53 protein-coding genes and 1 pseudogene (1 of these 54 running past the window's edge) are annotated in these 57,671 nt (G+C 64.9%); 12 read left to right on the top strand and 42 right to left on the bottom strand.

What is annotated here, in order from left to right:
- A protein-coding gene (locus tag H578_RS0109885; RefSeq protein WP_022873525.1) for a 2,3-butanediol dehydrogenase crosses the window boundary here: on the bottom strand, positions 1–193 show its 5' end (the start). It extends 875 nt beyond the left edge of the window; only the first 193 of its 1,068 coding nucleotides appear in the window; the start codon lies at positions 191–193; the stop codon falls past the left edge of the window.
- Between the two features lie 131 nt (positions 194–324).
- On the opposite strand from H578_RS0109885, the gene H578_RS0109880 reads away from it, so the two are divergent.
- Positions 325–1,329, top strand: a complete 1,005-nt coding sequence (locus H578_RS0109880) for a TatD family hydrolase (RefSeq protein WP_245554969.1) — start codon at positions 325–327, stop codon at positions 1,327–1,329.
- The gene (gene rsmA / locus H578_RS0109875) at positions 1,320–2,180 is read left to right on the top strand and encodes a 16S rRNA (adenine(1518)-N(6)/adenine(1519)-N(6))-dimethyltransferase RsmA (protein WP_022873523.1); all 861 of its coding nucleotides are present in this window, start codon (positions 1,320–1,322) and stop codon (positions 2,178–2,180) included. Before H578_RS0109880 ends, rsmA begins: the two co-directional genes overlap by 10 nt.
- Positions 2,181–2,287: 107 nt before the next feature.
- Here rsmA and H578_RS0109870 read toward each other — a convergent pair whose 3' ends face one another.
- The gene (locus tag H578_RS0109870) at positions 2,288–4,153 is read right to left on the bottom strand and encodes an AMP-dependent synthetase/ligase (protein ID WP_022873522.1); all 1,866 of its coding nucleotides are present in this window, start codon (positions 4,151–4,153) and stop codon (positions 2,288–2,290) included.
- Positions 4,154–4,180: 27 nt separating this feature from the next.
- Positions 4,181–5,071, bottom strand: coding sequence for a 16S rRNA (cytidine(1402)-2'-O)-methyltransferase (rsmI, locus tag H578_RS0109865; protein ID WP_022873521.1), 891 nt, complete (start codon positions 5,069–5,071; stop codon positions 4,181–4,183).
- Positions 5,072–5,090: 19 nt separating this feature from the next.
- Here rsmI and H578_RS0109860 point away from each other — a divergent pair, with 19 nt between their 5' ends.
- The 3 genes and pseudogenes from H578_RS0109860 to H578_RS16735 all read left to right on the top strand — a co-directional run.
- The gene (locus H578_RS0109860; RefSeq protein WP_022873520.1) at positions 5,091–6,857 is read left to right on the top strand and encodes a dolichyl-phosphate-mannose--protein mannosyltransferase; all 1,767 of its coding nucleotides are present in this window, start codon (positions 5,091–5,093) and stop codon (positions 6,855–6,857) included.
- Positions 6,848–7,678, top strand: coding sequence for a 5-formyltetrahydrofolate cyclo-ligase (locus H578_RS15715; protein WP_245554968.1), 831 nt, complete (start codon positions 6,848–6,850; stop codon positions 7,676–7,678). The genes H578_RS0109860 and H578_RS15715 overlap by 10 nt, the downstream gene beginning before the upstream one ends.
- Before the next feature lie 20 nt (positions 7,679–7,698).
- Positions 7,699–7,839, top strand: a pseudogene (locus H578_RS16735) (FmdB family zinc ribbon protein); the annotation flags it as partial.
- Between the two features lie 14 nt (positions 7,840–7,853).
- Here the strand turns inward: H578_RS16735 and H578_RS16730 are convergent.
- From H578_RS16730 to H578_RS0109745, 22 genes are all read right to left on the bottom strand, one after another.
- On the bottom strand, positions 7,854–8,078 hold the full coding sequence (locus H578_RS16730) for a hypothetical protein (protein ID WP_051130857.1): 225 nt from the start codon (positions 8,076–8,078) through the stop codon (positions 7,854–7,856).
- Positions 8,068–8,694, bottom strand: coding sequence for a Flp pilus assembly protein CpaB (cpaB, locus tag H578_RS16435; protein ID WP_022873517.1), 627 nt, complete (start codon positions 8,692–8,694; stop codon positions 8,068–8,070). The genes H578_RS16730 and cpaB overlap by 11 nt, the downstream gene beginning before the upstream one ends.
- A 619-nt stretch (positions 8,695–9,313) precedes the next feature.
- Complete coding sequence (locus H578_RS14645) at positions 9,314–9,514, bottom strand: hypothetical protein (RefSeq protein ID WP_022873516.1); 201 nt, start codon at positions 9,512–9,514, stop codon at positions 9,314–9,316.
- Positions 9,514–13,449, bottom strand: coding sequence for a DUF4011 domain-containing protein (locus H578_RS14640; RefSeq protein ID WP_022873515.1), 3,936 nt, complete (start codon positions 13,447–13,449; stop codon positions 9,514–9,516). The genes H578_RS14645 and H578_RS14640 overlap by 1 nt, the downstream gene beginning before the upstream one ends.
- Before the next feature lie 46 nt (positions 13,450–13,495).
- Positions 13,496–15,046 (bottom strand): glutamine-hydrolyzing GMP synthase, encoded by a 1,551-nt coding sequence (guaA, locus tag H578_RS0109830; protein WP_028464150.1) that lies wholly within the window; start codon positions 15,044–15,046, stop codon positions 13,496–13,498.
- Positions 15,047–15,161: 115 nt separating this feature from the next.
- Positions 15,162–16,121, bottom strand: coding sequence for a UDP-glucose 4-epimerase GalE (galE, locus tag H578_RS0109825; RefSeq protein ID WP_022873513.1), 960 nt, complete (start codon positions 16,119–16,121; stop codon positions 15,162–15,164).
- A 2-nt stretch (positions 16,122–16,123) separates the two neighbouring features.
- On the bottom strand, positions 16,124–17,662 hold the full coding sequence (gene arfA / locus H578_RS0109820; protein WP_022873512.1) for an arabinosylfuranosidase ArfA: 1,539 nt from the start codon (positions 17,660–17,662) through the stop codon (positions 16,124–16,126).
- 72 nt (positions 17,663–17,734) lie between these two features.
- A complete protein-coding gene (locus H578_RS14635) occupies positions 17,735–18,820 on the bottom strand; it encodes a LacI family DNA-binding transcriptional regulator (RefSeq protein WP_022873511.1) in 1,086 nt (361 codons plus the stop codon).
- Positions 18,821–18,829: 9 nt separating this feature from the next.
- The gene (locus H578_RS0109810) at positions 18,830–19,732 is read right to left on the bottom strand and encodes a carbohydrate ABC transporter permease (RefSeq protein WP_022873510.1); all 903 of its coding nucleotides are present in this window, start codon (positions 19,730–19,732) and stop codon (positions 18,830–18,832) included.
- Positions 19,732–20,700 carry a carbohydrate ABC transporter permease gene (locus tag H578_RS0109805; protein ID WP_022873509.1) on the bottom strand — a complete coding sequence of 323 codons (969 nt, stop codon included), beginning with the start codon at positions 20,698–20,700 and terminating at the stop codon, positions 19,732–19,734. Before H578_RS0109805 ends, H578_RS0109810 begins: the two co-directional genes overlap by 1 nt.
- On the bottom strand, positions 20,697–22,025 hold the full coding sequence (locus tag H578_RS0109800; RefSeq protein WP_028464147.1) for an extracellular solute-binding protein: 1,329 nt from the start codon (positions 22,023–22,025) through the stop codon (positions 20,697–20,699). Before H578_RS0109800 ends, H578_RS0109805 begins: the two co-directional genes overlap by 4 nt.
- A 161-nt stretch (positions 22,026–22,186) precedes the next feature.
- Positions 22,187–23,323, bottom strand: a complete 1,137-nt coding sequence (locus H578_RS0109795) for a glycerate kinase (protein ID WP_022873507.1) — start codon at positions 23,321–23,323, stop codon at positions 22,187–22,189.
- An 83-nt stretch (positions 23,324–23,406) separates the two neighbouring features.
- Complete coding sequence (locus tag H578_RS14630; protein WP_022873506.1) at positions 23,407–24,333, bottom strand: sugar phosphate isomerase/epimerase family protein; 927 nt, start codon at positions 24,331–24,333, stop codon at positions 23,407–23,409.
- On the bottom strand, positions 24,330–25,544 hold the full coding sequence (locus H578_RS0109785) for a dihydrodipicolinate synthase family protein (RefSeq protein WP_028464145.1): 1,215 nt from the start codon (positions 25,542–25,544) through the stop codon (positions 24,330–24,332). Before H578_RS0109785 ends, H578_RS14630 begins: the two co-directional genes overlap by 4 nt.
- A 23-nt stretch (positions 25,545–25,567) precedes the next feature.
- A complete protein-coding gene (locus tag H578_RS0109780; protein WP_022873504.1) occupies positions 25,568–26,734 on the bottom strand; it encodes a Gfo/Idh/MocA family protein in 1,167 nt (388 codons plus the stop codon).
- A gap of 151 nt (positions 26,735–26,885) precedes the next feature.
- Positions 26,886–28,133: an FAD-binding protein gene (locus H578_RS0109775; protein WP_022873503.1), complete on the bottom strand. Its 1,248-nt coding sequence runs from the start codon at positions 28,131–28,133 to the stop codon at positions 26,886–26,888.
- Positions 28,130–28,930, bottom strand: coding sequence for a sugar phosphate isomerase/epimerase family protein (locus tag H578_RS0109770; protein ID WP_022873502.1), 801 nt, complete (start codon positions 28,928–28,930; stop codon positions 28,130–28,132). The genes H578_RS0109775 and H578_RS0109770 overlap by 4 nt, the downstream gene beginning before the upstream one ends.
- Positions 28,927–30,936, bottom strand: coding sequence for a DUF2264 domain-containing protein (locus H578_RS14625; RefSeq protein WP_022873501.1), 2,010 nt, complete (start codon positions 30,934–30,936; stop codon positions 28,927–28,929). The genes H578_RS0109770 and H578_RS14625 overlap by 4 nt, the downstream gene beginning before the upstream one ends.
- Positions 30,933–31,946, bottom strand: coding sequence for a hydroxyacid dehydrogenase (locus H578_RS14620; RefSeq protein ID WP_022873500.1), 1,014 nt, complete (start codon positions 31,944–31,946; stop codon positions 30,933–30,935). Before H578_RS14620 ends, H578_RS14625 begins: the two co-directional genes overlap by 4 nt.
- Positions 31,943–33,253 carry an ABC transporter substrate-binding protein gene (locus tag H578_RS0109755; protein WP_022873499.1) on the bottom strand — a complete coding sequence of 437 codons (1,311 nt, stop codon included), beginning with the start codon at positions 33,251–33,253 and terminating at the stop codon, positions 31,943–31,945. The genes H578_RS14620 and H578_RS0109755 overlap by 4 nt, the downstream gene beginning before the upstream one ends.
- Before the next feature lie 48 nt (positions 33,254–33,301).
- Positions 33,302–34,246, bottom strand: a complete 945-nt coding sequence (locus tag H578_RS0109750) for a carbohydrate ABC transporter permease (protein ID WP_022873498.1) — start codon at positions 34,244–34,246, stop codon at positions 33,302–33,304.
- Positions 34,243–35,187, bottom strand: a complete 945-nt coding sequence (locus H578_RS0109745; RefSeq protein ID WP_022873497.1) for a carbohydrate ABC transporter permease — start codon at positions 35,185–35,187, stop codon at positions 34,243–34,245. The genes H578_RS0109750 and H578_RS0109745 overlap by 4 nt, the downstream gene beginning before the upstream one ends.
- A 145-nt stretch (positions 35,188–35,332) precedes the next feature.
- Between H578_RS0109745 and H578_RS0109740 the strand changes: the two genes are divergently transcribed.
- Positions 35,333–36,424 (top strand): LacI family DNA-binding transcriptional regulator, encoded by a 1,092-nt coding sequence (locus H578_RS0109740; RefSeq protein WP_022873496.1) that lies wholly within the window; start codon positions 35,333–35,335, stop codon positions 36,422–36,424.
- 7 nt (positions 36,425–36,431) lie between these two features.
- Here the strand turns inward: H578_RS0109740 and araA are convergent, their stop codons facing one another.
- The 5 genes from araA to H578_RS14610 all read right to left on the bottom strand — a co-directional run bounded on the left by araA (position 36,432) and on the right by H578_RS14610 (position 41,981).
- Positions 36,432–37,949, bottom strand: a complete 1,518-nt coding sequence (gene araA, locus H578_RS0109735) for an L-arabinose isomerase (protein ID WP_022873495.1) — start codon at positions 37,947–37,949, stop codon at positions 36,432–36,434.
- Positions 37,946–38,668: an L-ribulose-5-phosphate 4-epimerase gene (locus H578_RS0109730; protein WP_022873494.1), complete on the bottom strand. Its 723-nt coding sequence runs from the start codon at positions 38,666–38,668 to the stop codon at positions 37,946–37,948. Before H578_RS0109730 ends, araA begins: the two co-directional genes overlap by 4 nt.
- Positions 38,665–40,401, bottom strand: coding sequence for a ribulokinase (gene araB, locus H578_RS14615; RefSeq protein ID WP_022873493.1), 1,737 nt, complete (start codon positions 40,399–40,401; stop codon positions 38,665–38,667). The genes H578_RS0109730 and araB overlap by 4 nt, the downstream gene beginning before the upstream one ends.
- A 205-nt stretch (positions 40,402–40,606) precedes the next feature.
- Entirely contained in the window at positions 40,607–41,179 is a 573-nt protein-coding gene (locus H578_RS0109720; protein ID WP_022873492.1) for a DUF3817 domain-containing protein, read from the bottom strand.
- A complete protein-coding gene (locus tag H578_RS14610; RefSeq protein WP_022873491.1) occupies positions 41,172–41,981 on the bottom strand; it encodes an SURF1 family protein in 810 nt (269 codons plus the stop codon). The genes H578_RS0109720 and H578_RS14610 overlap by 8 nt, the downstream gene beginning before the upstream one ends.
- A 105-nt stretch (positions 41,982–42,086) precedes the next feature.
- Here H578_RS14610 and H578_RS0109710 point away from each other — a divergent pair, with 105 nt between their 5' ends.
- Positions 42,087–42,728, top strand: a complete 642-nt coding sequence (locus tag H578_RS0109710) for a VOC family protein (RefSeq protein WP_022873490.1) — start codon at positions 42,087–42,089, stop codon at positions 42,726–42,728.
- Between the two features lie 113 nt (positions 42,729–42,841).
- On the opposite strand, the gene H578_RS0109705 is transcribed toward H578_RS0109710, so the two are convergent.
- The 9 genes from H578_RS0109705 to ffh form a co-directional block, all read right to left on the bottom strand.
- Positions 42,842–43,522 (bottom strand): ribonuclease HII, encoded by a 681-nt coding sequence (locus H578_RS0109705; RefSeq protein WP_022873489.1) that lies wholly within the window; start codon positions 43,520–43,522, stop codon positions 42,842–42,844.
- Entirely contained in the window at positions 43,519–44,226 is a 708-nt protein-coding gene (lepB, locus tag H578_RS0109700) for a signal peptidase I (protein ID WP_028464141.1), read from the bottom strand. Before lepB (H578_RS0109700) ends, H578_RS0109705 begins: the two co-directional genes overlap by 4 nt.
- The gene (lepB, locus tag H578_RS14605; RefSeq protein ID WP_245554967.1) at positions 44,227–44,964 is read right to left on the bottom strand and encodes a signal peptidase I; all 738 of its coding nucleotides are present in this window, start codon (positions 44,962–44,964) and stop codon (positions 44,227–44,229) included.
- Between the two features lie 32 nt (positions 44,965–44,996).
- On the bottom strand, positions 44,997–45,392 hold the full coding sequence (gene rplS / locus H578_RS0109690; protein ID WP_022873488.1) for a 50S ribosomal protein L19: 396 nt from the start codon (positions 45,390–45,392) through the stop codon (positions 44,997–44,999).
- 192 nt (positions 45,393–45,584) lie between these two features.
- A complete protein-coding gene (gene trmD / locus H578_RS14600; RefSeq protein WP_022873487.1) occupies positions 45,585–46,460 on the bottom strand; it encodes a tRNA (guanosine(37)-N1)-methyltransferase TrmD in 876 nt (291 codons plus the stop codon).
- 77 nt (positions 46,461–46,537) lie between these two features.
- Entirely contained in the window at positions 46,538–47,119 is a 582-nt protein-coding gene (gene rimM, locus H578_RS14595; RefSeq protein WP_022873486.1) for a ribosome maturation factor RimM, read from the bottom strand.
- A gap of 12 nt (positions 47,120–47,131) precedes the next feature.
- Entirely contained in the window at positions 47,132–47,386 is a 255-nt protein-coding gene (locus H578_RS0109675) for an RNA-binding protein (RefSeq protein WP_022873485.1), read from the bottom strand.
- A 5-nt stretch (positions 47,387–47,391) separates the two neighbouring features.
- Positions 47,392–47,835 carry a 30S ribosomal protein S16 gene (rpsP, locus tag H578_RS0109670; protein WP_028464139.1) on the bottom strand — a complete coding sequence of 148 codons (444 nt, stop codon included), beginning with the start codon at positions 47,833–47,835 and terminating at the stop codon, positions 47,392–47,394.
- Positions 47,836–47,992: 157 nt separating this feature from the next.
- Positions 47,993–49,594: a signal recognition particle protein gene (ffh, locus tag H578_RS0109665; protein WP_022873483.1), complete on the bottom strand. Its 1,602-nt coding sequence runs from the start codon at positions 49,592–49,594 to the stop codon at positions 47,993–47,995.
- Positions 49,595–49,704: 110 nt separating this feature from the next.
- On the opposite strand from ffh, the gene H578_RS0109660 reads away from it, so the two are divergent.
- From H578_RS0109660 to H578_RS14590, 4 genes are all read left to right on the top strand, one after another.
- Complete coding sequence (locus tag H578_RS0109660) at positions 49,705–50,193, top strand: hypothetical protein (RefSeq protein ID WP_156837292.1); 489 nt, start codon at positions 49,705–49,707, stop codon at positions 50,191–50,193.
- A gap of 29 nt (positions 50,194–50,222) precedes the next feature.
- Positions 50,223–50,858, top strand: a complete 636-nt coding sequence (locus H578_RS0109655) for a hypothetical protein (RefSeq protein WP_156837291.1) — start codon at positions 50,223–50,225, stop codon at positions 50,856–50,858.
- Between the two features lie 192 nt (positions 50,859–51,050).
- Entirely contained in the window at positions 51,051–52,235 is a 1,185-nt protein-coding gene (ftsY, locus tag H578_RS0109650) for a signal recognition particle-docking protein FtsY (protein WP_022873480.1), read from the top strand.
- Between the two features lie 162 nt (positions 52,236–52,397).
- On the top strand, positions 52,398–53,660 hold the full coding sequence (locus H578_RS14590; RefSeq protein ID WP_022873479.1) for an ammonium transporter: 1,263 nt from the start codon (positions 52,398–52,400) through the stop codon (positions 53,658–53,660).
- 242 nt (positions 53,661–53,902) lie between these two features.
- Here the strand turns inward: H578_RS14590 and H578_RS0109640 are convergent, their stop codons facing one another.
- Together H578_RS0109640 and H578_RS14585 are read right to left on the bottom strand one after the other, a co-directional pair.
- A complete protein-coding gene (locus H578_RS0109640) occupies positions 53,903–54,892 on the bottom strand; it encodes a hypothetical protein (RefSeq protein ID WP_022873478.1) in 990 nt (329 codons plus the stop codon).
- Positions 54,893–54,995: 103 nt separating this feature from the next.
- Positions 54,996–56,237 (bottom strand): MFS transporter, encoded by a 1,242-nt coding sequence (locus tag H578_RS14585; RefSeq protein WP_022873477.1) that lies wholly within the window; start codon positions 56,235–56,237, stop codon positions 54,996–54,998.
- A gap of 120 nt (positions 56,238–56,357) precedes the next feature.
- Here H578_RS14585 and H578_RS0109630 point away from each other — a divergent pair, with 120 nt between their 5' ends.
- Positions 56,358–57,359 (top strand): ATP-grasp domain-containing protein, encoded by a 1,002-nt coding sequence (locus H578_RS0109630; RefSeq protein WP_022873476.1) that lies wholly within the window; start codon positions 56,358–56,360, stop codon positions 57,357–57,359.
- Here H578_RS0109630 and H578_RS0109625 read toward each other — a convergent pair.
- The coding region (locus H578_RS0109625) for an integrase core domain-containing protein (protein WP_028464138.1) at positions 57,352–57,671 on the bottom strand (320 nt) is incomplete at its 5' end. The two genes, H578_RS0109630 and H578_RS0109625, sit on opposite strands and share 8 nt — an antisense overlap.

The raw sequence follows: 57,671 nt of genomic DNA, 5'->3' as shown, positions 1-57,671 counted from the left end.
CTTCCTCCCCGGAGATGGGGTGAGGCTGACCGGCCGGGGGAATGATGATGGGACCTTCGAGGTATTCGTGGAGGTCGGACCCGCAGATACCGCACCAGCCGACGTCGATAGCGACGTGACCACGTTTCAGTTCCGGGGCGGGGATGTCTTCGATGCGGATGTCTTGGGTGGCATGGAATCGGGCAGCGCGCATGGCGTTCCTCCGTTGATCTGCTCGGGACTTCCGGGCACCGCCAGCGTATCGAGCTGACCTGAGTAGTCGGCCCGGATCTACCCAGTCATCTGGGAGGCTGCACGCAGCGGGGAGGGATAAACTGGGTGGTCGTGACTCGTTCTTCTGACCAGCTCGCCACCGAGGTGACACCAGGACAGATTCCGCCTGCCTACCTGCCAGGTGAGACCGGCTCAGATCCCCAATCCGCGAGGAGTGCAGACGGCCCCCCTGCAGACGGCCCTGTCCGCTCCGAACGTGAAGAGAACTCCGGGAGCAGACGTCGCCTGGAGTACCCGCCGGCCCCGCAGCCGCTACCGGTGCCAGTGGTGGACAACCATGCACACCTGGATTTCCGGGACGGGCAGGTCGCCGTCACCGTGACCGAACACCTCGACACCGCCCAAGCCCTGGGAGCGGCCGGTGCTGTCCTGGTGGGCTACGACGTCGCCAGCAGTGAGTTCTCCGTAGCAGCGGCCGCCGATGAGCCCCGGGCCAAAGCTGCGGTCGCCTTGCACCCCAATGAGGCCCCGGTGCTCGCCGAAGAAGGAACCTACGACGCCGCCTTCTCCCGGATCACTGAGCTGGCTTCAGCCGAGCATGTGGTCGCCATTGGTGAGACCGGCCTGGATTACTTCCGCACCGGTGAGGACCGCCGCGCAGCTCAGCACGCCTCCTTCCGCGACCACTTGGCCCTGGCGGCCGAGCGTGGACTCCCGGTGCAGATCCACGACCGTGACGCCCACACCGATGTGGTCAACGTGCTCTCTGACACCAACCAGCTACCCCCCGCGGTAGTGCTGCACTGTTTCTCCGGGGATGCGGAGCTGGCGCGAATCTGTAATGAGCGCGGCTGGTACATGAGCTTCGCCGGCACGGTGACGTTTAAAAACGCTCAGCCGCTGCGCGATGCCCTAGCGATCGCCGACCCGCAGCTGATCCTGGTGGAAACTGACTGCCCCTTCCTCACCCCACACCCCTACCGGGGTCAGCCCAACGCCCCCTATATGGTGGCTCACACTATGCGGCTGATGGCCGAGGTGCGCGCCGCCGAGCTGGGGCAGCTGTGCCAGCAGGTGATGTTCAACACCACCCAGGTCTACGGCGAGTGGACGTGAACCCCGCGCCGCTGCTCTCAGCCGCGGATATCCGCCGACTCGCCGCTGAGCTGGGCATTCGCCCCACTAAACAGTGGGGCCAGAACTTCGTCATCGACCCGAACACGATCCGCCGGATCGTCTCCTTAGCCGAACTCAACCCCACCGAGCATGTCCTGGAGGTCGGCCCAGGGCTGGGATCTTTGACCCTGGGGCTGCTCGATGAAGCCGGGCAGGTCACCGCCGTAGAGATCGACCCCACACTGGCCGCCCAGCTGCCGCAGACAGTGCAGCTGATGCGTCCGGACAGCACAGAGAAGCTGCACGTCATCACCGCCGATGCTGTGAAAATCCCCGCCGAGCGCCTCGGTGAACCCACGGTGCTGGTGGCCAACCTTCCCTACAACGTGGCGGTTCCGGTGGTGCTGCACCTGCTGGAGGTGCTACCCAGCCTGACCAAGGGGCTGGTCATGGTCCAAGAAGAGGTCGCTGACCGGCTGGTTGCCGGCCCGGGCTCCAAGATCTATGGGGTGCCCAGCGCTAAAGCCGCCTGGTACGGGCAGATGCGTAAAGCCGGCGTCGTCGGGAAAAAAGTCTTCTGGCCCGAACCGCGGATCTCCTCCGGGCTGGTCCGGTTCGACCGGCATGATCCCCCCACCACCCACATCAGCCGGGAAGCCGTTTTCACTGTGGTCGACGCCGCCTTTGCCCAGCGGCGCAAAACCCTCCGGGCGGCGTTGGCCACCCTGGCCGGGACTGCCGCTGCCGCCGAAGAGGCGCTCCGCACCGCAGGAGTGGATCCCAGCGCTCGCGGTGAGACACTGGACATCCTCGCCTTCACCCGGATCGCCGAGGCCCTAGCAGATCACTGACCTCACGTACGGCTCAGGCCCCAGCGAAGCACCCCTGTCACCGCCGGTGCCGAAGATGCTTCGGTCACACATCAGGGTGCCGTGACGTCAGGAAGCGCAGAGAGACCTCAGGAAGCATAGAGACGTTCGACGACGTCGCTGTAGTCCTCAACCACTTTGCCGCGGATGAGCTTCATCGACGGTGTGAGGTGCCCGGAGGCCTCGGAGAGTTCGGCGTCGACGATCTCGAACTTACGGATCGACTCCGCCCGGGAAACCCGCTCGTTAGCAGCATCGATCTGCGCCTGGATTTCACTGTGTAGGGCCTCAGCGGCCTCGGGGTGCTGCAAAACCTCAGAGACACTGAGTTCCCCGTAGCCTTCCCGCTGCGCCCAGGCCGGCACGTTCTCCGGGTCGGGGAAGACCATCGCCGCCACAAAGGGTTTGCCGTCCCCGACCACCACGGTCTGGCCGACCAGCGCGTGGACACGCACTGCTTCCTCCAACGGAGTGGGGTAGACGTTCTTCCCACCGGCGGTGACGATGAGCTCTTTCTTCCGCCCGGTAATCGTGAGGAACCCGTCCTCATCCATAGAGCCCAGGTCACCGGAGCAGAACCAGCCATCCTCGGTGAAGGCTTCTTCAGTGGCGTCATCATTGTTGTGGTACCCATCGAAGATCACCGGACCTTTCAGCAGGATCTCCCCATCCTCGGCGATCTTCACACTGTTGCCCGGCACCGGCAGACCCACTGAACCGATGCGGGTGGCCCCCGGGATGTTGAGGGTGATCGGCGCGGTGGACTCGGTGAGCCCGTAGCCCTCTTGCACGGGCAGGCCCATCCCGGTGAAGAAGTGGGCGATGTCCGTATTCAGCGGGGAAGCCCCGGAGACGAAGTGTGTCACACACCCGCCCATCCGGGCGTGGAGCTTGCCGTAGACCAGTTTGGAGAAGATCGCGTGCTTAGCTTTTAGCCCCAGTCCGGGCCCGGAGCCCCGCCCGCTCTCAGCGGCTTCCAGCGCCTGGGAGTACTGGATCGCAGTGTCCCGGGCGGCGTCGAAGATCTTCCCCTTGCCTTCGGAGTGCGCTTTCGCCGCCGCCCCGTGGTAGACCTTCTCGAAGACTCGCGGCACGGCCAGCAGCCAGGTGGGTTTGAAGCTGCCGAGGTCTTCAATGAGCGTGGTGGTGTCCCCAGTGTGGGCCACCTGGATCCCCCGATGCAGGCAGGCGACCTGCACCGCGCGGGCCAGCACGTGCGCCAGCGGCAGGAACAGCAGGGTCCGGGACTCGCCCTCCCCCAAGATCTCGGTGGTGAAGGCCAGCAGGTTCGCCGCCCCTTCGGCGAGGTTGCGGTGGGTGATCCGCACCCCTTTGGGTTTGCCCGTGGTGCCGGAGGTGTAGACGATCGTGGCGACGTCGTCGAGCCCGTTGGAGGTGCGCGCCTGCTCAAGCTGTTCGTCGGTGACCTCACTGCCGCGCTCGGCCAGCTCAGCCAGCCCCGCCCAGTTACCGATGTGGTGAATGTCCACCTCGGCTTTGCCCATATTCGCCCCGGCCTGGACTTTGCTGCGCAGTTCCTCACTGCCGATGAGGACCACTTTGGTTCCGGAGTCGGCCAGCAGCTGGGCGATCTGGTGGACGGATGAGGTGTCATAGATCGGCACGGAGATCCCCCCGGCGAACCACACCGCCTGGTCCACCACGGCCCAGGAGTAGGAGGTCTGGGACATCACTGCGACCCGGTCCCCGGGCTGGACTCCGAGGGCGATGAGGCCTTTCGCGACTCCGCGGACCCGGTCCAGGAAGGCTGTGATGGAGACATCGAGCCATCCGCCGGCACCGTTGCGGACCGCGTAGACGGCGTGTTCGGGGCGCTGGCGATGCAGGGCGAGCACCCCGTCGGTGACGTTGACGTCCTCGGGCAGCCGGACGATCAGCTCGGTGCTGGACTCGCGGATCGGGTTCTCGGAGTTGCTCTCAGTGGTGGAAGTCACGTCCGTAGTCTAACCAGGCCTGTGGTCTCAGCGGTGGCGAAGTGCCGTCGCGGCGGCGTAGAGCTCACGGGAGGGCACCCCGTGTTCGGCGGCCAGTTGCTTGGCGGCGTCCTTCATCCGCTCACCCGCGGCAGCACGTTCGACGACGACGCCGGCCAGCTCCTCCACGCTGCGCTCCCCTCCCTCGGGGGCCGCCTCAGCCCCGGCCAGCACGATGACGAATTCCCCTTTCAACCCGCCGGACGCCTGCCGGGCGGTGAGGGTCTCTGCCACCTCACCCAGACCGCCGCGGAGAATCTCCTCATAGCGTTTGGTCAGTTCGCGGGCGACGGCGACCCGACGCTGACTCCCGAGGACCTCGCTCATCTCCCCCAGGGTCGCAGCGACCCGGTGTGGGGATTCAAACAGCACTGTGGTCCACTGCTCGGTCTCAAGCCGGTTGAGCAGCTGGCGGCGCTCGGAGACCTTCCGCGGGGGGAAGCCGGCGAAGGTGAACTGCGCAGTGGGCAGTCCGGAGAGCACCAGTGCGGTGGTCACCGCTGAGGCACCGGGTGCGGCGGTGACGGGCAGATCTGCCTCAATGGCGGCGGTGACCAGCCGGTGCCCGGGATCGGAGACCCCGGGGGTTCCGGCGTCGGAGACGACCAGGATGCGGGTGCCGGACCGGGCCTGGGCGATGAGTTCTGCTGAGCGGGAGGCCTCATTGTGCTCGTGGAGGCTGACGAGCCGGGCGTGGGTGCTGATTCCCAGTGCGGAGATCAGGTGCCGGGTGCGGCGGGTGTCTTCACAGGCGATGACCTCAGCGGTGCGGATCAGCTCGGTGAGCCGGCAGGTGGCGTCGGCGAGGTTGCCGATCGGCGTGGCGGCCAGCACCACGGGAACCGCCCAGAGTTTTTCCTCCGCTGCCTGCCCGTCCATCCTCAGTAGGATACCCAGGGTGAGCGCCGTCGAGACCACTGACCCGGCATCCGAGGACCCAGCCTGCGAAGACGAGCCTGCGCCCAAAAACCCGGCACGCACCCACTCAGCACGCACCGACCCAGCTTCTGACGAGTCAGCCCGGCAGTCCGCCGCAGCGGCTGACCGGCTTCCTGTGGTGGACCCGCGGCTCCGCGCCCACTATGAGCAGCGCCTGCACGCTCTGCCTTACTCCCCCGGCTGGTGGGGTTGGCTCGTGCCCGCTGCGGTGGCGGTCATTGGCCTGATCCTGCGGGTATGGAATCTGGGCAACCCGCGTTCGCTCATCTTCGATGAGACCTACTACGCCAAGGATGCTTACGCCTTGCTGCAGACTGGTTACGAGCTGGTCTGGCCCGATGAGCACGATGAGCAGTTCATCGCCGGCAATCCCGAGCCCACTGATGAGGGCTCCTATGTGGTTCATCCGCCGTTGGGTAAGTGGCTCATTGCCATCGGGCTGCGCATGGTGGGCACTGAGAGCGCCTACGGGTGGCGGATCTCATCGGCGGTGGCCGGGGCGTTGGGGGTGTTGCTGGTTGCGCTGATCGCCCAGCGAATGTTCCGTTCGGTGTTCTTAGGTGGGTTCGCCGGGTTGTTGACCGCGGTGGAGGGTCATCACATCGTCATGTCTCGGGTGGCGATGCTGGATATCTTCCTCATGCTGTTTGTGCTGGCAGCCTTTGGTGCGCTGCTGGCTGACCGGTATTGGTCCCGACGTCGGCTGGCCGAGTGGGCAGCCACCGACCCGCCTGTGCTCCAGCGCCGGTGTGGTCCGTGGTTGCTGTGGCGGCCCTGGCAACTGGTGGCCGCGGTGCTGTTGGGCTGCGCGGTAGCGGTGAAGCTCTCCGGTCTGGCGTTCATTCCCGTCTTTGGCCTGCTAGTGGTGTTGTGGGATCTCCAGGCTCGGCGCACGGTGGGAATCCAACGGTGGGTCACCGGCGGGTTGCTGCGCGATGCTCTGCCCGCGGTGGTGACGGTGCTGCCGATCGCCACGGTGACCTATGTGCTCTCCTGGTCGGGGTGGCTGGCTGGCAGTGGGGGCTGGGGTCGGCAGTGGCACCTGGATAATCCGGCCTCGGGGTTGGGTCACCTGGTGCCTGGGCCGCTGCGGTCCCTGTGGAATTACCACACCTCGGCCACGGGCTTTCACACCGGATTGGAGACCGGCCATGACTACGCTTCCACCCCCTGGACGTGGCTGTTTATGGGCCGGCCGGTTTCCATGCACTATCAGGGGCGTGACCACGGGGATCTGTATGAGCACACCGGGGAGGTCTGCGCGGTGGAGGCGTGCTCCTCGGCCATTGTTGACCTGGCCAACCCACTGATCTGGTGGGCCGGGCTTGTGGGGCTGGTGGTCGTCGTCGCCCTGTGGCTGGGTCGGCGTGACTGGCGTTATGGGGCGATTCTCTCCGGGTACCTGGCCGGGTATGCCGTCTGGCTGCTTTTCCCCGACCGGACGATGTTCTTCTTCTACACGATCAGCTTTCACCCCTTCCTCATTCTGGCGGTGACCGTGTTGGCCGGCCTGGTGCTGCGGATGGGGACTGCCGCGACGAGCTCCTCCGGGGTGGCGCGCTCGCAGGCGGAGATCCTCACTGCCCGGCAGCGCAACACGGTGCTGGTGCTGTGCTTTGCGTTGCTGGCCGTGGCGGTTTCGGTGTTCTTCTGGCCGGTGTGGACCGCTGAGCTGATTCCTTATGACCAGTGGCGCTGGCGGATGTGGATCCAGTCGTGGATCTAGGGGACCCCTCCGAGGCCACGGCGCGTAAAGCCCAGCTACGGCGTGCCGTACAACAACGACGACGCCGGCTCACCGGTGAGGAGATCACAACCCGGGCGCAGCGTCTGGCCGAGGTGCTCAGCGGCCATATCAGCGACCGGACCACAGTCGCCGGGTATCTGCCCCTACCTGGGGAGCCGGACCCGCGGGTCTTCTTGGAGTACCACCTGCGCCGCAACGGCGGTCAACCCCACCCCCATGGCAACTCCAGCGACAGCGACAACAGTGATGGCGATGGCAACAGCAATGGCAACAGCCCCTCGGGTGCTGCCGGGGTCTATGTTCCCGTCATCCCTGAACCGCCGCTGCGGGTGTTGCGCTGGGCGGCGTGGACCCCGCAGGTCTCGTTACGCCGCAGCCGGTGGTTACCGGTTCAGGAACCTCTCGGTCCCACCTGGGCCCTGGATGACCTCCTCGGCAGTGCCTTCTCCTCAGGCGACTCCCCCACAGAGAGCGTCCCACCACAGGAGATTCCCGGAGAGGAGGTCCGCACAGGTGACAGGTCCCGCGCCCACGCCGCAGCGGCTCTGGTAGTGCTCTGCCCTGCCTTGGGGGCAGATGCCTCCGGGCGGCGTGTGGGTCAGGGGGGCGGATACTACGATGCGACCCTCGGCTCTCTGCTGACCGCTCTGCCCGCGCGGTGGCGGGCTGCCGTGGAGCTGATCGCCGTGGTGCATTCTGAGGACCTGTTACCCCTCGGAGAAATCCCCGCGGAGGCTCACGATATCCGCGTCGACGCAGTGGCCACTGAGCGCGGTATCATTAGCACTCGGAATCACTGAGTGCTAATCCGGGAGATGCCATGCCGACCTATGCCTACGCGTGCAAAGACTGCGGGCACGCCTTTGACATTGTCCAGTCGTTCTCCGAGGACTCGCTGACCGAGTGCCCCCAGTGCTCGGGTCGGTTGCGGAAGAAGTTCGGCAATATCGGGGTGACGTTCAAGGGCTCTGGCTTCTACCGCACCGATTCCCGTGCCTCGAGTTCGTCCTCGGACTCTTCGGCGGGCTCCGGTTCCTCATCCTCGTCTTCTTCTGATGCGGGCGGGTCGAGTTCCGGCAGTTCCGATGCGGGTTCCTCAAACGGCTCATCGAGTAGTAACTCGTCTTCCAGCGGCGCATCTTCTGGCACCTCATCCAGCGCCAAGGCCACCGCGACCGCCTGAACCGTCTCACCGGGCACTCTCCGGTCCCACGAGGCTGAGGTGTAGCCGGGCGGCGTGACTGGCTTGGGCGATGTCTTCTGCGGTGGCGGCGTCCACGGCGAGGATGACGACGTCGTCGGCCTCACCTGCGCCCAGCCAGTTGTCGCCTTCTCCCTGCGGGATCCACAGCACGGGCACATTCTGGGCCACCCGCTCTGTGGCCTGTTCCTGCTCCGGGGCGTCACGGGAGGCCAGGACATCAACCCGCTGGCCTGGGGAGAGCAATCCGATGATCGCTGTATCGGCCGGGCGGACCGGCACCGCCACCGTGCCGGGCTCGTAGCCATCCAGCAGTCCGGGGCCCACCAGCTGGGATTCCAGGACCACTGCTCCGGCCGGTAGTGACGCGGCAAGAGTCGCCCCGGCCAACTCGTCCACGGAGGTGGCATACCCCTGACCCAAGGCGGCGACGTCGATCTCAACCTCTTCCAACACTGAGGGTGAGAGCACTTCTCCGGCGGTGATGTCCTGGGTGACCCGCACCGCGGTGGTGGTCTCCACGGGCTGATGGTCGGTTCCGAGTAGCGCCGCCGCAGCGGCACAGAGTCCCAGCAGGACCGCCACCGGCACCCGGAACCGGCGCAGCTTGGGCATCAGGCCCGCTCCGCGCAACCGCCTCCTCACCCGTGGGGCTCGGCGTCGGGAAAAGCGGGCCTGAGCTCCCCGTGGGGAGAGACGTTTGGGCGAGCGGAATGGGCCGGATCGGGACGGGCTGCGGGGCAGAAAAGGACCAGCACCGGCAGCATCTTCAGAGTGCTCCGGTCCAGGGGCCCTGCGAGCTCGGCGCTGCCCCGGCATGCCGGCCTCGGCCTGCCGGGCCCTGGGAAGTCCGGAGGTTCGGTGTTGGCCTGTTCGGTGTTGGCCTGTTCGGTGTTGAACTGTTCGGTCCTGGGCAGAGGTGTACTGGGGTGATTGGCGTTGGGCCGCTTGGTGTTGGGCCGATCTGCGCCGGAGGGTTCCCTCCCCGACTGTTCCCTCCCGAACAGTGCTGTCCCGGGCTGGGCAGTGCCGACCTGTGCTGTGCCGAGGTGTGCTGGGCCGCGGTGTCCCGTCCCGGGGTGTGCTGGTGGTCGTCATGGCCCCAGCATGGGTGAGGGACTCCAGCGGCGCAGCGCAGCATCACTGAGATGTGGAGACCACCGGCGTGCCATTCATCCCAGAGACCCGATGTGGAAAACCCACACGACGAAGAGGGCTATGGCTCTTCCAGGGTCTATCCCCAGTGCGGAGGACGCTCGGCCTTCAACCACTTCTCCCGTGTGGCGGCGTCGTCGGCCTCAGTGTCCTGATCCTCACCCGGGTCAGCAGAGAAGACCTCCCACCCCTGGGCTTCCTGCTCCTCGGGCTGACCAGAGGTACCAGGAGCCACCACGCGCCGGTGGCCGCGCCGTCGCGAAGACCCGGATGCGCTCATCAATCCCACCGTCCACGGTCCCGGGGTGCCGCCCAACGCTTCTGCGGGGTGCGGGCGGACTCATCCGACTCATCGGCCGCCCCACCAAACCGGACCTGACCGGTGACGTGCCGCAACTGAGCTCGCCCGGACTCCGCGAACTCGGGACCCGAACTCAGCCCGACCTTCTCCGCCACCATCTCAGTAATCCTGCCCGGATCGGAGAACACCTCGATAGTCCACAGCACCATGTACTCCCAGCCCAGCCGACGGAACTGTGCCGGCCGCAACCGGGAACGCTCCCGCACCGACAACCCGGCATAGGTCTCGGTCCCATCGGAGACCATCGCCACTGGCCGTACCGGGGTCTCCGGGATGAGCCGCCGCGGGCAAGCCGCCAGGTCCAAGGTGCCGTGGAACCCGTCTTCGACCCGCCCCCCGCGGGCCCGGATCCGGTCAATGAGGTCCAAGACCAGCGGATCGGTGATCTCCGCCGAGGCCGAAGGATTCGACCCGGCAGAACTATCCAGGGCCAGCAGATCACGCACCAGCGCCGCCCCGGAACTCAACTGAACCTGCTGTAAGTCTTCGGCGCGCAGTGAGCTGACCACCGTCAACCGGCCCCGAGCCCGAGTGACCGCCTGGGCGAAGTACTCCGTGCCCCGAAGCCCGGAAAGGTCCCCGAACTCCTCGGCGACCTCCCCTTTGACGCTACGGCCATAGCCCACACTGAAGATGACGTCGTCGCGCACCACCCCGTGGGCGCGCTCCACCGGTGCGACGACGAACCGCTCCCCGGCCCCTTCACCGGGGGCTGAGGCACCCGCGCCACCGGGGGTGCCGGCTGCACCGTGTTCGAAGAACGGGGATGCCCAGGCGTGGTTGGCTAGGTGCAGACGGATCGCATCGGCCACCCGTTTGGCGTGCCACTCAGAACCGGTGATGACCGCCAAGGAACGGTTACGATGCCGACGGACGTGGTCGAACACCAGGTCCACCACCTTGTTGACCTCCGCGGTGGGAGACTCCACCGTCTCCCGGCCGCCGGTGCGGTTCTCAACGTGAACCACCGTAAGGCGACGGTCCTGTCCGGTGAGCTGGGCGGGGTCCGGCAGCCGGGTCAGCTCCCCGTTGTATAGCGCATCGGAGACCAGCCGGGTGAGCTCCTGGTCCACTCCCCGGTGAACCTGCCGCAAGGTGTACTCCGGCAACACCTGCTCCAGATCGCGATAGACCGAACCGGGCACCTGAGCTTCAGCGGCCCGGGCGATCGGATCAGCGGAGACGGCCAGGGGTTTGGGCTCCCCGGAAACGGGATCACCGAAAGCGATGACCTGCTCGGCTCTGGAGATCGGCCCCAGAGCCGCGGACGTCGCCAAGGACTCGGCATCGAGCAGGATGACCGCATCAAAGCTGGGACGCTGTTCTGCCGGGAAGTGCTCGGCCAGTCCAAGCGGGCTGGTGGTCCACACCGGCACCAGCGGCTGGGTGAGACCACGGTGGACCTGTTCCAGCTCCGCCACCGTGGGGGTGGAGCTTTTCAGCAGCGTGCGCAGCGTCTCAGCGGCCTCAGGGTGCTCCTCCAGGGCGGATTTCCACTGCACGGCGAGGTGGTGGGTGAGCCGCTGAGCACCGGTTTCGATGTGTGCGGCGTCGGCCTGAGCGTACTCCGCCTCAATGGTGCGCAAGTTCTCGCCTGTGGTCATCGCCAGGTACTCATCCCCGGAGATCATCGCTTCCAGAGCTGATTGCCACCAGGCCAGTTCCAGCTCGTCAGCGACCTGCCCGGCGGGGACCTCCCGTTCGGCCAGGTCGTCGAGTAATTCACCGAAGCCTTGTTCGCGCAGCTGCTCGGCCAGCAGGGTGCGCTCCGGCAGGGTCTTCAGCGACCGGTCGTCCTCGGCCAGGGATTCGATGGTGGCGAAGAGCTCCTCAGCGGGCACATCGAAGAGGGTCTTGCCTTCCTCCGCGGGGGCGAGGACACTCACCAGTTTCTCCAAGCGGGTCTGCACGCTGCCGACGACGTCGACGAGGGCGTCGAGCTTGCCCGGCACCGTGGGCAGGGAGTCACCTTCAGCCCACTTCAGCCACTCTTCGCGCTCGGACTGCACATCCACCAGGGAACCGTGCAGGTCGTTGATGGAGACCCCGGGGCGGATGTACTCCTTGGCGACCCGACGCAGGCGGGACCGGGCCATCGAGGACATTTCCACGTTGTTCTGCCGCCGCCACCATCCCGGGGCTGTGGCGGCGATGAGGTCATGGACATCCCGGGCGTAGACATCGTGGCTGAATTTGCCCAGGGATTCCTGGACTCGCTGGAAGAGCAGCACCTGGGAGTGCCAGTCGGCGAATGAGTCTCCGCAGCGGACTTTGACCGTCTCGCAGGCACGCTCCATCTGACTCTTCAGTTCGGGGAGGTCCCGCTGGAGCTTCTCCACCAGGGCCCGGGCGTCCTGGGTTTCCTGACGGTTGGAGATCCGGGCGTTGAACCAGGGGCTGGAGCGAGTCTCAGCGGAGAAGGCACCCAGTTCGGCGGCGCGCTTGAGCTTGACCGCAATGTGACCGCGCTCGACGGTGTTGTCCAGCACGGAGCGGCGCAACCGCACCCCGGTGGCTGGGGCCGGGTTCAGCGAGGTCAGGGCGGCCAGGGCCTGCATCGCCTGGTAGGGGGAACAGTTCCAGCGGTCCCGGACCTTATGCAGACTGGCCACGTGGTCGCGCAGCTGATGACGCCGGACAGTGAGCTTCTCATGCAGCGCGGTCAAACGCGGTGGCTCAGCCCGCTCGGCCCGTTTGACCGCTCGGATGACCTGGGTGCGCAGGGCTTCCGGGTCAGCGGAGGCGGGCACATGCACTGCCAGGGTGCCCAGCTTCGCCGCTGAGAGCCGACGGGAGAACTCGCTGAGGGTCTCTGTGCGTTCGGCGATGACCAGCACCCGTTTGCCGGCCCATGCCAGGCCAGCGGCGGCGTTGACCGCGGTCTGGGTCTGCCCTGTCCCTGGGGGTGCGGAGACCACACAGCTGGCACCGGTGAGGATCGCATCAAGTGCTGCCTGCTGGTCGGCGTCGGCGTCGGCCACCAAACGTTCCCGCTTCGGGGTGCGCTCATCGAGAGGCTCCAGATCGGCCCGGCGGGTCTCCGCGGCCCCCTGCTCCAGCGGCTGACCGGAGGCCATGGCCCGGATCACCGGATGCCCGGCGGCAACCGCCTGCGGGTTCCCCAGTTCGGCGAGGTCAGCGAAAGTCGAGACATACAGCTGGTTCCACACCTGCAGGGACGCCAGCGGGGATTCGGTGTTCTCCCCCGCGGCTTCGGCGGCTCGCTGAGTCAACAACTCGGAGGTCCGGGTGGGGTCGAACCGTGCGGTGACGTACCCGGCCTGATGGAACTCAGCGGAGTCCAGCAGCAGCTGGTGTGTTTCGGCCATATGCCGGGCCAGGGCCGGATTGAGTTTAGCGGCAGCGGTGAACTGCAGCTCGTAGTCATTGGTGTCGGCTCGGGTCCGCACACTGATGGGTACCAGCATCACGGGGGCGGTGAAGGATTCGGTACCGGCGGCGGTAGTCTCTGTCCAGGAGGCGATGCCAGCAGCCAGGTACCCGACGTCGATGCCCCGGTCTTCCCGCATCTCGCGGATCTTCGCGCGGATATTTGAGGCAGCTTTGGCCCCGGTAGTGAAGACCCCGGGGTCATTGAGCAGAGTGGAGAGCCGGGTGCGGCGCCCAGCCAACAACTGCATCAACCCGGAGGCATTGGCGTCAGTGAGGTCGACGGCGTTGTGTTGGCTGGGAGTGAACCGCAGCATGGTGTCGTTCTCGGTGCCGGTGCCCAGCGACTCGATCCACCCGGGGACATCGAGCGTCACCGGGGCGGTGGGCTCAGCCATATCGGGGCTGTCGGCGAAGTCTGCTTCGACGGGGCTGCGGGCCGACGCGGCGGACTCAGCGCTCACCTGATTTCCTCCAGAGACACTTACGGACTTTGGAGGAAGGCTACCGCTACTCCCACTCGATCGTCCCGGGGGGTTTCGAGGTCACGTCGAGGGTTACGCGGTTGATCTCCTCCACCTCATTGGTGATCCGGTTGGAGATGGTCGCCAGCAGCTCGTAGGGCAGCCGTGACCAGTCGGCGGTCATCGCGTCCTCACTGCTCACCGGTCGCAGCACCACCGGGTGACCGTAGGTTCGCCCATCACCCTGGACTCCCACCGACCGCACATCGGCCAACAGCACCACTGGCATCTGCCAGACCTCGGCATCCAGTCCTGCGTTGGTCAGCTCTTCCCGGGCGATCGCATCGGCACGACGCAGAATCGCCAGACGTTCTTCGGTGACTTCTCCGATGATGCGGATCCCCAGCCCCGGGCCGGGGAAGGGCTGGCGCTGGACGATTTCGGCAGGCAAGCCGAGCTCGGCGCCCACTGCGCGAACTTCATCTTTGAACAGGGCGCGCAGCGGCTCCACGAGTTTGAACTGCAGATCCTCGGGCAGCCCACCCACATTGTGGTGAGACTTGATGTTGGCGGCACCCTCTCCCCCACCGGATTCCACGACGTCGGGGTAGAGGGTTCCCTGGACCAGGAACTCGACCTTGCTGCCTTCGGCCTCAGCCTCTTCCAGGATGTTGCGCTCGGCTTCTTCGAAGGCACGAATGAACTCGCGGCCAATGATCTTGCGTTTCTCCTCCGGGTCGGAGACCCCCGCCAGGGCGGAGAGGAAACGTTTCTTCTCATCGGCCACGTAAAGCTTGGCCCCAGTGGCGGCTACGAAGTCACGTTCGACCTGTTCGGCTTCGCCTTCACGCATCAGCCCGTGGTCAACGAACACGCAGGTCAGTTGGTTTCCAATGGCCTTTTGCACCAGCGCGGCGGCCACTGCGGAGTCCACTCCCCCGGAAAGACCGCAGATCGCCTGGGCATCGCCGACCTGCTCCCGGATGGCGGCGACCTGTTCTTCAACGATATTGCCGGTGGTCCACTCCGGGGCCAAGCCGGCGCCCTCGTAGAGGAAGTTCTCGATGACCCGCTGACCCTGAGGCGAGTGTTTGACCTCCGGGTGCCACTGGACCCCGTAGAGCCGACGAGCGTCGTCGGCGAAGCAGGCGACCGGAGCGTGGTCGGAGACAGCAAGCACCTCAAAGCCCTCCGGGGCCCGCTGGACGGAGTCGCTGTGGGACATCCACACGTCCTGGACCGGGTCGGTGCCATCGAGCAGCCCATGCGGTGCGGTGGTCTGACGCACCTGTGTTTTGCCGTATTCGCGGTCCCCGGTGCGGGCGACCTCCCCACCCAGGGCGTGGGCCATGGCCTGAAACCCGTAGCAGATACCCAAGACGGGGATGCCGGCTTCAAACAGCTCCCGTTCAACCCGCGGGGCATCTTCGGCGTAAACACTGGCCGGGCCTCCGGAGAGAATCACCGCAGCCGGCTGCCGGGCGATGATCTCAGCGGCAGCCAGGGTGTGCGGGACCACCTCGGAGTACACACGGGCCTCACGGACCCGCCGGGCAATCAGCTGGGCGTACTGGGCCCCATAGTCAACGACGAGCACCGTCTGGGCTGCGTCATTCGCGCGCTCCCGGTGAGGGTTCTGAGCGGAAGGCTGGGCGGAGGATTCGGTGGGCTTATCAGGCTGAGAAGTCACCGCCCTATCCTACTCAACCCACCTACTCGCCCGGTCCGGAGGGCCTGCCCAGCGCCTCCCAGGCATCACCGATGATGGTGTCTAAGTCGCGGTGTGGTGTCCACCCGAGCACCTGCTTGGCCTTCTTCCCTGAGGCAACCAAGACCGCAGGGTCCCCCGGGCGGCGGGGTTCTTCCCGCACCGGCAGGTCCCGCCCGGTGACTCGCTTCACCGCGTCGATGACCTCACGCACGCTCGAACCCACTGAGGTGCCCAGGTTGAAGACCTCGTGAGTACCAGGCTGAACCCAGTCCATGGCCAGCAGGTGAGCTTCAGCCAGATCCACCACGTGGATGTAGTCGCGCACCGCGGTTCCATCATGAGTGGGGTAGTCGGTGCCGAAGAGCTTCGCTTCCCCCTGTCCGGCAGCGGCGGTGAGCAGATTCGGAATGAGGTGGGTCTCAGGGTCGTGGCGTTCCCGCAGGTGACCCGAGGCTCCGCCGACGTTGAAGTACCGCAGACTCACCGCAGCTAACCCATGGGCGGCGGCTTCCCCGGCGAGCATGTGGTCGATCGCCAGTTTGGAGGCCCCATACGGGTTGATCGGAGCAGTGGGGTGCTCCTCGGTGATCGTCTCGGAGACCGGGTTGCCGTAGACCGCAGCGGTGGAGGAGAACACAAACCGCGGCACCCCGGCGGCACGCACCGCATCGATGAGCTTCAAAGTGGCGACGATATTGCCATGCCAGTACCGCTCCGGGTGGGCCACGGACTCCCCCACCAGAGACTTCGCAGCCAGATGCACCACCGCATCGAAACTCGAGTCGAGGATCTCCCCGGCATCACTGATATCACCGTGGTGCCAGCTCGCCCCAGCGAGGACATTCTCCCGGTGGCCGGTGGCCAGGGAGTCGACGACGACGACGTCGTGGTTGGCATCCAAGAGTTGCTGGGTCACCACGGACCCGATGTAGCCGGCGCCGCCGGTGACCAGAACCTTCATGCTCACACCCTATCGACATCGAGCTGGATCGCCGCCCAGCTCAGTGCCGGCAGGCTGCCGCGGACCACACCGTCTTCCACGCCGATGGAGGTCAAGGGGGTTAAGCCCACCGCCTCGCGGTGGTGCAGGGTGTTGGCAGTGTGCCGGTCCCCGCCCTCAGGCACGGTGAGCAGCTCGGCACTGCTGATGCCGCTGACTGCCAGCCCACGCAGGTCCAGGGAAATCTCGGCGTCTTCGCTCAAGCTGCGGTTAGCCAGGAACAGAGCCAGCTTGCCGGTTTCCTCATCCCAGGTGGCGGCGGCGTCGACGAGGTCCACGTCCCCGAACTTCTCTGTGGGGGTCTGGGTGGAATCGACCTTCAGGTGCAGGATCTCACCGGTGGCCAGCTTCGACATCCGGGCGAAGGGCCAGAAGCTCGTCTGCCGCCAGGCCGGGCCGTTTTCCTCGGCGCGGATGGGCGCGATGACATTGACCAGCTGGGCCTGGTTCGCGATGGTGACCCGGTCGCCATGGCGCAGCAGAGAGTGCAACAGGGTTCCGACCACGACCGCGTCAGTTACCGAATAGGTGTCCTCAATGACCCGTGGGGCCACCCGCCAGCCGGCCTTGGCCACATTGTGCGGCTGGTCCTCACCGTCGAGGCCACGCTGATACCAGACATTCCACTCGTCGAAGGAGATGTTGACCTGTTTGCGGTGCTTCCCAGCGGCCTTGACCGCGTCGATGGTGGCGACCACCCCGTCGATGAAGGCGTCCATGTCCACCGCCTCGGCGAGGAAGCTGGCGGCGTCACCGTTGTCCTCGTAGTAGTAGGCGTGCATGGAGATGTAGTCGACTTCTTCATAGGTGTGTTTGAGCACCGTGTGCTCCCAGTCCCCGAAAGTGGGCATCTGCCGGTTAGAGGAGCCCACGGCGACCAGTTCGATGTCCCGATCGACCAGTTTCATCGCCTTGGCGGTCTCCTGGGCCAGCCGGCCGTATTCATCGGCGGTCTTGTGTCCGATCTGCCAGGGCCCGTCGAGCTCATTGCCCAGGCACCACAGTTTGATGCCGAAGGGCTCTTGGGCCCCATTGGCCCGGCGCATATCCGACCAGTACGTGCCGCGGGGGTGGTTGGCGTACTCCACCAGAGCCCGGGCTTCCTCCACCCCTCGAGTGCCTAGGTTGATAGCTTCCATCACCTCGACGTCGGCTTTTTTGGCCCATTCGACGAATTCGTGGAGACCGAAGGTATTCGGCTCGATCGTGTGCCAGGCGCCGTCGAGCCGGTTGGGGCGGCGATCCTTGGGGCCGACGCCGTCTTCCCACCGGTAGCCAGAGACGAAGTTTCCTCCCGGGTAGCGCACCACAGTCGGGCCCATCTCCTTGACGAGTTCGAGCACGTCAGTACGGAAGCCGTGCTCATCGGCCGAGGGGTGAGCCGGTTCGTAGATACCGGTGTAGACACAGCGGCCCATGTGCTCCACGAAGGAGCCGAAGAGCCGGCGGGGCACCGGGCCCACCTGGAAATCGCGGTCGATGACGATGCGTGCTTCAGCCACTGGGTCTCCTCGGGTGTGACAACGGCAGGGTTTACAACGATGCAAGTCGTTCTCTCACCCTAACCGGGTGTGTCATGCACCACAACCACACGCGCTCCAGCCAGTCGGTGTCGCGCCAGTGGAGCCTCGGGTCACCACCTGGTGTGGAATACACACCGCCCGGGGAGGCAGGGAGCGGTCATCGAGCCGGGAGCTGAGCAGGTCGAAGGCGGCGGTGACGTAATCGGCGTGGTCGAAGGAGATCGTGGTCAGCGGTGGGTTGGTGAACTGGGCGTGTTCGACGTCGTCGAATCCGGTCACTAAAACATCCTCCGGTACCCGGATACCGCGTTGACTCAGCACGTGCAGAGCACCCATGGCCAGCGAATCGGTGAAGGCGGCCACAGCGTCGAAGGTCTCACCGGCGGCAAGAATGCGTTGCATGCCCCGAGCCCCGCCGGCCATCGTCCAGGGCACATCCCCGACTTCCAGCCGCGGGTCGGGGCTCAGCTGCGCCGCTTTCAGCGCGGCGTGGTGCCCCTGGTACCGCAGGGTGGGGGTGGCGTGCCGACCGCGGGAACTGCCGCTGGCACCGATGACGGCGATGCGCCGGGCTCCCCGGCTGATGAGGTGCTCAGTCATCTGGTAGGAGGCGGTCTCACTGTCGATGAAAACCCGGTCCACCCGGTGTTGTTCGACCTCTCCAATGAGGACCACCGGGGGGAGGTGCTCGACGTGTTCGACCACACTGTCTTCCAGACTCACCGGGTTGAGGATCAGTCCGTCGATGTGGTGAGCCCGGGCCCGGGAGACCAGGTCGAACTCCCGCCGCGGGTCGGCTGCGGTCTCCTCAATCTGTACGGCGATGCCGCGGCTGTGGGCTTGCCGCACTACGGTCTGACTCAAGGAGGCGGAGAAGGCCGTACTGAGATCCGGCAGGGCCACGCCGATCACCCCGGCACGTCCGCTGCGCAGTCCCCGGGCACTGAGGTTGGGGACGAAGTCGAGTTCGGCGATGGCGGCTTCGACCCGCTGTCGGGTTGCTGGGCGGACTCCTGCCGCACCGGTGAGCACATTGGAGACAGTCTTCGGGGAGACCCCGGCGACGGCGGCGACGTCTTTCATGGTCGGCCGGGGTGGCCGGTTACTGACTCTGCGCTGAGTCTCTGCCGGGCTCATGGGCCCACTTTACTGACCACCGAAGCCGGTGGTGGCCACGCCCTTGACGATCTGCCGTTGGAAGAAGAGGAACACCACGATCAGCGGCAGGGCGGCGAGGACGGCCTGAGCCATCACTTGGGCGTATTGGATCCCGTAGGCGCTGATGACGGTCTGCAGTCCCACAGGCAGGGTCATCAGCAGGGTGTCGTTGATGATGAGGAAGGGCCACAGGAAGTTGTTCCACGCCTGAATGAACACAAAGATGGACACCGCCCCGAGGATCGGCCGGGACAGGGGCAGCACCACGGACCAGAACACTCTCAACCGGCCGGCCCCGTCGACGCGGGCGGCGTCTTCGAGCTCAATGGGCACGGCGTCGAAGAATTTCTTGAGGATGAAGACGATCGGTGCCATAACAACCTGCGGGAGGATGAGCCCCCAGTAGGTATCCACCATATTGAAGGCAAGCATCTGGTAGTACAGCGGAATGATGAGCGCCTGGGGTGGGACGATGATCGAGGCGATCACGGCCACGAAGATCCACTTCTTCCCGGTGAACTGCAGCCGGGAGAACGCGTAAGCAGCCAGGGCGGAGATCGCCACGGTGATGAAGGTGATGACCGCAGAGGTCCATGCGCTGTTCAGTGCCCAGATGTAGATATTGCCCTGGGAGAGGATCGATTCGAAGGCCTGCAGGGTGGGCCCGGATTCCCCGATGAAGGTCAGTTCCCCGGCTGCGGCGTCAGTCTCGGTCTTGAAGGCGGTCGCCACAGCCCAGACGATGGGCCCTAGCCAGATCCCGGCCATGATGACCAGGGCAGCGAAGGCGAGGATGCGCGCCGGGCTGTAGGGGCTCTCACCGGGGCGCCGGTTGCGGGAGCGGACTTTGGTGACATCGACATTGTCGAGGGCGGGTGCTGCGGCACTCATCAGTTCCCCTTCCGTCGGGAGAGCACCGTCATCTGGAAGATTCCGACGATGACGATGAGGGCGAAGAAGATATAGGAGATGGCTGAGGCGTAGCCGAACCGGTAGCCGACGAAGCCTGCCTCGAAGATGTACTGCACGATGGGACGGGAGGTGTCCGAGGATCCGCCGTTCATCATCTGGTAGGCCTGGTCGAATAATTTCAGGGAGGCCAGGGCTTGCAGTACCAGCACCACCACGGTGACCGGACCCAGTTGCGGCAGGGTGATGGAGAATAATTGCCGCCACCGGCCGGCACCGTCCACGGCGGCGGCCTCATATTGATGCTCCGGGATGTTCTGCAGGGCAGCCAGGTAGAGCAGGAAGTTGAATCCGACAGTCCACCACACGGTGGCGATGGTGATTGAGATCAGATCGATGTGCTCGGTCTGCAGCCAGGCGATGGGTTCGAACCCGAAGGTGGTGAGGATTTCATTGGCGACTCCGATCTCCGGGTTGAAGATCCACATCCAGATTTGGGAGATCACCGTGGAGGCCAGCAGGAAGGGCATAAAGAAGCTCAGCCGCCACAGCCACTGGCCGGGCAACCCGGTGTTGACCAGTAAAGCCATCACCAGGGCGAAGAGCACCAGGGGGATGGTGGAGATGACGGTGAACCAGACAGTGTTGCGGATGGAGGTCCACACCACTGGGTCGGAGAGCGCCTCAGCGTAATTCTCCAGGCCGATGAAGCTACCTCCGGCCCCGGTGAGCGACTGGTCGGTCATCGACAGGTAGATCCCGTGGGCCAACGGCCAGATGACGAAGAGAAAGAACGCCAGCATGAACGGGGCTAGGAAGGCCCAGGCGATGAGCTGGTTGGCCCGACGCGCCTGACCGCGGGTACGCCCGGCGGTGCTGATACCCGGGCCCTCCTCCACGGTCTCCGGTTCGGGGGCCACGGCACTGCGATCTGCGGTGACATCGGTCATATCTGGGTCTCCTCCGGGTCCGCCGGGTTGGGCCGCTCCAAGATGTCTTCGATGTGCCGGCGGAAGTTCTCCGCGGCTTCATCGAAACCTGAACCGGAGACCACGGTGTTGCCGACGATGTTGCCGAAGTCCTGCACAAAGTTGGACCCGGATCCGGTGAACCAGGCCACCGGGTCGTAGACAATGTGATCGGCGGCTTCGGCGTATTCGGCCTGCGGGCTCAGCTCGGCGTAATCAGGGTCTTCGATGATCGGCTGGTAGGCGGGGATGTGACCAGCACCGGCCCAGTCCAGGGAGTTGCTTAACAGTTCGGCGACGAAGGTGTAGGCGTAGTCGCGTAGTTCGTCGTCGGGATCCATCTGGTGGGGCAGCACAAAGGAGTGGGAGTCGGCGTAGACGGCTTCCTGGCCGAAGATCGGCGGGATCATCGTGGCACCCAGCGGCACGCCCGCCTCGCGCATGGTGGGCAGCTCCCAGACTCCGGTGAAGTGGATACCGGATTCCTGGGCGGCGAATTCAGCGATGGCGAAGTCGATGGTGCCTTGACGGGCAGCAATCTCCCCGTCGGCCAGCTGGGACATGAACTCCAGAACCGCCACGAAGGTGTCCTCGTTGAAGTCCACACCGTCGGTCTGGCTGAAGCTCATCTGCTCGCCGTGTTGGCAGTAGAGCCCGTAGAACAGCCGCCACATCTGGGTGCCGTCAGCCAGGAAACCGTAGGAGAGCCCGTGGTTGCCGGTGACCCCGGCGATCTCCCGGCACATCTGCAGGAAGTCATCGGGGTTATCGGGACGCAGCAGCCGCCCGTCGGAGTCGAGCACCCCAGCTTCTTCGCAGATCTCGGTGTTGTACAGCGCGATGAACGGGTGAGCGTCCAGCGCCACACTGTAGAGCTCGCCGTCGACCTGGGAGGCTTCCCAGATGGGTTCGGAGAAGGTCGACTCATCGACCCCGAGCTCGGCCAGCCGGTTGAGGTCCCAGGGGTCCAGCAGCCCGCCGGGAACGTAACCCGGTACACGCGAGGCGTGCATCACGGCTAGTTCGGGGGCGCGTCCGCCGGCTCCGGCCATGGCGAGTTTGGTGTAGTAGGGGGCGCCCCAGGCGAGCACTGTGGGGCGGATAAAGAAGTCCTGGTGGGCGTCATTGATGGTGTCGATGAGCCCCTGCATGGTGATGCCGTCACCACCGGAGAGCAGGTGCCAGAACTGGACTGTGGCTGCCTCCCTCGTTCCGCCTCCGGCTGTGCATCCGGCCAGCGCCATGGCTGAGGCGGCCCCGAGGGCTCCGGCGAGCACCTGCCGCCTGCTGATCTGCATTCTGTCCATCCGTACCGCCTTGGTATCGGCCTGCTCGCATCGTGTTCTTACAACGATGAAAATGTGATGCACATCATACACAGAATGTGGTGTGTGTCACAGGGGTGTGAGGTGTGGGGTCACACAGTGGGTGCGCTACAGGCTGATGTCAGGTCAATAAGGGGGACTGCTCAGCGGCGGGCCAGCAGATGGCAGGCATGGGCGGCGGTGTCTTCGATGAGCTGGGCCGCCCGCGCTTGGAGCCTGGCCAAATCGGCGGGACCATCGGCGATGGAAAACGCGGCGGTAATCCCCGCGGCGCGGCATTCGGCGGGACTTAGCTGCAGACCCCCGCAGATCACGACGACGGCGGCGTCTTCCGGTGCGCGGGAACTCACCGCATCGACGACCTTGCCGGCCAGTGATTGGGAGTCCAACCGCCCTTCCCCGGTGAGGACGATATCCGCCCCGGTAAGGGCCTCAGCGAGTCCGACGGCTTCGGCGACCATCGTGGAACCGGGGACCACCTCGGCACCCAGCAGGCTGACCAGGGTCACGGGGATGCCGCCTGCGGCACCGAAACCGGCTCGAGTGCGCAGATCATCGGCAGCGGTACCGGTATGCTCGGCGAGCACCCCACTGAGGTGAGTCAGCCCGGCGTCCAAAGCGACGACGTCGTGCTCATCGGCACCTTTTTGCGGACCGAAGACCGCAGCGGCCCCACGGGGCCCGGTCAGCGGGTTGTCGACGTCGACGGCGATGCGCCAGCGGACCTCCCGAGCCCGGGGGTGCAACCCGGTGAGGTCGATTGAGGCGATCCTGCTCAGCCCTTCTCCTCCGGGAGCCACCGCAGCGGCCGCGGCGTCGAGGAACTGTGCTCCCAGCGCGGTGAGCAGCCCGGTCCCGCCGTCAGTGGAGGCCGAGCCTCCGATGCACAGCAGGATTTCCTCGGCCCCGGTCTGTAGTGCGGCCGCGGCAATGAGACCGACCCCGTAGGTGTCAGCACGGCGGGGCTGTAAGGGCACATCGGAGACGGCCGGCAGACCGTTGCCTTCGGCTGCTTCGATGATCGCGGTCCGCCCATCCGGGGATCGGCCAAATCGCGCGGTAGTGGGTCGGCCGATCGCATCGACGACTTCGACCGTCTCGGCCTGGCTACCCCAGGCCTCCAGGAGCGCATCCAGGGTGCCTTCTCCCCCATCGGCGAAGGGCAGCTGAATGATCTCCGCCTGACCAAAGACCTGCTGCGCCCCGGCAGCAAGGGCCGCAGCCGCTTCACCGGCGGAGGCCGAACCCTTGAATGAATCCGGGGCGCAGACGATCTTCACTGGGGGTATCCGTTCTGAACTGTCGATTTCTCAGGTGGGGTGCTCCACCGACGATCACAGAGACCGTGCGTTAAACCCCGTGCTCAGATCCCGAAGGAGATCCGTTCCCCGGCTGGGTTTTGTGCCTTAGCCGCGCCCTCTTCCAGGGCGGGCAGCACCAGCTCGGCGTAGCGGGACTTCATGGTCTCGACGGTGAGGCTGGCGTCCTGGTTGTTGATCTCCACGTTGAAGATCTCCACCTCCACCGGGCCGGTGTAGCCGGCCTCGGCCACCCATCGGCTGATGGTGGGGAAGTCGACGTAGCCATCGCCCATCATCCCGCGGGATTTCAGGGCATCGGCGGCGATCGGCAGGTTGAAGTCGCAGATCTGGTAGCTGGCGATGCGGTTCTCCCGACCGGCCCGCTCGATCTGCTGCTTCAGCTGCGGGTCCCACCACACGTGGAAGGTGTCCACGACGACGCCGACCGTCTCCGCCGGGTAGGGCGCGGCCAGATCCAGCGCCTCACCCAGCGTGGAGAGCACGGCCCGGTCGGCGGTGTACATCGGGTGCAGTGGTTCCAGCACCAAGCGGACATTGTGCTCAGCGGCGTAGGGGGCCAGTTCGGCGATCCCTTCGGCCACCCGCTGCCGGGCAGCGACGATGTCCTTATCTTGCCGGTCCCCCTCCCCTCCGATGACGTGGGCTGCGGCCGGCAGACCGCCGACCACCATAATGAGCTCTCCGGCACCGATGGCCGCGGTCTCGCGGATCGCCGCGCGATTGGACTCGATGGCGGCTCGCCGCGCCTCGGGGTCAGAACCGGTGAGGAACCCGCCGCGGCACAGGGTGGTGGCCTTCAGCCCCGCAGCGGAGATGATCTCAGCGGCCTTCTCCTCGCCGCCGGCCTGCTCCAGCAGGTGCCGCCAGGGCCCGATGTGCCCCAGCCCGGCACCGGCCACCGCCTCGACTGCCTCCTGCAAGGAGAGGTTTGGGGTGGTGCCGGTGTTCAGGGAGAGTTCAAAGCTCACTGGATACCTCCCACGGTCAGCAGGCTCCGCATCCGGGAGGCAGCCAGCTCGGGGTCACGCAGCAATCCGGCCCGGTCGGCGAGCACAAAGGTGTGCGCCAGGTGCGGGATGGAGCGCCCAGAGTGCAGCCCACCGACGAGTTGGAAGCCGGGCTGGTGGCCGTTGAGCCACGCGAGGAACGCCACACCGGTCTTGTAGTAGAAGGTCGGCGCGGAGAAAACGTGCTGCCCCAGCTCCCGGGTGGAGTCCATGATGGCCCGGCCTCGCTCGGCGTCTCCGGCGTCGTAGGCCTGCAGGGCTGCCGAGGCCGCCGGGTAGATGGCCGCGAAGATCCCCAGCAGGGCGTCGGAGTATTCCTCTCCTTCACCGTGGATGAGTTCGGGGTAGTTGAAGTCGTCTCCGGTGTAGAGGCGCACGGAGTCTGGCAGCGCAGCGCGCAACTGCTTCTCGTGGTCGGCGTCGAGCAGGGACACTTTGACCCCGTCAACCTTGGACTCGTTGTCCCGAATGAGCCTCAGGAACGTCTCCGTGGCGGTGGCGACGTCGTCGGAGCCCCAGTAGCCGGCCAGGGCGGGATCGAACATCGTGCCCAACCAGTGCAGGATGACCGGTTCCTTGGCGGTCTTCAGCAACTGGGTGTAGATGGTCAGGTAGTCATCAGCTCCGGAGGCGACTTTGGCCAGGGCGCGGGAGGCCATGAGAATGACCTTGGCCCCGGATTCCTCCACCACTTGCAGCTGCTCCAGGTACGCCTCGAGAACCTTCTTCAGGCCTTCTTCACCGGTGGGTGCGGTGGCGGGGTCGAGCTGGTCGGTCCCGGCACCGCAGGCGATGAGGTCGCGTACCGAGCGCCCGGCCAGGGCCGGGTACTTTCCGGAACGTACGACGCCGGCAGCTTCAGCGGCTGAGCGGCGGATGAGTTCCTTGGTGGCCTCCCAGTCAAGTCCCATCCCGCGCTGGGCGGTGTCCATCGCGTCGGCGACACCCAGTCCGTAGGACCACAGTTCGTGGCGGTAGGCCAGGGTGGCGTCCCAGTCGAGCTGGGCGGGGCTACCGGGAGTGTTCTCGGCGGTCATCACCGGCACCACGTGGGCGGCGGCGTAGACCTTGCGGGACTGGATGGGTCCGGTGGGCCGGGAGAACTCCCCGGGGCCGGTCATGGTGTAGTCGACCCGCTGACCATCCAGGGTCGGCAGGGTGAGTGTTGGCAGTGTACTCATCGTCTGTGGGCCTCTCAGAGGGTGATCTCGGGGATCTCGACGGTGCGGCGCTCAGCGGCGGACTTCAGTCCCAGCTCGGCCAGCTGCACACCGCGGGCGGCAGAAAGCAGGCCGAAGCGGTGTTCGCGTCCGGCGACGGCGTCGCGGAGGAACTCTTCCCACTGGGCTTTGAAGCCGTTGTCGAAGGTGTCGTTGTCTGGAACTTCGACCCACTGGTCGCGGTAGGACTCGGTGACCGGAAGGTCGGGGTTCCACACCGGCTTCGGGGTGGTGGAGCGGGCCTGGGCCACGCATTTCTGCAGTCCGGCCACCGCGGAACCGTGGGTGCCATCGACCTGGAATTCGACGAGTTCGTCACGGTAGACGCGCACCGCCCAGGAGGAGTTGATCTGTCCGACGACCTCGTCACCATTGGGGGTCTCGAGGTCAAAGATGCCGTAGGCGGCGTCGTCGGCGTCGGCGTCATAGGGCTGGCCGTTTTCATCCCACCGGGTGGGGATGTGGGTGGCAGTGCGGGAGGTGACGGTCTTGACCTTGCCGATGATGCCTTCGAGCACGTAGTTCCAGTGGCAGTACATGTCGGTGGTCATCGAGCCGCCATCGGCCAGCCGGTAGTTCCAGGAGGGGCGCTGGGCGGGCTGAACGTCGCCTTCCCACACCCAGTAGCCGAATTCACCCCGCAGGGAGAGGATGCGCCCGAAGAAACCTTCATCAACCAGTCGGCGGAGCTTAATGAGCCCGGGCAGGTAGAGCTTGTCGTGAACCACACCGGCGGTGACGCCTGCGGCTTGAGCCTGCTTCGCCAGGTCGACGGCTTCATCCAGAGTCTCGGCGGTGGGCTTCTCGGTGTAGACGTGCTTTCCGGCAGAGATCGCCTTGGACAGCGTGCCGTAGCGCAGGGAGGTCATCGAGGCATCGAAGACGATGTCGGTCTTGTCATCGTTGATGATGCCGTCGAGGTCGGTGGTGTATTCGTCGACATCATGCTGGGCGGCGAGGTCTTTGATCTTGTTCTCGTTGCGGCCCACCAGGATGGGCTCCACGGTGATCTTGGATCCATCGGCCAGGGTGATACCGCCCTGGTCACGGATAGGCAGGATGGAACGCAGCAGGTGCTGGCGGTATCCCATGCGGCCGGTGATGCCGTTCATGGCGATGCGCAAAGTGCGAGTGTCGGACATGTGCGTGGAGTCTCCTTGAGTCGAAATCGACCGGGGTCGCAGGCTGTGACCCAGGTTACGGAATGCGCTTTCCACGTTATTCTGCGCGCATTTGCCCTGTCAAGCAGCGGCCGAAAGCGGCAGCAGGTGCTTCAGGCCGTGGGCGAGTGCCTTAGGCGGTGGGCAGGTGCGTGGTGAGGAACTCGGAGCCGAAGACTCCGGTGGGATCGAGACTCTCACGCAGAGTGTGGAAGTCACTGACACGGGGGTAGAGCCCGGAGACGTCCCCGACGTGGAATAGCTTTCCCCAGTGGGGCCGTGCCCCCAGGGGGAGCAGCTCATCCTCGATGACTGGCAGCAATGCGGCGACCTCGTCCATGTGCTGGCGCCAGGTGAAGTGAATACCGATGTGGTCGTCACCATAGGCCGGGGAGAGCCATTGCCGGTCCTCGGCCATGGTGCGTATCTCGGTGACGAACAGGTGCGGATCCAGCCGGGGGCCAAGTCGGCGGATCCGGGTGATGGCTTCGACCGCCTGGGGCCGAGGGATGAGGTATTCGCTCTGGAGTTCGTCCCCGTTGCTGGGGGTGAATTCGAGTTTGAAGTGCGGCAACCGGGTGTCCCAGCTGCCCCAGAGCCCAGCCTGATCGGTGGTGCGCTCCGGGGGTCCTTCCACCAGTCCGACATCGTAGGTCAACGCGGCGACACCAAAGAAGTCCTCAGGCGGAGTGGAGGTGGATTTGAGCCAGACACGGACGTCGTCGTCCCACCGGGTGAACAGGCTCACGCTGTAGGCCGAGGAGGTGATGGTCTGGAAGTTCTCCAGGATGCTCTCCAACGGCACGGGCTCGTAGACGTCCTGGCGGACCTCGAAGCTGGGCACAATATCGAAGGTGACACTGGTGACGACTCCCAGGCTGCCGAGGTTGACGACCGTGCCGTCGAAGTCAAGGTCACCGCGGCGGTAGCTGCGCAGCTCGCCGTCGGCGGTCACCAATTCGATCCCGGAGACCAGGCCAGATAACGGCGGGATCGTGTCCCCGGAGCCGTGGGTTCCGGTCGCCACAGTGCCGGCCACACTGATGTGCGGCAGGGAGGCCATCGTGGCGATCGCCCACCCGGAGGCCTGCAACCTGGCGGCGAGTTCACCACAACGCATCGCGGCGTTGACGGTCACGGTGCGGGAGGCCTCGTCAATGGAGAAGTGCCGGGGCATCCCGGCCAGATCCACCAGGTCACCGGGGGTGTCAGCCACGGTGTTGAAGCTGTGCCGACTGCCCAGGGCTTTAAGTCGTTCGGCCTGGGCCACCGCCTCGCGCAACTGGTCCAGACTGGTGGGGGTCAGCACCCGCTGTGCCGAGTAGCGGAGGTTTTTGGCCCAGTTGAGTTCGCCGGTACCGGCGGCAGGAGGTGTCGTCATGGACTCATTGTGCCGGGGTTGTGGCGCCGGAACCACTCAGCGGTGCTCGCCAGCGCGTCGGCGAGCGGTTCGATCTGCGGGTGCCAGGCTTTCTCCCATTCCAACGACACCCAGCCGCAGTAGTCCTGTAACAGGCGGGCGTGCTCATCGAGTGGGATCTGCCCGGCCCCGGTGAGCACCGGGGTCCAGGCCTCACCGTCCATGATGACGTCTTTGACCTGGAAGTACGCGAAGTACTCCCCCAGGGTCGCTTTGGTTTGCTCAGGTGTCTCCCCGCTGCGCCAGGGGTGGAGGGCATCCCACAGCACTGCCGCATGGTGGGGGTCGCCGAGGTCTTTCACCAGCTGGAGGGCCTCGGCTGCAGTGGGGTGGGTGTCGTGGGTTTCGACGAGTAACTGCACCCCGGTCTGGCGCAGCTGGGGTAGCACTGTGGCGATCCTGGACTGGGCACCACCGTGGTGACCGGGCTCTCCCCCGGGGAAGACCCGGATGCCGTGAGCGCCGGTCTCAGCGGCTAGGTCGATGAGCCGGCGCAAACTGGCGACGACGGCGTCGTCGCTCTCTTCGGTACTACACACTCGCACGTACCCGGCCAGTGCGGAGATCTCCAGCCCAGCTGCCTGGATGCGTTCGCCGATTCGGCGTGCCTCGGTCAGGGGGGTGTGGGGACGGAGAAATTCGTCGTCGTGGACGCGCAGCTCTACCCCAGCGCAGCCGTGGGCGTGAGCGGTGTCGATGACCTCATCGAGGCCGGCACCGGGCATGCCTAGGGTACTGAAGGCGAACTTCCACCTCACCGCCGACCACCCTGGCTCGCGTGACTGCCGGAGGCACTATCCAGGCTCGTTCCGCCTAGCGTCACGGTCACTGGCTGGGTGAGGTCGGCACCGGTGAAGCCGATGCGCACAGGGGCCGACTCTCCCGCCCAACGGAAGGTGACGGCGTCGTCGGTGACAGTGAGATCCTCCACCGCGGTGGAGGGATCGGGCCGGTGTGCTTCCTCCCCGCTGAGGGCAGCTAAGCAGACGTAGACTCCGTTCACCGGCACTTCGGCTCTGAGCCGCGGCACCCGCGCTGCGGCGGTGTAGGCGGTCCCGGCCGGGGCGATAACGTCATCGGCTGCAGACCAGCCGTGCAGCGGCACCAACACTGAGGCCGGCCCCAGCTGGGTGTCATCTGATGCGGTGCGTGGATCGGGGGTGGCCCAGCCGGTGGTCTCAAGGGCAGCCTCAGCAGGGGCTGCGGTCACCGCGTGGACGCGCACCTCCCAGGTGCCGTGGACGACGACGACGCTGAGCACCTTCAGCCCGGGAATCACCGTGGGCGGGCCGTCGAAGACCGGACGGTGCCAGGAAGCGGCCCAGCCGCTACCGGTCTGCAGGGTGCCGGCTCCGAGGGGGTGGATCTGGGTGCGCGAGCCGCGGCGGTTCTGCCAGATGACGGCGAGGTCGTTGTCCGCGGTGTTGGTCGTGGTGGTGGGCCCGGTGTGGCTGGAGTAGGCCCAGCGGGTGTAGAGCGGGTCGGGGCGCCCGGCGGCTGCCCCGTTTTCTGCGCGCAGGTGGTCACTACCGTGGTTGTGCAGGCGCACGACCCCGTCCTGGGCGGTGGAGTGCAGCAGTAGACCGGCCGGTTCCACGGCAAGAACGTGGTCCCCGGTTTCGGCGGGCGCCGGTTCCTCGGTGGCCGTCCACAGGGGGTGATCGGCCCCGGCAAGCAGGCAGACGAAGCCTTTGGAGGCCCAATACGGGGAGGCGGGCCCGGAATAGTGCTGCACCGTGGGGGCGTGCTCGCCGTGCCAGCCGAGGCTGAGCAGGCCGTGGGAGTTCAGCGCCCCACGGTCCAGGAAATACTTCAAGGTTCCGCTGATGATCCGGCGGGAGGCGCCTGGGGTCAGTGGGGTGTCTGAGGTGGCTGCGCCCAGGCCCACGGCGGCTGCGGCGGCGAACCGGTACGTCATCGACCGGCCGAAGTAAACGGGGGCGCCGTCGGCGGCGAAGAAATGACTCAGGCTCTCCAGGTGGGTGCTCAACCGCTGCCGGTAGATGCTGGTCCCGCTGCTGGGGTCTTCGCCGGCTTCCCGTGCCGCCATGAGTTCGTCGAGCACCGGGTAGAGGTGCAGTGCCCACCCGTTGTAGTAGTCATAGGCCCCGCCGTCGCCGTCGGTGTACCAGCCTTGGCCCACGTCCCAGCTATCCAGTAATTCGAGCCCACGCTGGCGGATCCGGGTGGTCAGTTCGTCGCCGCGGCCCACGGAGTCGAGGAACCCGGCGACGGTATAGGGGAAGAGGTACCAGTTGTTTGCAGCGGGCAGGGAGACCAGGGCATCGCGCAGCCAGGCGTCGGCTCGGTCTTGTTCGGCGGAGGAGAGCTTGTCCCATAGCCATGGCCGGGTGAGTCGCAGTCCCAGCGCCACCGAGGCGGATTCCACCATCGGTTGGCCCTGAATAAAGAAATCGCGGATGACCGGCCAGGATTCGGCGTCGTCGTGCCCCGGTGTGCTGGTTCCGGCGATGAGCCCTTCGGCGTAGCGGGGTAACCAGCCGTGGGGGTCTTCACCGTTGGCCCCGGCGACCCGGAATGCGGCGGCCAGAAAGGTGCGTGCGTAGCCTTCCAACCCGTCAGAGACGACTCCGCTGCGGGAGGTTTTCCCGGGCAGGTCAAGCCGTGCGCCACGGGGGCTGGCCCAGCGCCAGGCGGCGGTGAGTAACCCGTCAGCGCAGGCTTCCCAGTGCTGCCGGGTGTAGCCGGTGTGGGGGCTGAGGGCGCGGTCTTCCTCCGGCAGGTTCAGTACGGTGTGGCTCATGCGATCACGTCCAGTGCTGAGTATGGGATGCGGTGGCGTAAGGAGTGTCCCTGGGTGTAGCGGGTGAGCTCCTCCAGGGCGGTGATGAACAGCCGGCGCAGCTCATTGCCTTCGGAACCGGCCAGGTGAGGGGTGATGAACACATTCTCACACTCCCATAACGGGTGCTCGGCGGGAAGCACCTCCGGGTCGGTGACATCCAGGACCGCCCGGATTCGGCCGGATTGGGCCGCCGTGGTGAGTGCGTCATGGTCGACGACGCCGCCACGGGCAGTGTTGATGAGCACGGCACCGGGTTTCATCGCCTGAAGTAAAGCGGCATCCACTAGCCGGTAAGTACTAGGCAGCAAGGGGGTGTGGATGCTGAGAATGTCGCTGCGCCTGAAAAGTTCTTCATTGGTGACCAGTTCGGCGTCGTATGCGGCGGCGGTCGCTGCGTCGATGTAGGGGTCGGCCAGGAGCACATGCACATCGTGGTGGCGCAGCCGCTCCATCACCCCGCGGCCGATCAATGAGGCCGAGAGGATCCCCACCGTGGTGCCGTAGTTGCCGATCGGGCCGCAGACCTCAGGGTGGCTTCGACGCCGGTGACGTCGGTAGTCAGAAGCCCGCTGCAGGACACGTTTGCCCTCCAACAGGATCATCGCCAGGGTGTACTCCACCACCGGCACCGCATTGGCTGCTGCGGCTGAGGTGACCTCGATGCCACGGCGGAAGCAGGCCTCAGAGACATGCCCACGGACCGAGCCGGCCGTGTGGACGATAAGTTTCAGCTGCGGAGCCTGCGCCAGGGCGGCCTCATCGATGACCGGGCAACCCCAACCGGTGATGAGCACCTCCGCCTCAGCGAGCAGCGCCTCGGCCCGCAGGGAACTGAACTCGGTCAGTGGCTCTGGATCCGGCACCTGGCAGACCGCGCGGATCTCATCGAGGCCTCGCGGGCCCACCACAGTCCCGGCGACATCAGGTGACATCGCCAGGACTGCAGTGGGGGCAGCGGGAATGGTCATTCGACGTCGAACCCTTGCTCATTGCCATAGGCCGCGGACTGTTCTCCCCACTCTTCGAGACCCTCACTCAAGGTGGTGTCGCTGACGTAGGCCTGCCCGGCTGTGTCATTGAAGATGGAGATGGCGTGGACGTGGAAGGGCAGGTACTGCCGCCCTTCAGCGACAGAGTCGGCAGATTCGGCCAACACCTGGTAGACCTGCTGGTCACCGAAGTACTCGACCTCCTCGTTGAGGTAGTCCTCGTCCTCGAGCCGCTCGACCGTGGCGGGGAAGACTCCTTGGTCCCGGGCCAGGTCTGCTCCTCCCCCGTTGGAGGCGAACTGGAGGAAGTCGTAGGCCAGTTCTTTGTTGTCGGAGTCCTCCATAATGGCGATGGACGACCCGCCGTTCTCCGCGGTCGTGAACTCCTCACCTTCCCACTGCGGCATGGGGGCCACTCGCCAGTCACCGTGGCCCTCCTCCACACCGGATTGCAGGTTGGAGCCCATCCAGGCGCCTGTGGTCAGGGAGGCGATCGTGCCATTGGCCATGCCCTGATACCACTCATCCGACCAGGCGGTGATGGGGGCTAGGACCTCATCTTCGATGAGTTCGTTCCAGAGTTCGGCCCACCGCTGAGTTTCCGGTTCCGAGAAGTCAATGGAAACACTGGTTCCGTCGACCTGGTAGGGGCGTCCGCCCGACTGCCAGATCATCGAGGTCGCGAAGCCGGCGTCGCCGGTGTCTGCAGCAAGGTAGACATCCGGGTCGGCCTCATTGAGGTCACGGGCGGCCTGGGCGAAGTCCTCCCAGGTCTCGGGCACCTCGATGCCGTGTTCCTCCAACAGTGCCGCGTTGTAGAAGAAGGCCATGGGCCCCGAGTCGATGGGCAATCCCCAGATGCCGCCTTCCATGGTGACTGAGTCCCAGGGACCGGGGGTGTAGGTGCCTTCAAGATCCTCGGCGCCGAGTTCGCTCAGATCCGCCAGGGAGTCGGCGATGGCGAACTGCGGGATGGCGTAGTACTCAATTTGGGCCAAATCCGGAATCCCGGACCCGGCGGCGACCGCGTTCTGCAGGGCGGTGTACTGGTCCTCATTGGTGCCGACGTTTTGGACTTCTACAGTCACCTCGGGGTTCTCTTCCATATAGGCCTCGGCGATGTCCTCATAAACGCCGGTCCAACCCCAGAGCAATAGTTCCCCGCCCTCGGCGGCGATGTCCTCATCGACTTCTGATGTGCCATTGTCTGCACAGCTGGTGATGACCAGCGCCAGTGCGGCGGCACCGGCGAGCGCACGACGACGACCTCTGGTGAGTGCGAGCATGATGTGTCCTTACCTTTCACTTCATTGGGATGGGTACAAAGTTCAAAGTCATTCCTTGACCGAACCGGCGGAGAGCCCGGCTTGCCAGAAGCGCTGGAGCAGGAGGAAGACGGCAATCAACGGCAAGATCATCAGCAGGGATCCGGTGATGACCAGATCAAAAACTGCTTCTCCCCCGGCGGTGGAGGCTTGACTGTTCCAGGCGTTGAGCCCCAGCGTCAGGGGATACCAGGAAGAGTCCCGCAGCATGATGAGCGGTAAGAAATAGTTGTTCCACGTGGCCACTGTGGTGAACAGCGCCACAGTCACCGTTCCCGGCGCCAGAAGCGGGGCAGCGATCTGCCAGAAGATTCGGAACTCACTGGCACCGTCCATGCGCGCGGCTTCCATGAGTTCAGTGGGGACCGCCTCGGCCGCGAAGACCCACATCAGGTAGAGCGCAAAGGGTGAGATGAGGGAGGGGATGATGACCGACCACGGCGTATTCGTCAGTTCCAACTGGGAGAACATCAGGAAGGTCGGTACCGCCAGAGCAGTTCCGGGCACCGCAGCGGCCCCGATGACCACCGCGAAGACGGCTCGTCGTCCGGGGAAATTGAACTTGGCCAACCCGTATCCGCCGGCCACGGCAAGCAGGGTGGCTCCTCCGGCACCAGCGACCACATAGAGAATGGTGTTGAGCAGCCAACGGGTGTAGATGCCGTCGTCGTAGCTCAGCGTGGCGGCGATGTTCTCGATCAGGTGGAACGAGTCGGAGAACCACAGGCCGAAAGACGTAAACAGCTCCGCCTGCGGTTTGGTGGCGTTGAGCACCAGCCACACCAGGGGGAGCAGCGAGTAGATCAGCGCGATGGAGGTCAGCGCGGTCAGCAAGGCGCTTCGGCGCGGCCGGGTCACACTGCTGAACCGTGTGCTTTTCAGCATGGACGTCCGCGCCGGGCGACGCCGTGCCGAAGTGCGGTGTGTGCGGGAATCTGTAGCGGTGATGGTCATCGCATGTCCTCCCGCATACCGCGCAGCTGGACGACATAGGCCACCAGCATGGTGATAACCCCCATGATGATGGCCACTGTGGCCGCGTAGTTGAATTGCTGGCCGGCGAAGGACAGCGAGTAGGCATAAAGATTCGGAGTGAAGGAAGATGAGATCGAATTCGGCGCCATCGCTTGGAGAATGCTCGGTTCGTTGAAGAGCTGAAAGGAACCGATGATGGAAAAGATTGTCGCGATCACCATCGCGCTGCGGATGGCCGGCAGCTTGATCGCGGTGATAATCCGCCACTGTCCAGCACCGTCGATCTCAGCGGCCTCATACAGTGAGTGTGGAATGACCCGCAGGGCGCTGTAGAAGATGAGCATGTTGTAGCCCACAAACTGCCAGGTGACGATATTGCCGATGGCCAGCAACACCCATTCCGGAGCCAGCGGGCTGGGGATGTTCAGGCCGAACATGTCATTGAAATTCGCCACCAGCCCGAACTGTGTGCCATACATGAACCCCCACATCAGCGTGGCGACCACAGCCGGCACCGCGTAGGGCATGAAAACCGCAATCCGGAAGAAGTTCTTGCCGTGGAGGCGACCGGAATCGATGGCCAGGGCGACGAGTAGGGCGATGCCCAGCATGACGGGCACCTGAATCACCAGAAAGAGCGTCACGCGACCTAGTGCGCGCCAGAGCTGCTGATCCCCAAAGGCCTGGATGTAGTTCTCCAGCCCCACGAACTGGTTGCCACCGACCATCTGATCCCGGAAGAGGCTCAGCCACAGCGAGTAGATGATCGGAGCCAAGAAAACGAAGGCAAAGACCACCATGAACGGGCCCACGAACGCCCACCCAGTCCACTTTCCGCGCCGTGGCGGGGGTGTGGCGACCGGCGGCTGAGATGACTCAGCTGGATCGGCCACATGGGCTACGGGTGCCGCCACGGTCATCGTTCCTCCTCTCACGCCAGCGATAGCCCTCGCCACCGCAGTGGGATCACGATAATGTGACTTCAATCACGGTGTCAACGATTTCGATCATATTCATTCGTAACGTATATAGTTCGATCAATCGATCATTGAGTGGAGAGAGGTCATGAGGGAATCAGTACAGGCCCGGCAGCAGCGGATCCTCGGCGTCATCGACCACCACGGGGAGGTCAAAACAGCGGATCTCGCGGAGCTGACGGGAGTATCCATGGTGACCGTCCGCCGAGATCTAGATGCCCTCGCCCGCCGCGGCGAAGTTCTGCGGCAACACGGTCGCGTGCGCCGCTCCTCAGACAATCAGGGTGTCGCCGGCGGGAATCTGGGGACGGTGGCAATCGTCGTTCCGGAACGCCATGCCTACCTGGCTGAAGTCACACAGGGAGCCCGTAAACAACTCGAACGCGCCGGGTTCCGAGTAGTCCTGAGCCTGACCCCGCATGACCGCGCAGCCGAACGCGAAGTCATCGAGCAGATCACCGCCGAAAAGACGGACGGGCTGTTACTGGCTCCGCGGTGGCAAACCGCCGAAGACGAAGACCGCGACACCGAGATCCTTGCCGGGCTGAGCGTGCCGACTGTTCTGATGGAACGCCATCCGGGCAGCTCCGGAAGACTCCACCACGTGGATTCAGTCAGCAGCGACCACACCCACGGTGTCCACCTGGCGGTCGATCATCTGGTCGAACAGGGACACCGGCGCATCGTTCTGGCATCCCGTGAAGACAGCCCGACCGCGCGGCGTGTGCACGAGGCCTTCATCAGAATCGCTGAGACCGACTCCCGTATCGAGCACTGGCGAAGTGTCCTGAGCTCCTCGGAGGCAACAGCCTCTGCAACACGCAGCACTGAGGCCGCATCCCGGGACAACGGGTGGTTTCCCCAGCTGCTGCGGGAGGGGGAATTCACCGCCGCGCTCATTCACAGCGATGAGAACGCACTGGTCCTCACCCAACGCATGGCCTGGGCCGGCATGTCCGTACCGGGGGACTGTGCGGTGGTGGCCTATGACGACACCGTCGCCGGGCTGGGCTCGGTACCGCTGACTGCTGTCGCACCGCCGAAAGCTGCGGTGGGCTCCACCGCAGCGGACCTGTTGTGTCAGCGGCTGCGCGCCGAACAGCAGGGCGAAACCTGGGTGCCCCGGCGCGTGGAGCTACTGCCCTCCTTAGCGGTGCGGGACTCGACCCGCAGCCGGTAAACCGGGTTTATAGCCCCTGCGCCAGGCGGAAGTAGGCGGCGTTCCAGCGCAGTTGCTGAGCAAAACCGCGCGTCGTAGTCGCCTCATCGATAGTGGCCAACTCGATTCCGGAGATATCGGCCAGATCCTCGAAGACCTCCAGCCCGGCCGCAGTACTGAGCACAGTGTGGTGGGCTGCACCGGCGGTCAGCCAGCACTCGGCACTGGTGGCGAAGTCCGGACGAGGCTCCCACACCGCACGGGCGACCGGTAGGTTCGGCAGCGGCTCATCGGGCTTCACAATGTCCACCACATTGGCGGTGAGCCGGAATCGCTCCCGCATATCCGACATCGCTACCACCACGCCTTCACCGGGGTCGGTGTCGAACACCAGCCGCACCGGGTCCTCACGGTCCCCAATTCCCAGCGGGTGAACCTCGAGGCGGGGTTTCGACGTCGTCAGGCTCGGACAAATCTCCAGCATGTGCGCCCCGAGAATCTTCTCCTTGCCCGGAGTCATCTCATAGGTGTAGTCCTCCATCAGCGAGGCCCCACCCGGCAACCCGTAACCGGCGACCTTCGCCGCACGTACTAGCAATGCGGTCTTCCAGTCGCCCTCAGCGCCAAAACCATACCCCTCGGCCATCAAGCGCTGCACGGCCAGCCCCGGCAGTTGACGGAGCCCACCGAGGTCTTCGAAGTTAGTGGTGAAGGCAGTGAACCCACCCTCTTGAAGGAAGCTGCGCATTCCGGCTTCCTGACGTGCGGCGTATACCAGTGAGTCCCGCCGGCTCCCCCCGGCGCGCAGTTCCTCAGCGACGTCGTAGACGTCGTCGTACTCATCAAGCAGCGCCTGAACCTCACCCTCACCGATGGATTCGACCCGCTCGACCAGGTCATTGACCGCCCAGGTGTTGACACTAGTGCCGAGTCGGATCTCCGCCTCCGTCTTATCCCCTTCGGTGACCGCGACGTTGCGCATATTGTCCCCGAACCGGCACAGCCGCAGAGTCGTCAACGCATCCCAGGCGGCCGCAGCCCGCACCCAGGTGCCCACCTTGGCCTGGACCCGCTCATCAGAGGCGTGACCCACCACGGTTTTGCGTCGGGTCCCGGTGCGCGAAGCGATGTAGGCAAACTCACGGTCCCCGTGGGCGGCCTGGTTGAGGTTCATGAAGTCCATGTCGATCTCAGACCACGGCAGGGCCATATTCGCCTGAGTGTGCAGGTGCAGCATGGGCTTAGCCAACGCCTCCAGCCCGGCGATCCACATCTTGGCCGGGGAGAAGGTGTGCATCCACACCACCACGCCCAGGCACTGGGGGTCCGCATTGGCCTCCAGTGCGGCCCGGCGGATGGCCTCGCGCTCTTTGAGCACCGGCTTCCACTCCACGGTGGCGGGCACGACGTCGGCAGCATCCAGGGTCGCGGCGACCTTCTGGGACTGCTCAGCCACCTGGGCGAGAGTTTCCTCCCCGTAGAGGTCCTGACTTCCGGTGAGGAACCAGACACTCTTACCTGCGTAGGGGTCAGCTGCTGCGTTCATTTCCCGCCTTTCTGGCCGTAGACGTTCTGGTAGCGCTCGTACAGGGAGTCGATGAGGTGCTGTTCGATGCGCTCCGGCTCCCCGTAGGCGCGGGCGAAGTGGATGGTCCGAGCCACCTCTTCGCACATCACTGCGGCTTTCACCGCGGCTTTGGCGTCCTTGCCGATGGTGAAGGGACCGTGCCGGTCCATCAGCACCGCTTTGGAGCGGGACTCCCGCAGGGTCTCCACAATGCCGCGGCCGATGGAGTCATCCCCGATGAGCGCGAAAGGCCCCACCGGGATATCGCCGCCAAACTCATCGGCCATCATGGTCAGCACACATGGGATGGGTTCACCCCGGGCTGCCCACGCGGTGGCGTAGGTGGAGTGGGTGTGGACCACTCCCCCGACCTCGGCCATGTGGCGGTAGACGTAGGCGTGGGCTGCAGTGTCCGAGGACGGCTGCAGGTGAGCGGGGGTGCCGTCGTCGATCTTTTCCCCGTCCAGGGTGCACACCACCATGACCTCGGGGGAGAGTTCGTCGTAGGAGACCCCGGAGGGTTTGATGACGAACAACTCCGGGGCACCCTCATGAGCGGGTACGCGTTCGGAGACGTTGCCGGCGGTCCAGACGACCAGTTCATTGCGGGGCAGCTCGGCGTGGAGGTCGCAGACCCGTTGGCGAGTCTCGGCCACCGCCTGCTGGACGGTCTGGGGCAGTTCGCTGAGCACGGTCATCCGTTCACCGCCTCCTGCTCCGTCTGGTCACTGGTGAGCTGATCTGCACTGTGTGGCGCACTGTCGGCCTGGGTGACGGCGTCGCGGCGGATGGCCTTCAACCGGCGCATCACGTCATTCTCTCCGCGCCCAAAATAGTCGTGGAGCTTGGTGTATTCACCGAATAACGCACTGTAGGCCTCGGCCCGCTGCGGGTCGGGGACGTATGCGGCACGGGTCCGGCCACCCATGACCGCCCCGGCGCTACGAACATCCTCATAGGCCCCGGCAGCGACTGCGGCATGAATGGCAGAGCCCAGCGCCGGTCCCTGGGATGAGGTGATCGTGGAGATCTCCAGTCCGGTGATATCAGCGTAGGTCTGCATGAGGAAACGGTTCTTCAGCAGCCCCCCGGCAACCACCAATTCCCGCACCGGCACCCCTGAGGTATTGAAAGCTTCGATGATGGTCCGGGTGCCGAAGGCCGTGGATTCCAGCAGCGCCCGGTAGCCGTCCTCTGGTGTGGTCGCCAAGGTCTGACCCAGGATCAACCCGGAGAGTTCGTGATCCACCAGCACGGAACGGTTACCGGAGTGCCAGTCCAGGGCGATGAGCCCGTGGGCGCCGACCGGCTGATCTTGAGACTTCTCGGTGAGTAGCTCGTGCAGGCTGATACCGCGAGCTTCGGCCTCGGCGGCGTAGTCACCGGGCACCTGATTTCTGACGTACCAAGCGAAGATGTCCCCAACTCCGGACTGTCCGGCTTCGTAGCCGTAGGCACCTTCGGTGATCCCCCCGTCGACGACCCCGCACATGCCGGGAACCTCGGCAAGGGTCTCACCGTTCATCACGTGGCAGGTGGAGGTGCCCATGATTGCGACCATCTGACCGGGTTCGACGGCGTCGGCCGCGGGTGCCGTGACGTGGGCATCCACGTTGCCGACGGCGACGGCGATCCCTTCTGGCAGTCCAGTCCACTCGGCAGCCTGTTTGGTGAGTGTGCCAGCCTGAGACCCGAGCTGACCGATGGTGTGGTCAAGTTTCTCGCGCACGAAACCGGCGAATTCCGGGTTCAGTGCGGTGAGGAAATCCTCGTCCGGGTACTTGCCGTCCTGGTAGATACCCTTGTATCCGGCGGTGCAGGCGTTGCGGACGTATTCACCGGTCAGCTGCCAGATAATCCAGTCAGCGGCTTCGACCCAGTGGTCCATCGCCTCGTAGAGCTCAGGGTCTTCTTCCAGCAGTTGCAGTCCTTTGGCGAACTCCCATTCGGACGAGATGAACCCGCCATACCGGCCAATCCAGGGCTCGTTGCGCGAGTGGGCCAACTCATTGATCCGGTCGGCCTGCCCCTGGGCTGCGTGGTGTTTCCAGAGTTTGACGTAGGCGTGCGGCCGGTCGGCGTACTGTTCCAGTTCGTTCAGGGGGGTGCCGTCGGAGGTGGTGGGCACCATGGTGCAGGCGGTGAAGTCGGTGCCAATGCCGATGACCTGCTCAGGGGAAACACCGGCGTCGCGCACTGCTGCGGGGACCGCGTTCTTCAGCACGTTGACGTAATCGGCAGGTACCTGCAAAGCCCATTCGGGAGGCAGTGGTTGGTTCTGGTGTGCGGTGAGCCGGGAGTCCATGACCCCGTGGTCGTATTCGTGGACCGCGGTTCCCAGCTCTGCTCCGTCGGAGACCCGCACCACGAGGGCTCGCCCCGAGAGGGTTCCGAAGTCCACTCCGATCACTACGGCGTCGTCAGCGGCCATGGATCACCGAACTCCTTCAACGTTGGAATGCGCTCTGATGTACGGGTCACATTCTCACACACCAATGTGACTCACATCGCGTGCAATGTCACCGCGCACACTCCAGCCTACCTGTCCCGACGGGTGGAGCGGAGTCTCAGTGGCTCTTGGGTCCGCGATCTGGACACCCAGCCCTCAACCCGCAGGCTGGGCCCGGGCAGAACACTCAGTAACGGCGGGCGGCGTCGGGGTGCGCGGCGATCTCAGCGCGGGCCTCACGGGTGATCTTCCGCTCCATAATGAAAGACAGGAACGGCACCAAACCGCCGGCGACGATGAGGAGCATCCGGCTAATCGGCCAGCTCATCATGTACCACAGCCGTGCACCCACAATCAGGTAGATCACATAGACCCAGCCGTGGACGATCGCGATGAGCGAGCTGACCGCCTGACCTTCCACCACTGCACCCTGGGGGTGCACACCGAAGCTGTGCTCTTCACCATCGAGGGTCCCACCCACGTAGAGTTCCAGGCCGAACCCGTAATCAGCGACCATCTTCACCACCAGCAGAAGCAGGAAGATCCCGGTGATGAAAGCCAGCACCCGGTAGAGGTTCAGCGCACTGTTGAGTTGGGCCACCGTCCCACCGAAGCGGCGCTTGTTCTTCCCCGGCCGCGGCGGAGCGGGCGGAATCTTCGCCTCAAGCTCTTCGCGAGAAAGCTCAGTCTGGTCAGCCTGCTCACCTGCCGACTGCCCCTGGTCCGCGGCGGTCTCTGTCTCAGTCCGGTTCTCAGTCATGGTTCTCCTTCGCGGCCAGTTTGGCCAACTGTTCAGCGCGCCACTGCTCTTCCCACTCGCGGTCTAAGCGTTCCTCTTCCAGCTTCTTCTGGTGCGCATCCTTGACCAGCCGGTACCAGATGTAGAACGCGAACCCGGCGAAGACCACCCATTCCACGGCGTAGAACAGGTTCAGCCAGTTGATCTCCGAGCCCTCGGGCTGCGGATCCACCCAGATCCCTTCCAGGGCGGAGTCGGCATCCCGGGCTTCGCCAGAGAAGTCGACAATGAACCCGGAGTACGAGTCCCGATCCCATAAGTTGATGAGCTCAGCCACCGAGAGGGTCGGCAGCACACCAGTGGGCAGCTCCCGTGGCCCAGGCCCAGGGGCTTCAGTAGGCAGCAACCGGCCCTGTAGCTGCAACTGGCCGGTGGGGGGTGCATCAATATCCTCAACTGACTCGACCCAACCACGCACCACCGGGATCACTTCGCCGTCGGGGGCTCCATCCACCGCGAAAGCCGCTACGGCCCAGTACCCGTCTTCACCGTCTTGCAACCGTGAGTCGATGGCGACCTGGGTGTTCTCCACAAACTCCCCACTGAAGTCGACAATGCGGTCGGCCTCGTAGATGGTCATGTGCCGCTGGGGCTCATAGGTTTCGGTGAGCTCCACTGGGGTCTCGGTCTCACCCTGGATGGGATTACCTTCCGAGCGGGAGACACTGAACTGCCAGGCGGAGAGCACCACAAAAACAGTGGCCAAAAGCAACGCCAGCAGCAGCATGGCGATCCACTTAGGCTCTCGGGCGGTTGCAAGCACTGCACCAGGATACGCCGCCAACCCACCGGAGTTCTACGCGACGTAGAATTCCGCTTTCCGGTTCTCAATTTCGGCTGCGGGCTGCACGGTGTCAGGATAGGCACCATGCGGCTGGACCATGTCTCTTATGCAGTCGGCCCGGACGGAATGGACGTCACGGTCGAACAGATCACCAGCGCGCTCGGTGTGGAGCGCGTCAAAGGTGGTATTCACCCGCGCTTCGGCACGGCCAATGCGATCATCCCCCTGGCGAATCGGCAGTACCTGGAGATCGTTGAAGTGCTCGATCACCCCAGCGCGGACAAGGCCCCCTTCGGTCAGGCGGTACGCAACCGTTCCCAGATTGGCGGAGGGTGGATGGGCTGGTGCGTCTGCGTGGACGACCTCTCCCCCTTCGAGCAGCGGCTGGGCCGACGCTCAGTACCCGGAAACCGGAAGTTCCCCGACGGCCAGGAGCTGAGCTGGCAGCAGATTGGCATCAAAGGGCTCATCGCCGACCCGCAGGTCCCCTACCTGCTGCGCTGGGACGAAGGCACCGAGCACTTACACCCCTCCCGGGCCTATGAACCAGAAGCCCGGCTGGTTAAGCTCTCCATCGCCGGTTCCCCGCAGCGGGTGGCCGACTGGCTGGGCTCCCAGGACGCCGACCCCTTCGAAGACGTCGAGGTCGACTGGGTGGCCCCCTCCGGCACTCCCGGGATTATGAGCATCACCTTCGCCACCCCCAGGGGAGAAGTCACCATCTGAACCACCCCTGATATGGCCGAGGGCGACGTCGTCGTTCTCTTCACGACCCCATCTCTTCACGACCCCGTCTCTTCACGACCCCGTAACGCTCAGCCTGCCTCGCTGAACGCTGTTCACAACCCCGGGAGCGTCTGCACCCCGAGGTTCCAGGACTGCCTGTGGTGGTGGGTCGGCCCGTGGGTGAGGATCGCCTCCCGGTGCGCGGCCGAACCGTAGCCCTTGTTCGATTCCCACCCGAAGTGCGGGTACTGGCGGGCCAACTGGACCATCAGCTCATCGCGTTCGACCTTGGCCAGCACACTGGCACAGGCCACAGTCAGCCACCGCATATCCGCCTTCGTCTCCGTGCGCACCCGAGGATCGGTGGCCGAGGTGAGCCAGTCGTGACTACCGTCCAGGATGACCGCATCCACCGCTCGACCCAGGTGCGATTCCACTTGTTCCAGTCCGGCACGTCCGGCCTCCCCCATGGCACGGGTCAGCCCCTTGGCGTCGATGTGCTCCGGCTCCCGGTGGGTGACCGCATAGGCGGCGGCATGCTCGCAAATAGCCGGTTGCCAGAACCTGCGTGCCTGGGGCGTGAGAAGCTTCGAGTCACAGACCCCGTCCAGGGCCGGCCAGACACCGGCGGTGAGCACCTCATCCTCGAGTTGGTCCAGATCGATCACGACGACGCCGATACTCACCGGGCCAGCCAATGCTCCACGCCCGACTTCGTCCACTCCGGCGATGAGCCGCACCCCCGTCTCAGCGGCCAGGCGCAACTCCGGTGCCAGGGTTGCCGGGGACTTCACCGGGCGGACTCCGCCTCAGGGACAGCCTCAAAAGGGTCCCGTTCGGAGCCGCCACCGCTGATGCGGTCCAGCGGCCACACCACCGCCAGATTCCGGCCGATGACATCATCCAACGGAACGGCGCCGGCGTCGGGCTCATCAACGTGTGCCCGGGAGTCAGCGGATGCGCTGCGGTGGTCGCCAAGCAGCCACACGTGCTCAGCCGGGATCTCGACCTCAAATTCGTACTCGCTCGGAGAGTCCCCGGGGAACAGGTACGGCTCCTCAATCGGCTGGCCGTTGACCTCGATGCGGCCATCGTCGTCACAGCAGACCACGGTGTCCCCCTCCAGGGCCACCACGCGTTTGACCACAAAGTGGCTTGAGGTGTCCGGGGCTAGGCCGATGAACATCAGCGCTTCCTGCACCGGACCGGGGTCGGGGGTGCTGCCAGAACCCCACCAGTTGCGGGTGTCTTCGAAGACCACCACATCGCCGCGGTGGATGTCCATCACCTGCGGGGCGAGCAGGTTCACCACAATGCGGTCATCGACCTGCAGGGTGGGTTCCATTGACTCTGAGGGGATGTAGAACGCTCGCAGGAAGAACGTCTTGACGATGAAGGAGATCACCAGCGCCAATCCGATGATGGTGCCGGCCTCAATGAACAGGGAGACCGCCGGATGGCGTTTCCGTTTGTCCTGCTGCGGGCTCTCGTCGCTCACTTAACGGCCCTCCTCGATGCTTCGCCGCTCTGCTGGCGGCCAGACCACCTCGAAGGCGCGGCCGATGATACGGTCCTCGCTGATCATACCGCCGCCTGGTGCGCCTAATAGTGCGCGAGAGTCCACGGAGTGGGCCCGGTTGTCTCCCATGACCCAGATCCGCCCCGGCGGCACCTCCGCCTCGAAGCTCAGCTCTGAGGCCGCCTCCTGGGGTTCGGCAAGGTAAGGCTCCTCAAGCGGTTCCCCGTTGACGCTCAGCCGCCCAGCCTCATCACAACACACCACGGTGTCACCGCCGGTGCCGATGACACGTTTGACGAATACCTGTGGTGGCGAACCTGCCCCGAACCAGTGGCCGATCTGATCGCCGAGCCGTTCCACCAGGCCCACCTCCCCTCGGTAGGGAGTGAAGGAACCTTCTCCATCGAAGACGACGACGTCGCCCACCTGGGGCCCCTCCTGGCCCGGGTAGCGTTTGGCCACCGCAATGCGTTCGCCGTCGCTGAGGGTCGGCTCCATGGAGTGCTCGGAGACGGTGTAGACATCAACGGCGAAGACCCGCACCCCGATCACCACCACCAGGGCGAGGGTGAACACTGCGCCGACCCAGAGGCCCCACTGCTTCAGGCGGGGCAGACTGAAACGCTGCCGAATCCCCTGGCCGCGACCCAACCGCCGGAGACGACGAGACCCCCCAGGCTCCGAGACGGGCTCGGCCTGGGGGGTCTCCTCAGTCACAGTGTGCTGGCTTAGGCGCAGTGATGCGCGATTTAGGCCTCGGTGGCTTCCTCGACGGCCTCGCCCTGCTGGCGGGCGATCGCGGACTCGCGCTTCTCCCGGATGCGGGCTGCCTTACCGTGGCGGTCACGCATGTAGTACAGCTTGGCGCGGCGCACGTCACCGCGGGCGACCACCTCGATCTTCTCGATGACCGGGGAGTGCACCGGGAAGGTCCGCTCCACTCCGACGCCGAAGCTCACCTTACGCACGGTGAAGGTCTCACCGAGGCCGGAGCCCTGGCGGCCGAGCACGTAGCCCTTGAAGACCTGCACACGGGTGGTTTTGCCTTCGACAATGGTGACGTGCACGTTGACAGTGTCACCGGGGCCGAACTCCGGGATGTCGTCGCGCAGGCTGGCCTGGTCGATGAAATCGAGCTTCTGCATGGTTTCTCCTTGGGACGGGCTGCCACAGGTCAACTCGCCCGATGTCAGGGACCCGGGCCGCGGGCAAGGCTGCCGTGCGGCGCTGGTCTGAGGCTTGGGGTTCGGAGCCCGGGATGCCGGGCTGCGATTCCTGGCTGTTGGCACCGTCTCCCCCATGGCAGATTCGGCGCCCAGCAGGCACAGCGCTTAAGTCTACTTGGCGTCGTCGTGATCTGCCACCCCGGTGCCGGGGCGTTGGGCCCAGAGGTCCGGGCGAACGCGCCGGGTACGCTCTTCAGCCTGGGCGCGGCGCCAGGCGGCAATCCTGCCGTGGTCCCCGGAGAGCAGCACCTCGGGAATGCGGTGGCCACGCCAATCAGCCGGTTTGGTGTAGACGGGGTATTCCAGCAGACCGTCACTGTGAGATTCTTCGGTCAGGGACTCGGCATTGCCGATCACCCCTGGGATCAGCCGGGTGATGGCTTCGACCATCACCACCACGGCGGCTTCTCCCCCATTGAGCACATAGTCACCGATGCTGAGCCGGCGCACGCGGAAACGCTGCTCCGCCCACTCGGTGACCCGCTCGTCGATCCCCTCGAATCGGCCGGGGGCGAAGACCAGGTGCTCGCAGGTGGAGAGCTCCTCGGCGGTGCGCTGAGTGAAGACCTCACCTGAGGGTGTGGGGATCACCAGGGTGGGTGCTGCGGCCCCGGGGTGGGAGGCTGCGGTCCCGGGGGGAGAGACCCAGCTGGACCCGGGCAGAGAGGCTGCGGTCCTTGAGGGAGAGACCCAGCTGGTCCCGGGCTCGGATGCTGCGCCCCTGGGCAGGGAGGCCGCGGCCCCGGGCTGGTCCGGCCCATCGCTGAGGACCTGCTCCAGAGCTTGGGCCCAGGGTTCGGGTTTCATCACCATGCCGGCTCCCCCACCGGCCGGAGGCGAGTCAACAGTGCGGTGCTTGTCCTCGGTGTAGTCACGCAGGTTGTGCCGATGGATCCGCAACAGACCCTCGGCCTGGGCCCGGCCAATGAGCGAAAGGTCCAGGACATCGAAGAACTCCGGGAAGATGGAGATCACGTCAATCCGCATCCTGGCTCGCCCCTTTCAGTTCTGCATCACCGTATGAACACTGCATAGGGTTATAACGGTATGCAGGATTCATAACGTTATGCAGGAGGAAAGAGTCCGGCGGGCGGGTCGAGCCGGATGATCCCCGCCTCAGGGTTCACCTTAGGCACCAGTGCTTCAACAAACGGCACCATGACCTCATCGCCGGCGGGGGTCCGAACCACCAGCAGGTCCTGGGCCTCACCGGTCAGCAGTCCGACGACGACGCCGAGCTCCTCACCCGCTGTGGACTCACCAGGGGTGCCCACACAGCGCAGCCCCTCCAGCTGGTGGGAATACCAGCCCTCCTCGTCCGGAGATTCGGTGACGTAGAGCACTGAGCCGCGCAGCGCCTCGGCGGCGTCGCGGTCGGTGACCTCCTCGAAGCGGAGCAGGCAGATGTGCTTATTCCACCGTTGGGAAGCGACCGTGAGCGTCGTCGTGCTCCGATCCGTGGTCTCCCGGCCGGGTTCACGGATGAGCTGCACTCCGGCAGCAAGCCGGGTCTCCGGGTCGTCGGTGAACAACTGTACGGTGACTTCACCGCGCACCCCATGGGGTTTACCAATACGCGCGGCCCGCAGGCGCTCCCCCTGGTCGGAGGGCTCCTGCGGGCCGGTGCGGTATTCGGTCTGGGCCATGACCCGGTGAGGTCAGCGGCGGCGGTCGGTGTCGACGACGTCGACCCGCACGTCTTCTCCGCCGGGCAATGCGGCGACGACGGCACGCAGCGCCTTAGCGGTGCGTCCGGCGCGGCCGATCACCCGGCCGAGGTCTTCGGGGTTGACCCGGACCTGGACGGTGTCATAGCGACGACCGCTGCGGCGCCGGACGTCGACGTCGTCAGGTGAGTCGACGATGCCGCGTACCAGGTGCTCCACTGCGTCGGTGATGACTGCCTGGGACATGGCGACTATGCCTTCTCCTCGGCGGACTCCTCAGCCGGGGTCTCCTCAGCGGGAGCTTCCTCGGCCTGCTCCGCTTCAGCGGGCTTGTCCTCGGCTTTGTCCTCGGTCTTCTCCACGATGACCGATTTCTTGTCCGGGGCGACGAACTCTTCGGCAGGTGCCTTGGTCTTCAGGGTGCCCTCGGCGCCGTCGATCCCCTTGAACTTCTGCCAGTCGCCGGTGATCTTCAGCAGAGCCAGCACCTGCTCGGAGGGCTGGGCCCCGACGCTGAGCCAGTACTGCGCCCGCTCGGAGTTGATGTCGATGAGCGAGGGCTCCTCGGTGGGGTGGTACTTGCCGATCTCCTCGATCGCCTTACCGTCACGCTTAGTGCGCGAGTCGGCGACGATGACGCGGTAGTGCGGGCTGCGGATCTTACCGAACCGCTTCAGACGAATCTTGACTGCCACTTGTGTGGTTACTCCTGTATCTGAGTCTTGGCGCGGCCGATCACCTGCGCTGTGTGGGGATGCTGCTCCAGCCGGTGTGACCGCTGTGAACATTGGTCAGCTTCGCGAGGGTAGAGGGTGCTCGCGCTTCTGAGCAAAGTACCAGCCTATTGTGCCATTACTTGAGGTATTTCTCGAACCCGCGGGGCAGTGAGAGGTCTTCTGGAGAGATCTCTTCCTGCTGGGCACCAAAGCTCGAGCCGTCCATCCGCTTGGCAGCGGCCTCCTGACGGCGCAGCTCGGCTTCCCGAGCCTCCTGGGCTGCTTTAGCGGGGTTTCCGGACTTGGCCTTCTTCTTTCCCTTACCTTTGGCCTGTTTGCGCTTGGACTTCCCGCCGGCACCGGCACCGGGCATGCCCCCCATACCGGGCATGGCGGGCATCCCACCGGGGGCTCCCCCACCGGCGGCCATCTTCTTCATCATCTTGGCCGCCTGGGCGAAGCGCTCCAGCAACTGGTTGACCTCGGAGACGTGGACTCCGGAACCCTTGGCGATGCGAGCCCGCCGGGAGCCGTTGATGATTTTAGGGGCGTTGCGCTCATGGGGGGTCATCGAGTTGATGATCGCCTCAATGCGGTCGATCTGTTTGTCGTCGAACTGCTCCAGCTGCTGGCGCATCCCCGCGGCTCCGGGCATCATGCCCAGCAGTTTCTTCATCGAGCCCATCTTCTTCAGCTGCTGCATCTGGGCGCGGAAGTCCTCGAGGGTGAAGTCCTCCTGGTCGGCGAACTTCTTGGCCATCTTCTCGGCCTCGGCCTTATCCCAGGTGGCTTCGGCCTGTTCAATCAGGCTGAGGATGTCCCCCATGTCCAGGATGCGCCGGGCCATGCGGTCCGGGTGGAAGACCTCGAAGTCCTTCAGCCCCTCACCGGTGGAGGCGTACATCACCGGTTTGCCCGTCACCTGCGCCACAGACAGTGCCGCACCACCGCGGGCGTCACCGTCGAGCTTAGTCAGCACCACCCCAGTGAAATCGACCCCTTCGTTGAAGGCTTGGGCGGTGTTGACGGCGTCCTGACCGATCATCGCGTCGATGACGAACAGGGTTTCGTGGGCGCCGGTGGCCGCTTTGATGTCAGCAGCCTGCTTCATCAGCTCCGAGTCCACACCAAGCCGGCCGGCGGTGTCGATAATGACGACGTCGTGCAGCTTGTCTTTGGCGTGGGCAACACCTTGCTGTGCCACCGCCACTGGATCCCCAGTGGGGACCTCGGCCTCGGAGCTGATCCCGGGGTGGGGGGCGAAGACCTGCACCCCGGCACGTTCACCGCCAACCTGCAGCTGTTTGACCGCATTGGGCCGCTGGAGGTCACAGGCCACCAGCAGGGGTGCGTGTCCCTGGTTCTTCAGATGGTGGGCGAGCTTGCCGGCCAAGGTGGTCTTCCCGGCACCTTGCAGACCGGCAAGCATGATGACGGTGGGGGGCTGCTTGGCGAAGGCCAGTTCACGGGTCTGCCCGCCGAGGATGCCCACGAGTTCCTCGTTGACAATCTTGACGACCTGCTGGCCGGGGTTGAGCGCCTGGGAGACTTCCTGTCCCATGGCGCGTTCTTTGACCCGGCGGATGAACTCGCGCACCACGGGGACGGCGACGTCGGCATCCAGCAGGGCGCGGCGAATCTCCCGGGCGGTACCGTCGATATCCGCCTCGGTGAGCTTCCCCTTACCGCGCAGGTTTTTGAAGGTCGCGGTGAGCCGGTCGGAGAGGGAGTTGAACACGTCGGGGTGTCTTCCTTCAGGTCTGGGTTATGTCGGCGGCGCCCAGCGGGCTGAATGTCAGCTTGAAACACGTGCTGAGCGGCATTGGTCCAAAGCTCTACAGTAGCAATGTGGACCAAAAGAGCACTGATGCCGGCGTCGTGCAGTCAGCCTTGGCTGCCCACCTGGAGCTCATGCGCGCGGTGGAAGACGGGCACCGCCGCGCCGCTGCGGGAATCAAACAGCACCCGCAGATCCGCCGCGCCCCGCAGGATGCCATCGCCATCGCAGCAGCCCATACGGCCCGGTGCGCCGGGTACGCTCAGCGCGCCAGCTTCGTGGACGAACTGCTGAAGTTCCCCGCCGCGGGACTGCGCGCCCTGACCGGATACGACATGAACACCCTGCAGGTTCCCACCCACATCGGCACCGCTGCGGTGCCGGAAGAACTGCGGCCGGTTCGGACCACGATCTCCCTGCCGAAACCACCGCGCCCGACGCCGGCACCGGCAGCGAGTGCCCCACCCGCACCTGATAGCGAACACACCACTGGACCAGCACCTGCCGAGCCCCCGCGCCGCCGCAGTTTTTTGGACATTCTGTACGGACGCCGAGCCTGAGTGCCACAGCAGATAGGATCATGACCGTCATGACATCTGAGAGCAGCCAGCCAGACGAACCCCAGGCCCAGCCCGCGGAGGCGGACCTCACCGCGCCTGATGGCGGCGAGCCGGAGTCTGCAGAGCCCAGCACCATCGCAGCTGGAGACCCTGACTCCCCAGCGGTGAGCCCGGATCTTGGGGAGAATGCCCACCAGGTGGTGCAGGCACTGCTGGGCCAGCAGAAGGATCTGGTCGTGGAGCTGCGCAGTGTCTATGACCGGTTGGACGAAGTCCGCGCCGTGGAGATCAAGCAGCTCGAGACCAGAGTCGATGAGGCGCTCTCGGAGATGACTGAGGTCCCTCAGCGCCTTGAGACGCTACAACAGCGACTCGAAACGCTCGAAGCAGCTGTCCGCGAACAGGAGCAGCTCGCCGAGCAGCAGCAGCGGGAACACTCCGAGGCCGTCTCCGGGCAGCTGGCGGAGCGGGATGCTCGCATCGGCGCGCTCGTGGCCCGGATCGATCAGCTCGAGGACAAACTCGGCCAAGTGGCTGAGGCGACCGATTCCGCCCACACCAAACTCGACATTATCGCCGAGGAGACGAACTCTTCGGTGCTGCGGACCATCCCGTCTAAGGCACGCAACACGTTCTCCAAAGTCTCCAAACGCTTCAAGCGCTAGAAGAAGTTCTCTGTTCAGGGGCGAAACCTCTCCGCTCCCCCCTCCTCCTTTGTCTCGCCTTGACCCGGCGAGCTCATAAGCGTAGCTCGCCGCCTCAAGGCTCGCCCACAAGGGATCCTCCGGGGCGGAGCTCCGAGGTTTCACCTCAGCCTCTCGAGGTTCTGCCCCGTTGCATATGGGAGACTGAATCGCGTGGAAACTTCAGTTCTCATCACGTTCATTGTCCTCGCCGCCGGTCTGATCTCTCTGCTCGGGTTCTTCCTGGTCAAGGGCAGCTGGCTGACCCGCCGATCCCGTGAGCTGTACGAACAGACCCGGGATGCCGATGACCTCCCCCCGGGTGCCGGTGGAGACGACGACGGCGGTGACACACTCGTTGCCGAACGTCCCGAAACCGACGAGGACACTGAGGCGGCTGAAGCCCCCGCCGAACCGACGGTGGAGACCCCGGAACCGGTGGCCGGGCGGCTGGAGCGCCTGCGTGCCCGGCTGGTGAAGTCCAACAATGTCTTCGGCAAATCCCTGCTGGCCTTGCTGAGCTCCGATGAGATCAGCGAGGACGTCTGGGAAGAGATCGAGGAGACCCTCCTCAGCGCGGATCTGGGCACGGATGCGACGATGCAACTGGTGGACACACTGCGCGAGCGGGTCAAGGTAGAAGGCTCTAAGGACCCGGAACGGGTCCGCGCCATGCTGCGCGAGGAACTCATCGCGCTGATCGACCCGGAGTTCGACCGTAGCCTGCAGGTAACCGCGGAGGGTCGCCCCGCGGTGGTGATGGTGGTCGGGGTCAATGGCACCGGCAAGACCACTACGGTCGGCAAGCTGGCCCGGGTGATGGTCGCTGAGGATAAGGATGTGGTTCTTGGAGCGGCGGATACTTTCCGTGCTGCCGCGGCCGAGCAGCTGACCACATGGGGAGCCCGCGTGGGGGTGCCCACCGTCTCATCCGATGTGGAAGGCGCCGATCCGGCGTCGGTGGCTTTTGAAGCGGTGAGCAAGGCTGCGGAGTTAGAAGCCGACGTCGTGATGGTGGATACCGCTGGTCGGCTGCAGAATAAGGCGAACCTCATGGATGAGCTGGGCAAAGTCAAGCGAGTCATCCAGAAGAAGTCCGACGTCGACGAGGTGCTGTTGGTACTTGATGCCACCACCGGCCAGAACGGGTTGAATCAGGCGAAGGTCTTCTCCGAGGTGGTCGATGTCACCGGGATTGTGCTGACCAAGTTGGATGGCACGGCCAAGGGCGGCATCGTGGTGGCGATTCAGAAGCAGCTCGGTGTGCCCGTGAAGCTCATCGGACTCGGTGAAGGCCCTGATGATTTGGCGCCCTTCGAGACTGAACAGTTTGTTGACGCGCTCCTGGAAGAGGCCTAGGGCCGTATTTTCCCGCCACATCCTGGTGTGATGTGAGCAGTTGTGGAAACTCTTTACACACCTGAAACATGCCAGCCCCTCCCTTGAAACACGCTTGGAGGAACATGGACTCCAGCTCGCACCGATGAGAGCCATCGGTGGGCACGTTTCCTGGAGGGACGCATGGAACTTATGGATTATGTCGAGCCGCTATGGCTCGTCGTGGCCACAGCGCTCGTGCTGTTCATGACCCCTGGTCTGGCCCTGTTTTACGGGGGTCTGACGCAGGCTAAGTCAGTGGTCAACATGATGCTGATGAGCTTTGCCGCCATCGGTCTGGTGGCCATCACGTGGGCCTTCTGGGCCGACGGTATCTCGTTCGGTGAGAGTGCTGCTGGCGGCCTGTTCGGCGTGCCGGGCGGCTTCGCACTGTACGACATCTTTGATGAGGACCCGGCCGCTCTGGTGGAGGTCGGCTTCGGTGCGACCTTCGCTATCATCACCACGGCTCTGATCTCCGGTGCCATCGCCGACCGTGCAAAGTTCTCCGCTTGGATGATCTTTGTGCCGATCTGGCTGACCTTGGTCTACGCTCCCCTGGCCCACTGGGTGTGGGGCGATGGCGGACTGCTTGTTGAGGGCGGTCTGATCGGTGACGCCGTGGGTGAAGCTGTTGACTTTGCCGGCGGTCTGGTGGTCCACATGTGCGCTGGTTTGGCCGCTTTGGCTCTGGCGCTGGTGATCGGCCCGCGCCGCGGCTTCGAGAACATCAACCGCGCCACCCCGCACTCCCTGCCGCTGGTGCTGCTGGGTGCCTCCATCCTGTGGTTCGGCTGGTTCGGCTTCAACGTTGGTGAGGCTTCCTTCCCGGAGGAGTCCGCGCTCAACGTGGTCAACACCATGCTGGCTCCGGCTGCCGCTCTGGTTGCCTGGCTGCTCACCGAGTGGGCTCGCGGCCAGAAGCCTTCGGCTGTGGGCGCCGCCTCCGGGATTGTTGCCGGTCTGGTGGCTATTACCCCGGCTGTGGCGTTTGTGACCCCGCTGGGTGCCATCATCCTTGGTGCCATCGCTGGTGTGATCTGCTGCTTCGCGGTGGACTTCAAGTGGGGCAAGTACGACGACACGCTCGACGTCGTCGGCCTGCACTTCGTCGCCGGGCTGTGGGGCACTATCGCGATCGGCCTGTTCGGCCGGGCTTCGCTGATCGACGACGGCCGTGGCGGTCTGTTCTTCGGTCACGGGTTCGAGCTGCTGTGGGCTCAGATTGTGGCCTGCGTGGTCACCTTGGTGTTCACCTTCGTGGCGACCTACATCATCGGTCTCATCATCCACAAGACCATCGGCTTCCGTGTGGAACCCGAGGTTGAGGACGCTGGGATCGACGTCGTCGCCCACGGTGGTCCGGCATACGCCACCGCTGAGGAGAAGGCTGAAGCCACTAGCTAATCTCATCATCACCCACACGATGGGGCCGGCCCGGAGCACAACTCTGGACCGGCCCCATCGCTGTGTCCTGCCTAGTTCTCCAGCCGGGAACGCCTGCTCGCTGCAGGAGTGGGCGTGTAGGTTAGGTACTTGTCCGTGGCGATGAACACTGCAAAGCGTCGCCCATCGTCTTGAGGTGAGCCCTATGGGTAGACCGTTTGCCGACTACATCTGCATACATGCACGCGCGTCCAGGACGGCGACTAAGCAGCCAAACTCACCTTTGAGACGGGAGCCACGGCTGGGAACATCGCATCTAGCACTGCTCCTGCCGCATTCCTAGCTTCACCCTCCCACGGGAAGTGGTGCATCGAGATCATAGGAGCCTTATTGACCTCTAGAACCGTAAGCGGCCCGTCCCCCTTGCTTCTCGGTAGGAGGACGTCAAAGCCAGCGACTCGGAGGCCCGGGATGGAACGACTCATGGCCTCAATCTGTGCTTTCTCCTCTGGGGTAACCGCATCCGTTGCGTCGATCGCGTCCCCGCCTGTGTGCAGGTTGGATGTGACACGGAGGTAGACCCGCTGTCCCTCCTTGGGAACGCTGTCGACGTGGAGGCCGGCTCGTGCGAGGGTCTGCTGTTCATCAGGCCCGAGGCTGAGGGGTTTATGGATCCGACCTCGGTCCTTGTTCTTCTTCGAGACGAGTTCAGCAACTGAGCTTCTACCGTCCCCTTCCACGCTCGCGGGGCGGCGTTCGGTCACGGCGATGAGCTTGTGTTCGACTAAAAGACAGCGGTGCTCTGTTCCTGAGCAGAACTTTTCGACGAGCACATCACCGTGGCGTTCGGCCAACGCGTCGAAGATACGGAAGAACTCTTCTTCCTCCCTGACTCCCACATGAACATCATTTCCCTGACGACCGTCACGGGGCTTGAGCACCACAGGCAGAAGCTCGTCCGCCCAGGCCCATGCTCGAGCAGTCTCTCCAGGTCGGAAAACAGCGTTCTCTGGAGCGTTGTGGCCCGCGTTCCGCAGGAGTCGACTTGCGACGTCCTTCTGGTTCGCGGTAAGGATCGCCAGCCGAGTATTCAGCGTGTTGGCGCCCCCGCTCCAGCGGTAGGACTTGGCCCCGTGCGAAAGGAGAAGTCCTCGCCTGGTGGGGTGCTTCTCCACTGTGACGCCACGTTCCAAGGCTTCGGCCACCACCACGGTGTTCGTCCAACTGGTTGGTGCGATGCCGATAGAACGCATCACCTCTGAAGCATGACCCAGGTCCAATGTTCTTCTCCTCACGACAGCGAGATCCACCTCGCTACGAGCTCGAACTGCTGCTCAGCCTAATCCTGGTTGGAGGCTACGCCGTGGAGACACTCCTGATCCGTTCCTTGCCTGTCAGTGTCTCAGGGGCGAGTGCCCAGGCGCCTGCAGCGAGAATTAGAATGAGGCCGGTGAGGCCGAACGCCCACTGATAGCCAAGCTGGTCCACGAGCAGCCCTGCAAGGAGGGGGCCGACGATGGCGCCGAAGTCCTGGACCATCTGGAAAGTGGAGATGACGGTGCCGCCGTTGCGCCCCTCCCCCACAATGTCGCCGAGGGCGGCCTGCTGGGCGGGGACGATGAGCCCGGTCCCGGCGCCGCCGATGAGGCTGAGCACCAGCAGCATCCAGGGCTGGTGCGAGAAGCCGAGGGCGCCGGTGGCTGCGCCGGCGATGAGCAGCCCAAGGATGATGGGCGGGCGGCGGCCCCATTCGTCGGAGCGTTTGGCGAGGGTCAGCACGATGGCCACATTGCCGGCGGCGAAGCAGGCCAGGGCCACGCCGGCGAGCTGGGCGGAGTCGATGAGCCAGCTGGTTCCCACAAAGGCGGAGGCTGCGAAGAGCGGGACCACCGAGTTCCGCAGCCCGAAGGTAGCCCACCCGTTGGCGAACCCGGAGGCGAGGGCGGCACGGTAGCTGCCATGGCCCCAGGCCTCCTTCACGGAAGCCCTCTCCCGCTCGTCCTTGGTCTTCCGGTCCTCCAGCCGGGACTTCCGCAGCATGAAGAAGACCACCCCGGCTGCGACGACGAGGGCCCCGCCGTAGACGAGGAAGGGCACCCGCTGCCCGAAGACCAGCAGCATCGCTCCCAGGATCGGCCCGGCGATGTTGCCGATGAGGAACGCGGAGGCGTAGGCGCCCATGACGCGTCCGCGAATGTTCGGCGGGGACTTCCGTGCCAGGAAGGTCATGGCGGCCACGGTGAAGAACGTGGATCCGATGCCGCCCACCGCGCGGAAGGCCAGGAGCATCTCGTAGGTGGGCGCGTAGGCGGTGGCGATCATGGAGGCGGCCACGATGAGCAGACCGATGACGTAGACCGGGGTCTCCCCCAGCATGTGGGTGAGCTTACCGGAGGCTGGGGCGAACATCAGCCGGAACAGCCCGAACGCTGAGACCACCGCGGAGACGGCCATGGCGGAAACGCCGAAGTCGGAGGCGTACTGGGGAAGGATGGGTGAGACGATCCCGAACCCGATGGCGATGATGAACGCCGAAACGATCATCACCTTTAGCTCTGAGGGGATGGGCGTCCAGGCTTTGCGTCGATCGGCAGTCACAGAACATGTTTAACACCCGGTGAGAGTTCCGTGTTCCCGCATAGCTTACGAAAGCAGCATCAGCTCATATCCAGCTGAAGATGGGGTAAGGGTCAGCATGAGGGAGAAGACTCCCGCTCTGTGAAAGACCCACATCCTCCAGCAACCTGGCCTCAGCACTTCTCCCCGGAGGTGGTCCGCCACAGCTACGGTGGCGGACGCCTCTCAAGCTTCTGCCTGGCCCTTGAAGGGTGGCGACGAGGCCTTTCCGTTACCTTCCACGACTACGATCTGCGCCAATTCACGCTGGCATCTGCAGAGCGAAGCATCCGCTTCAACGATTCCCGGCCCTCCACCTGGACCAAACCCAAGGATTACAGGAGACTCATCCGGAAGTGGGAGACCAAACGCCTCCTTGAAGAAGCGGGCCTGCCCATCCCGAAAGGGCGGATTCTGAACGCAAAAGAGACCAGCCTAGAGAGTCTCAACTCGCTGGCAGACACGCTCGGATACCCCTTGGTGCTCAAACCCAACGAGGGAACGATGGGCCGGGGGGTGCTCAGCGGTATTTCTTCTTGGGAAGAGCTGACCGCAGGATGGTGTCATCTGGTCGAAGACCTGCACGCTGAGGAGATTGTCATGGAACAGCACGTGCAGGGAGATGACTACAGAATCCTAGTTGTCGGTGAAAAGGTGCTGGCCGCCTGCAGACGAGTTCCTGCACATGTCGTGGGTGACGGGCAGAGCACCGTCCAACAGCTCATCGACCAGAAGAATGCCTACCGCAGGGAGAACCCGTTCCTGTCCAAAGGGCTCATCCGGGTTGACTATGAGGTGAGGCAGGAATTGGAAGAGCAGAGCATTCAGCTCACCAGCACTCCGGAAGCAGGTGAGCACGTCGTCCTGCGCCGGGTGGCCAATGCTTCCGCAGGCGGTGATGTGGTGGATGTGACCGCAGAGCTCCCGGAGCCCATCCGCCGAGCTGCCATTGACGCTGTTGCGGCCTGCCCCAATATCCACGTCGCCGGAGTCGATGTGCTCTATGACAGGAAGTCGACAGCCTCACCTGAGAATTTCAACATTATTGAGATGAATTCGCGCCCCCATGGAATGCCCCCGGTGTTAGGTCCAGTTCTTATGTGAGCTGCGGGGGTTGATCTTCTCTTGTGTGGCGGCAGGCTGCGGCGTAGGCCGCTGGGGGTTGGTAGCCCAGTGAGGAGTGCCGCCGGTGGTGATTGTAGTCATACTTCCAGTCGCTGATCACGACCCTCGCGTGGAGCAGGGAGTAGAAGCTGTTGATGTTCAAGCACTCATCCCGGATCCTGCTGTTGAAGGACTCCACATAGCCGTTACGCCATGGTGCCCCCGGCGGGATGTAGTGCAGTCCGACCTTCTGCCCGGCCCAGTCGGCGAGGGCCTGGCTGATCAGCTCCGGACCGTTGTCACAGCGGATCA

This window comes from Nesterenkonia alba DSM 19423, assembly GCF_000421745.1.
GTDB lineage: Bacteria > Actinomycetota > Actinomycetes > Actinomycetales > Micrococcaceae > Nesterenkonia > Nesterenkonia alba.
This window is presented reverse-complemented; position numbering and strand designations above follow the sequence as displayed.

Bases quoted from the DNA above. Each gene is read 5' to 3' on its own strand.
- H578_RS14590 (WP_022873479.1), top strand. From the start codon at position 52,398: ATGGAACTTATGGATTATGTCGAGCCGCTATGGCTCGTCGTGGCCACA.
- H578_RS14625 (WP_022873501.1), bottom strand. From the start codon at position 30,936: ATGAGCCACACCGTACTGAACCTGCCGGAGGAAGACCGCGCCCTCAGC.
- H578_RS0109720 (WP_022873492.1), bottom strand. From the start codon at position 41,179: ATGACTGAGAACCGGACTGAGACAGAGACCGCCGCGGACCAGGGGCAG.
- H578_RS0109810 (WP_022873510.1), bottom strand. From the start codon at position 19,732: ATGAGTGCCGCAGCACCCGCCCTCGACAATGTCGATGTCACCAAAGTC.
- H578_RS0109675 (WP_022873485.1), bottom strand. From the start codon at position 47,386: ATGTCCCAGGCAGTCATCACCGACGCAGTGGAGCACCTGGTACGCGGC.
- H578_RS14635 (WP_022873511.1), bottom strand. From the start codon at position 18,820: ATGAGCCCGGCAGAGACTCAGCGCAGAGTCAGTAACCGGCCACCCCGG.
- H578_RS0109640 (WP_022873478.1), bottom strand. From the start codon at position 54,892: ATGCGTTCTATCGGCATCGCACCAACCAGTTGGACGAACACCGTGGTG.
- H578_RS14620 (WP_022873500.1), bottom strand. From the start codon at position 31,946: ATGACCATTCCCGCTGCCCCCACTGCAGTCCTGGCGATGTCACCTGAT.
- araB (WP_022873493.1), bottom strand. From the start codon at position 40,401: ATGGCCGCTGACGACGCCGTAGTGATCGGAGTGGACTTCGGAACCCTC.
- trmD (WP_022873487.1), bottom strand. From the start codon at position 46,460: ATGCGGATTGACGTGATCTCCATCTTCCCGGAGTTCTTCGATGTCCTG.
- galE (WP_022873513.1), bottom strand. From the start codon at position 16,121: ATGAAGGTTCTGGTCACCGGCGGCGCCGGCTACATCGGGTCCGTGGTG.
- H578_RS0109805 (WP_022873509.1), bottom strand. From the start codon at position 20,700: ATGACCGATGTCACCGCAGATCGCAGTGCCGTGGCCCCCGAACCGGAG.
- rsmI (WP_022873521.1), bottom strand. From the start codon at position 5,071: ATGGACGGGCAGGCAGCGGAGGAAAAACTCTGGGCGGTTCCCGTGGTG.
- H578_RS0109730 (WP_022873494.1), bottom strand. From the start codon at position 38,668: ATGACCGTGCTCAGCGAACTGCCCCAGACCGTCCAGCAGGCGGTGGCC.
- H578_RS0109755 (WP_022873499.1), bottom strand. From the start codon at position 33,253: ATGCTCGCACTCACCAGAGGTCGTCGTCGTGCGCTCGCCGGTGCCGCC.
- H578_RS0109740 (WP_022873496.1), top strand. From the start codon at position 35,333: ATGAGGGAATCAGTACAGGCCCGGCAGCAGCGGATCCTCGGCGTCATC.
- H578_RS0109710 (WP_022873490.1), top strand. From the start codon at position 42,087: ATGCGGCTGGACCATGTCTCTTATGCAGTCGGCCCGGACGGAATGGAC.
- H578_RS0109780 (WP_022873504.1), bottom strand. From the start codon at position 26,734: ATGTCCGACACTCGCACTTTGCGCATCGCCATGAACGGCATCACCGGC.
- H578_RS14645 (WP_022873516.1), bottom strand. From the start codon at position 9,514: ATGAGCGCATCCGGGTCTTCGCGACGGCGCGGCCACCGGCGCGTGGTG.
- H578_RS0109655 (WP_156837291.1), top strand. From the start codon at position 50,223: ATGACATCTGAGAGCAGCCAGCCAGACGAACCCCAGGCCCAGCCCGCG.
- H578_RS0109800 (WP_028464147.1), bottom strand. From the start codon at position 22,025: ATGGACAGAATGCAGATCAGCAGGCGGCAGGTGCTCGCCGGAGCCCTC.
- H578_RS0109750 (WP_022873498.1), bottom strand. From the start codon at position 34,246: ATGACCATCACCGCTACAGATTCCCGCACACACCGCACTTCGGCACGG.
- cpaB (WP_022873517.1), bottom strand. From the start codon at position 8,694: ATGCCCAAGCTGCGCCGGTTCCGGGTGCCGGTGGCGGTCCTGCTGGGA.
- H578_RS0109745 (WP_022873497.1), bottom strand. From the start codon at position 35,187: ATGACCGTGGCGGCACCCGTAGCCCATGTGGCCGATCCAGCTGAGTCA.
- rplS (WP_022873488.1), bottom strand. From the start codon at position 45,392: ATGCAGAAGCTCGATTTCATCGACCAGGCCAGCCTGCGCGACGACATC.
- rimM (WP_022873486.1), bottom strand. From the start codon at position 47,119: ATGGCCCAGACCGAATACCGCACCGGCCCGCAGGAGCCCTCCGACCAG.
- araA (WP_022873495.1), bottom strand. From the start codon at position 37,949: ATGAACGCAGCAGCTGACCCCTACGCAGGTAAGAGTGTCTGGTTCCTC.
- H578_RS0109775 (WP_022873503.1), bottom strand. From the start codon at position 28,133: ATGACGACACCTCCTGCCGCCGGTACCGGCGAACTCAACTGGGCCAAA.